Source organism: Rhodovarius crocodyli (assembly GCF_004005855.1).
GTDB classification, from domain to species: Bacteria; Pseudomonadota; Alphaproteobacteria; order Acetobacterales; family Acetobacteraceae; genus Rhodovarius; species Rhodovarius crocodyli.
Genome location: NZ_SACL01000003.1, coordinates 495,372 through 550,937 on the forward strand (window position 1 = coordinate 495,372; position 55,566 = coordinate 550,937).

56 protein-coding genes and 1 tRNA gene (2 of these 57 running past the window's edge) are annotated in these 55,566 nt (G+C 69.6%); 37 read left to right on the forward strand and 20 right to left on the reverse strand.

What is annotated here, in order from left to right:
* Positions 1-43: the start of a hypothetical protein gene (locus tag EOD42_RS11535; protein WP_127787665.1), read on the reverse strand. It extends 389 nt beyond the left edge of the window; the window shows 43 of its 432 coding nt (coding positions 1-43); the start codon lies at positions 41-43; its stop codon lies beyond the left edge, outside the window.
* 135 nt (positions 44-178) lie between these two features.
* On the opposite strand from EOD42_RS11535, the gene EOD42_RS11540 reads away from it, so the two are divergent.
* Positions 179-1,159, forward strand: coding sequence for a Bug family tripartite tricarboxylate transporter substrate binding protein (locus tag EOD42_RS11540; RefSeq protein WP_127787666.1), 981 nt, complete (start codon positions 179-181; stop codon positions 1,157-1,159).
* A gap of 38 nt (positions 1,160-1,197) precedes the next feature.
* A complete protein-coding gene (locus EOD42_RS11545; protein ID WP_127787667.1) occupies positions 1,198-1,548 on the forward strand; it encodes a hypothetical protein in 351 nt (116 codons plus the stop codon).
* A gap of 245 nt (positions 1,549-1,793) precedes the next feature.
* On the opposite strand, the gene EOD42_RS11550 is transcribed toward EOD42_RS11545, so the two are convergent.
* Positions 1,794-2,756, reverse strand: coding sequence for a Bug family tripartite tricarboxylate transporter substrate binding protein (locus EOD42_RS11550; RefSeq protein WP_164867892.1), 963 nt, complete (start codon positions 2,754-2,756; stop codon positions 1,794-1,796).
* Between the two features lie 153 nt (positions 2,757-2,909).
* On the opposite strand from EOD42_RS11550, the gene EOD42_RS11555 reads away from it, so the two are divergent.
* From EOD42_RS11555 to EOD42_RS11565, 3 genes are read left to right on the forward strand one after another with little or no spacing between them, the layout of a single operon-like run.
* Positions 2,910-3,395 carry an MOSC domain-containing protein gene (locus EOD42_RS11555; protein WP_127787669.1) on the forward strand — a complete coding sequence of 162 codons (486 nt, stop codon included), beginning with the start codon at positions 2,910-2,912 and terminating at the stop codon, positions 3,393-3,395.
* A gap of 4 nt (positions 3,396-3,399) precedes the next feature.
* Positions 3,400-4,338, forward strand: a complete 939-nt coding sequence (locus EOD42_RS11560; protein WP_127787670.1) for a PDR/VanB family oxidoreductase — start codon at positions 3,400-3,402, stop codon at positions 4,336-4,338.
* Entirely contained in the window at positions 4,335-4,898 is a 564-nt protein-coding gene (locus tag EOD42_RS11565; RefSeq protein ID WP_164867893.1) for a helix-turn-helix domain-containing protein, read from the forward strand. Before EOD42_RS11560 ends, EOD42_RS11565 begins: the two co-directional genes overlap by 4 nt.
* Before the next feature lie 251 nt (positions 4,899-5,149).
* On the opposite strand, the gene EOD42_RS11570 is transcribed toward EOD42_RS11565, so the two are convergent.
* On the reverse strand, positions 5,150-7,819 hold the full coding sequence (locus tag EOD42_RS11570) for a valine--tRNA ligase (protein ID WP_127787672.1): 2,670 nt from the start codon (positions 7,817-7,819) through the stop codon (positions 5,150-5,152).
* Positions 7,820-7,899: 80 nt separating this feature from the next.
* Between EOD42_RS11570 and EOD42_RS11575 the strand changes: the two genes are divergently transcribed.
* Positions 7,900-8,862, forward strand: coding sequence for an NAD(P)-dependent oxidoreductase (locus EOD42_RS11575; RefSeq protein WP_127787673.1), 963 nt, complete (start codon positions 7,900-7,902; stop codon positions 8,860-8,862).
* On the opposite strand, the gene EOD42_RS11580 is transcribed toward EOD42_RS11575, so the two are convergent.
* Complete coding sequence (locus EOD42_RS11580) at positions 8,859-11,717, reverse strand: WD40 repeat domain-containing protein (RefSeq protein WP_164867894.1); 2,859 nt, start codon at positions 11,715-11,717, stop codon at positions 8,859-8,861. The genes EOD42_RS11575 and EOD42_RS11580 overlap by 4 nt on opposite strands.
* Before the next feature lie 257 nt (positions 11,718-11,974).
* Here EOD42_RS11580 and EOD42_RS11585 point away from each other — a divergent pair, with 257 nt between their 5' ends.
* Positions 11,975-12,214 (forward strand): acyl carrier protein, encoded by a 240-nt coding sequence (locus EOD42_RS11585; RefSeq protein WP_127787675.1) that lies wholly within the window; start codon positions 11,975-11,977, stop codon positions 12,212-12,214.
* Between the two features lie 28 nt (positions 12,215-12,242).
* On the forward strand, positions 12,243-13,523 hold the full coding sequence (fabF, locus tag EOD42_RS11590; protein WP_276318140.1) for a beta-ketoacyl-ACP synthase II: 1,281 nt from the start codon (positions 12,243-12,245) through the stop codon (positions 13,521-13,523).
* Between the two features lie 91 nt (positions 13,524-13,614).
* Here fabF and cmk read toward each other — a convergent pair whose 3' ends face one another.
* Positions 13,615-14,262 carry a (d)CMP kinase gene (cmk, locus tag EOD42_RS11595; protein WP_127787676.1) on the reverse strand — a complete coding sequence of 216 codons (648 nt, stop codon included), beginning with the start codon at positions 14,260-14,262 and terminating at the stop codon, positions 13,615-13,617.
* A complete protein-coding gene (gene aroA, locus EOD42_RS11600; protein WP_127787677.1) occupies positions 14,259-15,602 on the reverse strand; it encodes a 3-phosphoshikimate 1-carboxyvinyltransferase in 1,344 nt (447 codons plus the stop codon). Before aroA ends, cmk begins: the two co-directional genes overlap by 4 nt.
* A gap of 82 nt (positions 15,603-15,684) precedes the next feature.
* Here aroA and EOD42_RS11605 point away from each other — a divergent pair, with 82 nt between their 5' ends.
* Together EOD42_RS11605 and EOD42_RS11610 are read left to right on the forward strand one after the other, a co-directional pair.
* Positions 15,685-16,008: a TIGR02300 family protein gene (locus EOD42_RS11605; RefSeq protein WP_127787805.1), complete on the forward strand. Its 324-nt coding sequence runs from the start codon at positions 15,685-15,687 to the stop codon at positions 16,006-16,008.
* Between the two features lie 266 nt (positions 16,009-16,274).
* Positions 16,275-17,015 (forward strand): response regulator transcription factor, encoded by a 741-nt coding sequence (locus tag EOD42_RS11610; protein WP_127787678.1) that lies wholly within the window; start codon positions 16,275-16,277, stop codon positions 17,013-17,015.
* A gap of 16 nt (positions 17,016-17,031) precedes the next feature.
* Here the strand turns inward: EOD42_RS11610 and EOD42_RS11615 are convergent, their stop codons facing one another.
* Entirely contained in the window at positions 17,032-18,201 is a 1,170-nt protein-coding gene (locus EOD42_RS11615) for a pyridoxal phosphate-dependent aminotransferase (protein ID WP_127787679.1), read from the reverse strand.
* A gap of 1 nt (position 18,202) precedes the next feature.
* Positions 18,203-19,633: a gamma-glutamyltransferase gene (locus tag EOD42_RS11620; RefSeq protein WP_127787680.1), complete on the reverse strand. Its 1,431-nt coding sequence runs from the start codon at positions 19,631-19,633 to the stop codon at positions 18,203-18,205.
* Positions 19,634-19,756: 123 nt separating this feature from the next.
* On the opposite strand from EOD42_RS11620, the gene EOD42_RS11625 reads away from it, so the two are divergent.
* Positions 19,757-20,485 (forward strand): DsbA family protein, encoded by a 729-nt coding sequence (locus tag EOD42_RS11625; protein ID WP_127787681.1) that lies wholly within the window; start codon positions 19,757-19,759, stop codon positions 20,483-20,485.
* Positions 20,486-20,533: 48 nt separating this feature from the next.
* Here the strand turns inward: EOD42_RS11625 and EOD42_RS11630 are convergent, their stop codons facing one another.
* Positions 20,534-21,880, reverse strand: coding sequence for a tetratricopeptide repeat protein (locus tag EOD42_RS11630; RefSeq protein WP_127787682.1), 1,347 nt, complete (start codon positions 21,878-21,880; stop codon positions 20,534-20,536).
* Positions 21,877-22,995, reverse strand: coding sequence for a CaiB/BaiF CoA transferase family protein (locus EOD42_RS11635; protein ID WP_127787683.1), 1,119 nt, complete (start codon positions 22,993-22,995; stop codon positions 21,877-21,879). Before EOD42_RS11635 ends, EOD42_RS11630 begins: the two co-directional genes overlap by 4 nt.
* Positions 22,996-23,059: 64 nt before the next feature.
* Between EOD42_RS11635 and EOD42_RS11640 the strand changes: the two genes are divergently transcribed.
* Genes EOD42_RS11640 through EOD42_RS11650 form a run of 3 tightly spaced genes read left to right on the forward strand, consistent with a single transcriptional unit; the run spans position 23,060 to position 25,948 of the window.
* Positions 23,060-24,037 carry a Bug family tripartite tricarboxylate transporter substrate binding protein gene (locus EOD42_RS11640; protein WP_164867895.1) on the forward strand — a complete coding sequence of 326 codons (978 nt, stop codon included), beginning with the start codon at positions 23,060-23,062 and terminating at the stop codon, positions 24,035-24,037.
* Positions 24,034-25,032 carry an NADPH:quinone oxidoreductase family protein gene (locus EOD42_RS11645; protein WP_127787685.1) on the forward strand — a complete coding sequence of 333 codons (999 nt, stop codon included), beginning with the start codon at positions 24,034-24,036 and terminating at the stop codon, positions 25,030-25,032. The genes EOD42_RS11640 and EOD42_RS11645 overlap by 4 nt, the downstream gene beginning before the upstream one ends.
* Before the next feature lie 4 nt (positions 25,033-25,036).
* Positions 25,037-25,948 carry a branched-chain amino acid transaminase gene (locus EOD42_RS11650; protein WP_127787686.1) on the forward strand — a complete coding sequence of 304 codons (912 nt, stop codon included), beginning with the start codon at positions 25,037-25,039 and terminating at the stop codon, positions 25,946-25,948.
* Here the strand turns inward: EOD42_RS11650 and EOD42_RS11655 are convergent.
* The 5 genes from EOD42_RS11655 to EOD42_RS11675 are packed head-to-tail and all read right to left on the reverse strand — an operon-like array spanning position 25,945 to position 31,727.
* Positions 25,945-27,534: an ABC transporter ATP-binding protein gene (locus tag EOD42_RS11655; RefSeq protein ID WP_127787687.1), complete on the reverse strand. Its 1,590-nt coding sequence runs from the start codon at positions 27,532-27,534 to the stop codon at positions 25,945-25,947. The genes EOD42_RS11650 and EOD42_RS11655 overlap by 4 nt on opposite strands.
* The gene (locus EOD42_RS11660; protein WP_127787688.1) at positions 27,531-28,361 is read right to left on the reverse strand and encodes an ABC transporter permease; all 831 of its coding nucleotides are present in this window, start codon (positions 28,359-28,361) and stop codon (positions 27,531-27,533) included. The genes EOD42_RS11655 and EOD42_RS11660 overlap by 4 nt, the downstream gene beginning before the upstream one ends.
* Before the next feature lies 1 nt (position 28,362).
* A complete protein-coding gene (locus EOD42_RS11665; protein ID WP_127787689.1) occupies positions 28,363-29,340 on the reverse strand; it encodes an ABC transporter permease in 978 nt (325 codons plus the stop codon).
* Positions 29,341-30,933, reverse strand: coding sequence for an ABC transporter substrate-binding protein (locus EOD42_RS11670; protein WP_127787690.1), 1,593 nt, complete (start codon positions 30,931-30,933; stop codon positions 29,341-29,343).
* A gap of 5 nt (positions 30,934-30,938) precedes the next feature.
* Positions 30,939-31,727, reverse strand: coding sequence for a VOC family protein (locus tag EOD42_RS11675; RefSeq protein WP_127787691.1), 789 nt, complete (start codon positions 31,725-31,727; stop codon positions 30,939-30,941).
* Positions 31,728-32,018: 291 nt separating this feature from the next.
* Here EOD42_RS11675 and EOD42_RS11680 point away from each other — a divergent pair, with 291 nt between their 5' ends.
* Positions 32,019-32,330 carry a hypothetical protein gene (locus EOD42_RS11680; protein ID WP_127787692.1) on the forward strand — a complete coding sequence of 104 codons (312 nt, stop codon included), beginning with the start codon at positions 32,019-32,021 and terminating at the stop codon, positions 32,328-32,330.
* 82 nt (positions 32,331-32,412) lie between these two features.
* On the opposite strand, the gene EOD42_RS11685 is transcribed toward EOD42_RS11680, so the two are convergent.
* Together EOD42_RS11685 and typA are read right to left on the reverse strand one after the other, a co-directional pair.
* On the reverse strand, positions 32,413-33,051 hold the full coding sequence (locus EOD42_RS11685; RefSeq protein ID WP_127787693.1) for a cysteine peptidase family C39 domain-containing protein: 639 nt from the start codon (positions 33,049-33,051) through the stop codon (positions 32,413-32,415).
* A gap of 163 nt (positions 33,052-33,214) precedes the next feature.
* The gene (gene typA / locus EOD42_RS11690) at positions 33,215-35,056 is read right to left on the reverse strand and encodes a translational GTPase TypA (protein WP_127787694.1); all 1,842 of its coding nucleotides are present in this window, start codon (positions 35,054-35,056) and stop codon (positions 33,215-33,217) included.
* 281 nt (positions 35,057-35,337) lie between these two features.
* Between typA and EOD42_RS26510 the strand changes: the two genes are divergently transcribed.
* A complete protein-coding gene (locus EOD42_RS26510; RefSeq protein WP_276318141.1) occupies positions 35,338-35,460 on the forward strand; it encodes a hypothetical protein in 123 nt (40 codons plus the stop codon).
* 2 nt (positions 35,461-35,462) lie between these two features.
* Here the strand turns inward: EOD42_RS26510 and EOD42_RS11695 are convergent, their stop codons facing one another.
* Positions 35,463-36,605: an NADH:flavin oxidoreductase/NADH oxidase gene (locus tag EOD42_RS11695; protein ID WP_127787695.1), complete on the reverse strand. Its 1,143-nt coding sequence runs from the start codon at positions 36,603-36,605 to the stop codon at positions 35,463-35,465.
* A gap of 61 nt (positions 36,606-36,666) precedes the next feature.
* Here EOD42_RS11695 and EOD42_RS11700 point away from each other — a divergent pair, with 61 nt between their 5' ends.
* The 12 genes from EOD42_RS11700 to thrC all read left to right on the forward strand — a co-directional run bounded on the left by EOD42_RS11700 (position 36,667) and on the right by thrC (position 47,711).
* The gene (locus EOD42_RS11700) at positions 36,667-37,584 is read left to right on the forward strand and encodes a DMT family transporter (protein WP_240655127.1); all 918 of its coding nucleotides are present in this window, start codon (positions 36,667-36,669) and stop codon (positions 37,582-37,584) included.
* A 72-nt stretch (positions 37,585-37,656) separates the two neighbouring features.
* Entirely contained in the window at positions 37,657-38,328 is a 672-nt protein-coding gene (locus EOD42_RS11705) for a class I SAM-dependent methyltransferase (protein ID WP_127787696.1), read from the forward strand.
* Between the two features lie 123 nt (positions 38,329-38,451).
* On the forward strand, positions 38,452-38,721 hold the full coding sequence (locus EOD42_RS11710; RefSeq protein WP_276318148.1) for an ArsR/SmtB family transcription factor: 270 nt from the start codon (positions 38,452-38,454) through the stop codon (positions 38,719-38,721).
* Positions 38,722-38,891: 170 nt separating this feature from the next.
* Entirely contained in the window at positions 38,892-39,761 is an 870-nt protein-coding gene (gene coxB / locus EOD42_RS11715) for a cytochrome c oxidase subunit II (RefSeq protein WP_127787698.1), read from the forward strand.
* A gap of 20 nt (positions 39,762-39,781) precedes the next feature.
* Positions 39,782-41,365 carry a cytochrome c oxidase subunit I gene (ctaD, locus tag EOD42_RS11720; RefSeq protein WP_127787699.1) on the forward strand — a complete coding sequence of 528 codons (1,584 nt, stop codon included), beginning with the start codon at positions 39,782-39,784 and terminating at the stop codon, positions 41,363-41,365.
* 9 nt (positions 41,366-41,374) lie between these two features.
* Positions 41,375-42,325, forward strand: coding sequence for a heme o synthase (locus EOD42_RS11725; RefSeq protein WP_127787700.1), 951 nt, complete (start codon positions 41,375-41,377; stop codon positions 42,323-42,325).
* Entirely contained in the window at positions 42,322-42,453 is a 132-nt protein-coding gene (locus tag EOD42_RS26515; RefSeq protein ID WP_276318143.1) for a hypothetical protein, read from the forward strand. Before EOD42_RS11725 ends, EOD42_RS26515 begins: the two co-directional genes overlap by 4 nt.
* Positions 42,453-43,091 (forward strand): cytochrome c oxidase assembly protein, encoded by a 639-nt coding sequence (locus EOD42_RS11730; protein WP_127787701.1) that lies wholly within the window; start codon positions 42,453-42,455, stop codon positions 43,089-43,091. Before EOD42_RS26515 ends, EOD42_RS11730 begins: the two co-directional genes overlap by 1 nt.
* 75 nt (positions 43,092-43,166) lie before the next feature.
* Positions 43,167-44,021: a cytochrome c oxidase subunit 3 gene (locus EOD42_RS11735; protein ID WP_127787702.1), complete on the forward strand. Its 855-nt coding sequence runs from the start codon at positions 43,167-43,169 to the stop codon at positions 44,019-44,021.
* Between the two features lie 46 nt (positions 44,022-44,067).
* Positions 44,068-44,781: an SURF1 family protein gene (locus EOD42_RS11740; RefSeq protein WP_240655129.1), complete on the forward strand. Its 714-nt coding sequence runs from the start codon at positions 44,068-44,070 to the stop codon at positions 44,779-44,781.
* Between the two features lie 36 nt (positions 44,782-44,817).
* Complete coding sequence (locus EOD42_RS11745) at positions 44,818-46,299, forward strand: carboxypeptidase M32 (RefSeq protein WP_127787704.1); 1,482 nt, start codon at positions 44,818-44,820, stop codon at positions 46,297-46,299.
* Positions 46,300-46,304: 5 nt separating this feature from the next.
* On the forward strand, positions 46,305-47,711 hold the full coding sequence (thrC, locus tag EOD42_RS11750; protein ID WP_127787705.1) for a threonine synthase: 1,407 nt from the start codon (positions 46,305-46,307) through the stop codon (positions 47,709-47,711).
* On the opposite strand, the gene EOD42_RS11755 is transcribed toward thrC, so the two are convergent.
* Positions 47,712-48,755 carry a hypothetical protein gene (locus EOD42_RS11755; RefSeq protein ID WP_127787706.1) on the reverse strand — a complete coding sequence of 348 codons (1,044 nt, stop codon included), beginning with the start codon at positions 48,753-48,755 and terminating at the stop codon, positions 47,712-47,714.
* 138 nt (positions 48,756-48,893) lie between these two features.
* Here EOD42_RS11755 and EOD42_RS11760 point away from each other — a divergent pair, with 138 nt between their 5' ends.
* The 9 genes from EOD42_RS11760 to EOD42_RS11800 all read left to right on the forward strand — a co-directional run bounded on the left by EOD42_RS11760 (position 48,894) and on the right by EOD42_RS11800 (position 55,303).
* Positions 48,894-50,072, forward strand: a complete 1,179-nt coding sequence (locus EOD42_RS11760) for a cysteine desulfurase family protein (protein WP_127787707.1) — start codon at positions 48,894-48,896, stop codon at positions 50,070-50,072.
* A gap of 7 nt (positions 50,073-50,079) precedes the next feature.
* Positions 50,080-50,394, forward strand: a complete 315-nt coding sequence (locus tag EOD42_RS11765; protein WP_127787708.1) for a ferredoxin family 2Fe-2S iron-sulfur cluster binding protein — start codon at positions 50,080-50,082, stop codon at positions 50,392-50,394.
* On the forward strand, positions 50,394-51,083 hold the full coding sequence (locus EOD42_RS11770; protein ID WP_127787709.1) for a TenA family protein: 690 nt from the start codon (positions 50,394-50,396) through the stop codon (positions 51,081-51,083). Before EOD42_RS11765 ends, EOD42_RS11770 begins: the two co-directional genes overlap by 1 nt.
* A complete protein-coding gene (gene mnmA, locus EOD42_RS11775) occupies positions 51,080-52,192 on the forward strand; it encodes a tRNA 2-thiouridine(34) synthase MnmA (RefSeq protein ID WP_127787710.1) in 1,113 nt (370 codons plus the stop codon). Before EOD42_RS11770 ends, mnmA begins: the two co-directional genes overlap by 4 nt.
* Positions 52,183-52,259: transfer RNA gene (locus EOD42_RS11780), tRNA-Met, on the forward strand. The genes mnmA and EOD42_RS11780 overlap by 10 nt, the downstream gene beginning before the upstream one ends.
* An 81-nt stretch (positions 52,260-52,340) precedes the next feature.
* A complete protein-coding gene (locus tag EOD42_RS11785) occupies positions 52,341-52,646 on the forward strand; it encodes a PepSY domain-containing protein (RefSeq protein ID WP_164867896.1) in 306 nt (101 codons plus the stop codon).
* On the forward strand, positions 52,646-53,314 hold the full coding sequence (locus EOD42_RS11790; RefSeq protein WP_127787712.1) for a response regulator transcription factor: 669 nt from the start codon (positions 52,646-52,648) through the stop codon (positions 53,312-53,314). Before EOD42_RS11785 ends, EOD42_RS11790 begins: the two co-directional genes overlap by 1 nt.
* The gene (locus EOD42_RS11795) at positions 53,311-54,693 is read left to right on the forward strand and encodes a sensor histidine kinase (protein ID WP_127787713.1); all 1,383 of its coding nucleotides are present in this window, start codon (positions 53,311-53,313) and stop codon (positions 54,691-54,693) included. Before EOD42_RS11790 ends, EOD42_RS11795 begins: the two co-directional genes overlap by 4 nt.
* Before the next feature lie 64 nt (positions 54,694-54,757).
* A complete protein-coding gene (locus EOD42_RS11800) occupies positions 54,758-55,303 on the forward strand; it encodes a cytochrome b (RefSeq protein ID WP_164867897.1) in 546 nt (181 codons plus the stop codon).
* Positions 55,304-55,332: 29 nt separating this feature from the next.
* Here EOD42_RS11800 and EOD42_RS11805 read toward each other — a convergent pair whose 3' ends face one another.
* On the reverse strand, positions 55,333-55,566 hold the 3' portion of the coding sequence (locus EOD42_RS11805) for a YkgJ family cysteine cluster protein (protein WP_164867898.1). 516 nt of this gene lie beyond the right edge of the window; only the last 234 of its 750 coding nucleotides appear in the window; its start codon lies off the right edge, out of view — the gene reads right to left on this strand; the stop codon is at positions 55,333-55,335.

Here is a 55,566-nt window from a genome sequence, read left to right on the forward strand (position 1 = left end):
GGAGCACGGCAGCGACTGCCGCGAGACGGGTGACGGGCCTCATGAGTAATCCTCCTGACATCCCAGGATACGCCAGTGGTGAACGCTGCGCATCGCACAAAGCTGCGCCTTTACGTGATGACATGGAGGCGCAACACTTCCTCACGATAAGGGCCGCCAAGGTCCGTTCGGAGGAAACATGATCACGAGACGCGCCGCGCTGGCCGTGCCGCTGGCGGCTACCCCCTTCATTTCCCGCCCCTCGATCGCCCGGGCCGACACTTGGCCGCAGCGCCCCGTGAACCTGCTGGTGGGCTTCGCGCCCGGCGGCGGCACCGACATCATCGCCCGCGCCCTGCAACCCGCCCTGCAGGAGGATCTGGGCCAGCCCATCGCGATCGAGAACCGGCCCGGTGCGAGCGGCACGCTGGCCGCCGCCGCCTGCGCCCGCGCCCGGCCCGATGGCTATACCATGCTGATGACCACCGTCAGCGCCAGCGCGGTGGTGCCGCCGCACATGAACCCGCCGCCCTTCGACATCATCCGCGACCAGAAGCCGGTGGTGCTGTGCGGCACGGTGCCGCTGGTGGCGGTGGTGCCCAATTCCTCCCCCGCCAATACCTTCCAGGAGTTCCTGGCGCACGCGAAGGCGAACCCCGGCAAGCTGAACTATTCCTCCTCGGGCGTCGCCAGCCAGCAGCATCTGGCGGCGGAGATCCTCTCGGCCCAGGCCGGGCTGCAGATGACGCATGTGCCCTTCCGCGGCACCGGCCAGGCGGTGAACGAGCTTCTGGGCGGGCGTATCGACATCGCCTTCGACACGCTGCCCACCTATCTGCCGCATATCCGCGGCGGGCGGCTGCGGGCGCTGGCCACCACCATGCCCCAGCGCGTGGAATGGCTGCCGGACCTGCCGACCGTGGCCGAGAGCGGCTTTCCGGGCTTCAACTGCAATGTCTGGTACATGTGGATCGCGCCGCCGGGCACGCCCGATGCCGTGACGGCACGCATGAACCAGGCGGTGAACCGCGCCCTGGGCGACCCCGGCCTGCGGGCCCGGGTGGCAGCGGCGGGCTTCATTCCCGGCGGCGGCAGCGAGGCCGATGCGGCCAAGCTGCTGCGCGACGATGCCGCGCGCTATGCCGAAGCGATCCGGGTGGCAAGCATCAGGCTGGATTGATCCTTGCGCCGGGCGGTTTTCCGGCGCTATCCACCCGTATGCGTCGTATGGCCGTGCTGATGATCGCGCTGGGGTTGTGCTGGCAGCCGGCCTTCGCCCAGACGCGCGTGGTGGTGCCGGAAGGCAGCCGGGTGGTCGTGCCCTCTCGCGGGGCGGGGCAGATGCCGCGCGCGACCGCCCGCCGCGCGCCCAGCGCCGCCCAAGGTGAACCCTGGGGGCGCGGCACAAGCCGCAGCGCCGGACGCTTCAGCGAGGATGAAGGGTTTTCGCTGGGCGGCACCGGCCTGGCCGTGCCGTTGGCCATTCTGCCGTTGGCCGCCGCAGCGGCATTGGGGGCCACGCTGCCAGGCGGCGGCGGCGGGACCTCGGCGCCGGCCAGGACGCGGTGAGATAGTCAGGGGCGTTGCCCCCGACACCCCGGGCCAGGGGCTCTGCCCCCGGCACCCCCGCCAGGAGATAATATCTCCTGGACCTGATATCAGTTTGGCGCCCGACCATCGCAGGTGGGGCGTCATTTTTATAATATTATTCAACGTTGTCAGGGTCTGGAGCCAACTCCCCGGGGTCCAGGGCCGCTACGGTCCTGGCGGGGGTCCAGGGGGCAGAGCCCCCTGGTGGGGGGCGGCCCCCGCACTCACCCCGCCAACCCGGCCAGCAGCGGCCGCCACTTCGCGACTTCCGTGGCGATCATCCCCTCCAGTGCCGCCGCGTCGCCCCCCAGCGCGAAGGTGCCCTGCTGCGCCAGTCGCTGCCGCAGCGTGGCGCTGGCCAGCGCCGTCCCGAAGGCCTCGCGCAGCTTGTCGCGCACGGGCTGGGGCGTCGCGCGCGGCACCAGCAGCGCGGAAAGCGAGCCGTTCTCAAGCTCGGCCATCCCCGCTTCCTTGCTGCTCGGCACGTTGGGCAGCAGATCCAGGCGTTCGGGCGCGGCAGCCACCAGCCCCACCAGCGTGCCCGCGCGGATGTGCTCGACCACCACGGCCGTGGCCTCGGCCGTCACGTCCACCTCGCCGCTCAGCACCGCCTGCACGCCGGCCGCGCCCGAGCGATAGTGCACGGGCGTGAAGCGCGCGCCGGACAGGGACTGCAGCAGCACCATGGTCTGGTGAGGGGAGGTGCCGACCCCCGCCGTGCTCCAGGTCATCTCGCCATTGCGCTGACGGGCGCGGGCCACGAAGCCCGCAAGGTCCGTCACGCCCAGCTGCGGGCGGACCACCAGCACATGCGGGGTGGAGGCGAGCGGCAGCACCGGCGCCAGTTCCTTCGCCGTGTCGGCGACGGAACCGCCCATCATCACCGCGTTGATGGCGAACAGCGACGGGCCGCCGAACAGCAGGGTGTAGCCGTCGGGCGTGGCGCGGGCGGCGGCCTCGGCGGCGATGGTGCCGCCGGCGCCCGTGCGGTTCTCCACGATGATGGACTGGCCGATGGCCTGGCCGGCGGCCTCCGCCACCAGGCGGGCCACCAGGTCACTGATGCCGCCGGCGCCGAAGCCCACGATCAGGCGCAGCGGGCGGGTGGGATAGGCCTGGGCGAAGGCCGGGCCGGCGAGCGGCAAGGCCGAGGCAGCGAGCAGGGCGCGGCGGGCGATGAGGGTCATGGCAGGGTTCCCGGTCGATGATGGGCCAAGCCTAGACATCATGTTGCCCAAGGGGATTTCCGATTTCTCCGCCAAATGGCATTGATACGCCGTGTGTTGCCCATCATGATGGACTCTGTAGGCAACTTGTTGCCCAAACTGGAAGCAGAACCGATGCCCACTGAAATCAGCTGGACCGGACAGGTCGAGCACCTGCACATTACCGCCCGCGCCTTCCTGCCCATGCAGCCGCAGCAGCAGATCAAGCTGATCGCCGGGGAGGGGATCGAGGGCGATCGCTACCGGATCGGCGTCGAGCAGGGCTTCTATTCCGAGAAGCCCGAGGAAGGCCGCCAGGTCACGCTGTTCGAGGCCGAGGTGCTGGAAACCATCCTGCGCGACTACAAGATCGAGCTGCTGCCGGTGGAGCATCGCCGCAACATCACCACGCGCGGCGTGCCGCTGAACTGGCTGGTGGGCAAGCGCTTCCACATCGGGGAATGCCTGGTGGAGGCCACGCGGCTTTCCGTGCCCTGCCGCCACATCGAGGAGATCCTGGAAAAGCAGGTCTTCAACTCGATGGTCCATCGCTCCGGCCTGAACTGTCGCATCCTGGAAGGCGGCACGGTGCGCATCGGCGACAGCATCCGCCCGGCCTGAGCCTGTGCCCCGCCACATCACCCTGACGGTCGCCGAGGCCCGCGAGGCCGGGCCCGGCATCCGCCACCTGACGCTGCGGGACCCGGATGGCTGGCCGCTGCCGAAGGTGCGGCCGGGCGCGCATCTGGACCTTCAGGTGCCGGGGCTGGGCGGGCGTTCCTACAGCCTGTGTGGCGACCCGCTCGTCGCCGATGCCTGGGAAGTGGCGGTGAAGCTGGAGCCGCAGTCGCGCGGCGGCAGCGCCTGGGTGCATGGGCTGGAGCAGGGCGCGACCGTCGAGGCCGCCATGCCCCGCTGCACCTTTCCCCTGGCGGCGGAGGCCACGCGGCATGTGATGATCGCGGGCGGCATCGGCGTGACACCCTTCCTGGCCATGGCGCCGGTGCTGGAGCGCCAGGGCGCGGACTGGCACCTGCATGTGCTGTATCGCGCCGGCCAGCCCTGCCCGCAGGCGCTGGCGCCCTGGATCGCGGCCGGGCGCGTCACCTGCCACGACAGCACCCGTGCCAGGCGCCCCGATCTGGCGGCGCTGCTGGGCGCGCACATGCCCGGCCTGCAGGCCTATTGCTGCGGTCCGTTGGCGATGCTGGAGGGTTTCGAGGCCGCCACCGCCGCCTGGCCCGAGGGCAGCGCGCGCATCGAGCATTTCACCCCGCCCCCGCTTCCCTCCGACCCCTCCGCCCGGCCATACAGGCTTGAGCTGGCGCGCAGCGGCGTGTCGGACGAGGTGGAGGCGGGCGGCAGCCTGCTGGCGGCCCTGCGCGCCCTGGGCGCCAAGGTCGATGCCTCCTGCGAGGGCGGCATCTGCGGCGCCTGCGAGATCCGCTGGCTGGAGGGCGAACCGGTGCATCGCGACCTGATCCTGACCCCGGAGCGCCGGAAAACCCACCTGATGGCCTGCGTCGCGCAATGCGCCTCGGACCGGCTGGTGGTCGAGCTGTGATAGCCGATAGGGCCGAAGACCCCCGCAGCGGCCTGGGCGCCCGGCTGCGTGCCCTGCGCCAGGCCGCCGGCATGACGCTGGACACGCTGGCCGAGGCCGCGAAGCTGGACAAGGGCTACCTCTCGCGCGTTGAGCGGGGGCAGAAATCGCCCTCCATCGCCACCGTGCTGCGCCTGTCAGAGGCGCTGTCCGTGCCGGTGGGCGAGCTGTTCGGTGAGCGCGTGGCCGAGCACGCCGTGCGCGTGACCCGCAAGGCCGAGCGCGTGACCACCGTGCCCGACGCCGGTTCCCACTTCGAGGCGTTGAGCCGCGCCGGCAGCGCGCTGGAAGCCTTCATCCTGTACCCGCCCGCCGAGTTCCGCCCACCCGCCGCGGCCTCCGCCCATTCCGGCGAGGAACTGCTGCTGGTGCTGAGCGGGACGATCGAGATGCGCTTCGCCGATCGGGGCTTCGTGCTGGAAACCGGGGATTGCGCGCAGTTTCCGGGGCATCTGCAGCACCGGATCAGGCAGGTGGGTGAGGTGCGGGCCTCGGCGCTGGTGGCGGTGGCCAGGGGGTGAGGCCGGGGGCGTTGCCCCCAGACCCCGACCAAGGGGCTCTGCCCCTTGGATCCCCGCCAGGACCGTAGCGGCCCTGGACCCCGGGGAGTTGGCGCCACACCCCGATAGCCTTGATTATTATAATAAAATTGGCGCCCAGCCTGCGAGGGTGGGCGCCAAACTCCTATCAGGTCCAGGAGATATTATCTCCTGGCGGGGAGTTTGAGGGGCAGAGCCCCTCAATGGGGCTCCGGGAGCAACGCCCCCGTCTTTCACCCGCCCAGCCGCTCCAGCACACCCTTCTCCATCCCCAGCTTCTCGCCCAGCGCGCGCTTGCGCTCGTGCATTTCCTCCAGCACTTCGGGCTTCGCGCGGGTCACGAAATCGGCGTTGGCCAGGCGGGCCTCGGTGGAGGCCAGGTCCTTTTCCAGCTTCTCGATATCCTTGCGCTTGGCCTTGCTGGCGCCGGCGACGTCGATGGGGGCGCCCACGCTGATCAGGTACAGCGCGCCGCCATGCACCATCTGGGCGCATTGGGCGGCGTCGCCGGTCGCGGCGTCGCCCAGCGTCACCTTGGCCAGCCGCGCGATGGCGCCCGCATTGCCGCCGGCCTGGGCCAGCAGGCCGGGGCCGGAGATGGGCAGGGTGGCGCCCAGCCAGGCCTTGGCATTCGCCGGGTCCAGCCGGGCGAATTCGCCGCGGGTGGCGCGGATGTCCTCGATGAAGCCGATGGCCCAGTCGATGCCGCCGGCGTTCAGGTCCTCGGTCGCGAAGGCCGGCACGGCGGGCCATTCGGCGGTGACGAGGCCGACCGCGTCGCCATAGCCCAGCTTCTCCCACAGCTCCGCCGTGATGTAGGGCATGACGGGGTGCAGCAGCTTCAGGATGGTGCCCAGAGCATACTGCGCGGCCCCCTTCACCTGCGCCTGTTCGTCGGTGGCCTCACCGGAAAGCGTGGGCTTGGCCAGCTCGATGAACCAGTCGCAGAAGGTGCCCCAGGTGAAGGCATAGGCGCCGCTGGCGTAGTCGTCGAAGCGGAAGGCCTCGATGGAGGCGGCGGCCGAGGCCACGGCGGCGTCGGTCTTCTCCAGGATCCAGCGGGCGAGCGGCGCCGTCGCGTCCTCGCGCTTCCAGGCCGGGTCGGGCGCGATGCCGTTCATTTCCAGGAAGCGCGCGGCGTTCCAGATCTTGGTGGCGAAGGCGCGGTAGCCTTCCATGCGCTGCTTCGCCAGCTTGATGTCGCGGCCGGGGCTGGCCAGCGCGCAGAGCGTGAAGCGCACCGCATCGGCGCCATAGGCGTCGATCAGCTCCAGGGGGTCCATCACGTTCCCCTTGGACTTGCTCATCTTCTGGCCCTTCTCGTCGCGGACCAGGCCATGGATGACCACGGTGGAGAAGGGGGCGACGCCCGTGCAGTACTCGCCCATCATCATCATCCGGGCGACCCAGAAGAAGATGATGTCGAAGCCCGTGACCAGCACATTGGTCGGGTAGTGCTTGTCCAGCGCCGGCGTCTGCTCCGGCCAGCCCAGCGTGCTGAACGGCCACAGGGCGGAGCTGAACCAGGTGTCCAGCACGTCCGGGTCGCGGGTCAGGGCCACGCCCGCGCCGGCCAGCTCCTGCGCCTCGGCCTCGGAGCGGGCCACGAACACCTGGCCGTCCGGCGCGTACCAGGCCGGGATCTGGTGGCCCCACCACAGCTGGCGGGAGACGCACCAGGGCTGGATGTCGCGCATCCAGGCGAAGAAGGTGTTTTCGAACAGCTTGGGCTCGAACTTCACCCGGCCGGTTTCCACGGCCTCGATAGGCTTCTGGGCAAGGGTGGCGGCGTCCACATACCACTGCATGGTCAGGCGCGGCTCGATCGGCACGCCGGAGCGGTCGCCATGCGGCACCTGGTGGGTGTGGGGCTCGACCAGCACCAGCGCCTCGGTGGCTTCCAGCTCGGCCACGATGCGCTTGCGGGCCTCGAAGCGATCCAGCCCGTCCAGGCTGTTCAGGAAGTCGCTGCCGCGGCCGATTTCCGCCAGCGTCACCCGGCCTTCGGCATCCAGCATGCTGGGGCTGCCGAGGCTGTGGCGGCGGCCCACCTCGAAATCGTTGAAGTCATGCGCGGGGGTGATCTTCACGGCGCCCGTGCCCTTTTCCGGGTCGGAATAGGCATCGGCCACGATGGGGATGCGCCGGCCGGTGATGGGCAGGATGACGTGCTTGCCGACGAGGGCTGCGTAGCGCTCGTCCTCCGGGTGCACGGCCACGGCCGTGTCGGCCAGCATGGTCTCGGGGCGGGTGGTGGCGACCACGATCTCGCCGCCACCCTCGACCGGGTAGCGGATGTGCCACAGGCTGCCCTTCACCTCGCGGCTCTCGACCTCGAGGTCGGAAATCGCGGTCTGGAACACCGGGTCCCAGTTCACCAGCCGCGTGTCGCGATAGATCAGCCCGTCGCGGTGCAGGCGCACGAACACCTCGATGACGGCCTTGGACAGCCCCTCATCCATCGTGAAGCGTTCACGCGGCCAATCCACGCTGGCGCCCAGGCGGCGCAGCTGGCGGGTGATGGTGCCGCCGCTCTCGGCCTTCCAGGCCCAGACGCGGCGCAGGAACTCCTCGCGGCCCAGTTCACGCCGGCCGGGCTGCTGGGTCTGCGCCAGCTGGCGCTCCACCACCATCTGGGTCGCGATGCCGGCATGGTCGGTGCCGGGCATCCACAGCGTGTCGTCGCCCTTCATGCGGTGGTAGCGCACCATCACGTCCTGCAGCGTGTTGTTCAGCGCGTGGCCGATGTGCAGGCTGCCGGTGACGTTGGGCGGCGGGATGACGATGGTGAAGGGGTCGGCCTTCTCCCGCCCGGGCTGGCCGGCGTTGAAGCAGCCGGAGGCCTCCCAGCGCTCATACAGCGCGGTTTCGAAGCTGGTAGGGTCGAAGGTCTTGTCGAGCATGGGGCGTAACATCATCGCCCGGGGGGTGTGGTCAAGGGGCAGGGGCTTCACAGGCAGCATGCCGGCCCTAGGCTGGCTGCATGAAGCTCCTCATCACCCAGCCCGCCCTGGCCGAGGTCGGCAGCCTGCCGCCCGGCGTCGAGCCCATGATCTATGACCAGCACAACCCGCCCAGCGGCTTCGACGCGGCCTTCCTGTCGCGTGAGCTGTTCTCCGGCGGGTCGCGCGATGCGCCGCCGCCGGCCTGGCGGATTTTCATGGAGGCGGTGGCGGCGAACCAGGGGCTGCAATGGCTGCAGATCCATTCGGCGGGCGCCGACCGGCCGATCTACAGGGAGCTGGTGGCGCGCGGGGTGAAGGTGACGACTTCGGCCGGCGCGAATGCGGTGGCCGTGGCGCAATCGGCGGTCGCGATGCTGATGGGGCTGTCGCGCGGCCTTCCCGCCTGGATCGAGGCGCAGAACGCCCGCCGCTGGTCGCCGGCGAAGCTGCCCTTCCCGGCGGACCTGCAGGGCAGCCGGGCGACCGTGGTGGGCATGGGGCCGGTGGGCAATGAGATCGGGCGGCTGCTGGCGGCGGTGGGGCTTGAGGTGCGCGGCCTGTCGCGCAGCGCCCGCGCCACCCCGCCCGAGGGCTTCATCAGCGCGGGGGTATACGCCGACCTGGCCGGGCTGCTGCCGCAGACGGACTGGCTGGTGCTGGCCTGCCCGCTGGCGGATGCGACGCGCGGGCTGCTGGGCGAGGCGCAGCTGGCCGCGCTGCCGAAGGGGGCGGGGCTGGTGAATGTGTCCCGTGGCGGCGTGGCGGATGAGGCGGCGGTGCGGGCGGCGCTGGAGAGCGGCCAGCTGATGGGCGCCTATATGGACGTGTTCACCCAGGAACCCCTGCCGCCGGACAGCCCGTGGTGGGGGACGAAGAACACCATCATCTCCTCCCACGCCGCGGGACCCGCGGCGGGGAACATGATGCGGGCCGCGCGGCTGTTCCGGGACAATCTGGACCGGTTCATGGCGGGGGAGCGGTTGGTGAACGAGGTGGGTTAGAAGACGAAGGCGGTGTCGGGGGGCGGCGCCGTCAGCCCTTGCAGCAGCAGCCCGCCGGTGCCGTAGCTGACCAGGGTATCCGAACCCTCGACCAACACCTGCACGGCGTCGCGCCCGATGCCGAGGCTGGAGAAGTCGACGCGGTCACCCTCGGCGGCGTTGAAGTCGAGCACAGTGGCCCGGTCGGCCAGCGAGCCGAGCCTGATGGTGTCGCCGCCGCCGCCTCCGCGGATGGTTCCGCCCTCCGTGCCGATCACGAACGCATCCGCGTAATCGGAGCCGTACATGTCGGTCCGTGCGCCGCCTGCGATCAGAGTCGAAGCCAGCAGGGCGTTGGCCACCAGTGCAACAGCCGTCTGGCCGCCGCAGAGCAAGGTGGCCGTCTCGGTCAGGTAGGCTTCCTCGATATGGTCGCCGACAGTCCAGCCATCGACCGTTGCCCACGCACGGTCGATGCCTTGGCCGCCCTCGACGTCAGTGGCGGAACTCAGCGCGTTCCTGATGATGTAGATGTCGGCGGAGGCGCCGCCGGTCATGGTGGTGACGCCGCTGCCGCTCTGGAAGACGTTGCTGCCGGCGCCGCCCTTGAAGACGTCGGTCCCCCCCTGGCCCCAGAATGTCGTGGTCGCCTGCTTGAAGGAGGTGATCTCGGCACCCAGCGAGTTGGAGACCACTTCGATATCACCTTCACCGCTGAGGTAAGCCACCTTCGCGCTGCCGATCAGGTACGCCAGTTCGACATTGCCGTGCACCTGGGTGGTGTACGCATTCAGCCAGGCGGTGTCGTACCCCTCGCCGGGCCTTTCGACGATCTCCGCCAAGGCGCCATTGAGGATGTAGACGTCATCCCCGATCCCGCCGGCCAGGGTCGAGCGGAAGATGCCCGAATGCAACGTGTCGTTCCCGGCACCGCCGTTGAGTTGCTCGCCGCTGACCGACATGCCCCAGAGCGTGTCGTCGCCTTCACCGCCATTCAGGTTGGAAGCGTAGCTCCGGTTCGCGACCAGCACGTCGTTGCCATCGCTGCCTGTCACGGAGGTTGCCAGGCCAGTGAGATAGACCGTCTCGATGTGATGGCCGGAGGTCCAACCGCTGACGGTCACCCAGGCCGTGTCATTGCCCTCTTCAGGCTGCTCCACGATGACCGCATCTGCCTTGTTGACGACATAGCGGTCGTCGCCGGCACCGCCGACCATTGTCGCTACCGCGGCGGCGGAGGAGATCATCAGGTCGTCGCCATCGCCGCCTTCGAGCAACTCCGTGCCGCCCATCCCGATGCCCCACAGCGTGTCGTCGCCGCCATGCCCCTGCAGGTGCGAACTGATCAGGCGATTGCTGACGAGGATGTCGTTTCCGTCGCTGCCTTGCAGAGAATTGGCACCCTCCCGCAGGTACGCGGCCTCGACATGGGCGGACACGACCCAGCCATTGACCGTGACGTAGGCGCTGTCGTTACCTTCTCCCGGGTTCTCGATGATCCGGTCGTCCGAGTCGTTGATCAGATAGCGGTCGTCGCCCAGCCCGCCGCGCAGTTCGTCACCGGCACCCGTGCCATGCAGCGAATCGTTCCCATCGGTCGGGCCGGCGCCGGGGCCGGCGTAGGCGACCACCGGCGGCGCGGTGGCGGCATCCGCCGCTACGCCTTCGATCCACTGCATGCCGTCCCAGCTGAACACCCGTGCCGAATTATCCAGCGGGCCGCCGACAACCGCGCTCCGGCCATTGGCGCTCAGCGCGACCGAGGTGCCGAAGCCCGCTCCCGCCGTGCCGTTCGCCGGGGTGAGGAAGCCGCGCTCGATCCAGGCGCCGCCGTTCCAGTCGAAGACGCGCGCCGAACCTTGGTTCGCCTTGCCATTCACATCGTCGCCGCTGGCGCCGACCAGGATCGTCATCCCGTTCGCGCTAATGGAGACCGCGCCGCCGAAACCGTCACCGGCCTCACCGTCCGCCACCAGCGGCGGATATCCCCTCGGGATCCAGGCACTGCCGTTCCAGTCCAGCACCTGAACCGAGCCGTGCCCTGCCTTGTTGTCCACCATTTGCCCCGGAGCCCCGGCCAGGATGGTGCGGCCATCAGGCGTCATCGCCACGGCAGAGCCGAAACGCGCATCCTCACCCCCTATGAGGGCAGGTATGTAGGATCCCTGGATGATCCAGGCGCTGCCGTTCCAGGCATAGGCATACAGGACGCCCACGTCGGCGCTCCCTGACGACGAGTACTTTCCTGGCGCGCCCAGAACGATGAGATTCCCATCGCTGCTCATGGTCACGGAAGCACCGATCTCCTCGCCGCCGAAGGCGCCGGACGGGTAGATGATCGGCCCGCGCTGGACCCATTCGGTGCCGTTCCAGTCAAAGACCCTGGCCGATCCGCGCTGCGCCGAACGTCCCGAATCATCCGCCGCGCCGATCACCACGGTATTGCCGTCCGGGCTCATGGCGACCGCTTCACCGAAATGGTCGCCGACGTCGGCGTCGGATGCGATCAGCGGGCCGCCGCGCTGCACCCAGGCGCTTCCGTTCCAGTCGAACACCCGCGCCGAGCCCTGGTCGCGCACGGTGACATCATTCTGGCCACCGCCGATAATCGCGGTGCGCCCATCGGCGCTAATCGCCACGGCTTCGCCGAAGTGATCGGTGGCCCTGCCATCCGTGGGTGTCAGCGGGTCACCGCGCTGGACCCAGGCCAGGCCGTTCCAGTCGAACACCCTGGCGGACCCCTGGTCGGTCTTCGTCCCGATATCGTCCAGATATCCGCCGACAATGGCGGTCAGGCCATCCTCACTGAGATCGACCGCATAGCCGAAGCGGTCGCCGAAGCGGAAATCAGAGGCCACCAGAACTGATGCGGACACGTAAACCTCAGTGATCTTCTTACCAGATGTTAACACATCCGTGAGCGCCCCCTATCATCAATCCGCATGAAATCCGCCCTTGCCACCCCATCTGCGTATGGCCATCCACCCCTTGCCTTCTGCCGCGCACCCCGTTAACCCCCGGAAGCCTGTCGGTCCGCCCGGCCCAGCCCGGAATCCGGGCAACGCCAGCCCGGCCCCGGCCGACGAAACAGTTTCAGCGCCCCGCATGCGGGGCAGCCAATGGAGAGCAGGACATGAGCGAAGTCGCCGACAAGGTTAAGAAGATCGTGGTCGAGCACCTGGGCGTGGAAGAGAGCAAGGTGACGGAAACCGCCTCCTTCATCGACGACCTGGGCGCCGACAGCCTCGACACCGTCGAGCTGGTGATGGCCTTCGAGGAGGCCTTCGGCGTGGAGATCCCCGACGACGCCGCCGAGAAGATCGCCACCGTGAAGGACGCGATCGACTTCATCGAGAAGCAGAAGGCCGCCTGAAGAGCGGTCGGCCGGGAGTAACGCCTCAGTGTTCGCACCAGGTTTCGCGCCGCGCCGCGTGGTCGTGACCGGCATGGGAATCGTCAGCCCCCTCGGGCTCGGCGTGGACCATGTCTGGAAGCGCCTCGTGGCAGGCCACAGCGGCATCAGCGCCATTCAGGCTTTCGATGTGAAGGACCTTCCGGCGAAGGTGGCGGGCCAGGTGCCCGCCGGTACCCGCGCCGAGAACGGCTTCGACCCGTCGGAATTCATCCCGGTCAAGGAACAGAAGAAGATGGACCGCTTCATCCAGCTCGCCTACGCGGCGGCTGCTGAAGCGGTCGAGGACAGCGGCTGGATGCCCGAGGATGACGAGGGGCGCGAGCGCACCGGCGTCATGATCGGCAGCGGCATCGGCGGCCTGGAAACCATCCAGGACACCGCGAAGCTGGTGGCCGAAGGCCGCGCCCGCCGCATCTCGCCCTTCTTCATCCCGGCCTCGCTGGTGAACCTGGCCTCCGGCCATGTCTCCATCCGCTATGGCTTCAAGGGCCCGAACCACTCCGCCGTCACGGCCTGCGCCACGGGCGTCCATGCCATCGGCGACGCCGCGCGGCTGGTGTCGCTGGGCGACGCCGACGTGATGGTGGCAGGCGGTGCCGAGGCGGCGATCTGCGAGCTGGGCATCGGCGGCTTCTGCGCCGCCCGTGCGCTCTCCACCGGCTTCAACGATACGCCGACCCAGGCTTCCCGCCCGTGGGACAAGCAGCGCGACGGCTTCGTCATGGGCGAAGGCTCGGGCGTTCTGGTGCTTGAGGAATACGAGCACGCGAAGGCCCGCGGCGCGAAGATCTACGCCGAGGTCGTGGGCTACGGCATGTCCGGCGACGCCTATCACATCACCTCCCCGTCCGAGACCGGCGACGGCGCCTTCCGCTCCATGCGCAACGCGCTGCGCAGCGCGGGCGTGGGCCCGGAGGGCGTGCAGTACGTCAATGCGCACGGCACCAGCACCCCCATGGGTGACGACCTGGAGCTGGGCGCGGTGGAGCGTCTGTGGGGCGATGCCGGCGCCAAGCTGGCCATGAGCAGCACCAAGTCCGCCACCGGCCACCTGCTGGGCGCGGCCGGCGCGATCGAGGCGATCTTCTCGATCCAGGCGATCCGCACCAACACCGCGCCGCCGACGCTGAACCTGGAGGAGCCGTCGCGTGAGACGGCGATCGACCGGGTGGCGAAGGAAGCGCAGAGCCGTCAGATCGACGTCGTGCTGTCCAACAGCTTCGGCTTCGGCGGCACCAACGCCTCGGTGGTGTTCAAGCGGATCTGAACCCGGAAGCCGCATGCGATTCGACGCCGCCTGGGCCCCGCCCGGCGGCGTTTCGCGTTTCTGGCGGGGTCACATCTTGTTTCGTGGCGCTTCAGGCGCCGGCGGTCCCGGCGGCAGCCACGCCGAGAAGTTCCATCGCGGCGGCGAAGGCTGCGTCCGCGTCCAGTGAACTGGTATCCAGCAGGCGGGCATCCGGGGCGGGCTTCAGCGGCGCCACGGCACGGTTCATGTCCTGCTCGTCACGCGCGCGGATCTCGGCCAGCACCGTGTCGTACTCGGCCGCCTGGCCGCGCCCCTGCATCTCCAGGAAGCGGCGCCGGGCGCGTACCTCCGGGCTCGCTGTGACGAACAGCTTGTGCTCGGCCTGGGGGAACACGACGGTGCCGATGTCCCGCCCGTCCAGCACGGCGCCGTTCTGCGCACCGAAGCGGCGCTGGAAGTCCAGCAGGGCGGCGCGCACGGCAGGGATGGCAGCCACCGCGCTGGCGGCGCGATCGGCCTCAGGCCCGCGCAGATCGCCACGGGCGGTGTCTGCGGCCGTCAGGCCCAGGGCGGCGGCCTCCGCGGCGGCGGGGTCGGCAGGGTCGGCACCCGTGTCCAGCACGCGGCGGCCCACGGCGCGGTACAGCAGGCCGGTGTCCAGGTAGGGCAGCCCCAGCTCGGCGGCGAGGCGGCGCGCCAGCGTGCCCTTGCCGGCGGCGGCAGGGCCGTCCACCGCGATGACGGGCGGGCGGCTCACGCCGTCACCATCACGTCCGCGCCGGCGGCCCGGTTCATCAGGGCGGCGAAGCCCGGGAAGCTGGTATCGATGAAGGCGCCGTCGTCCACTGCCATGCCCTTCTGTGCCGCCAGGCCCAGCACCAGGCCGGACATGGCGATGCGGTGATCCATATGCGTCACCACCGTGCCACCGCCCGGTATGGCGCCGCCATCAACGATCATGTCATCCCCCTCGATGCGCACGGCCACGCCCGCCGCCTGCAGCAGGGCGGCGGTGGCGGAGAGCCGGTCGCTCTCCTTCACGCGCAGCTCATGCAGGCCCTGCATGCGGGTGGTGCCGCGCGCGGCGGCGGCGGCCACGGCCAGGATGGGATACTCGTCGATCATCGAGGGCGCGCGTTCCGCCGGCACGGCGATGCCGGTCAGCTCCCGGTGCTCCACCAGCAGGTCGCCCACCGGCTCCCCGCCCTCAAGGCGCGGGTTCTGGATGACGATGCCGGCGCCCATGTCGTTCAGCGTCTCGAAGATGCCGGCGCGCAGCGGGTTCAGGCCCACATGCTCGATCACCACCTTGCTGCCGGGCACCAGAAGCGCCGCCACGGCCAGGAAGGCGGCGGAGGAGGGGTCGCCCGGCACCACCACGGGGGCGGCCGTCAGCTCCGGCTGGCCCACCAGTTCGATCACCCGCCCGCGGCCTTCCTTCGCCACATGCACGGTGGCGCCGAAATGGCGCAGCATGTTCTCGGTGTGGTCGCGGGTGGCCTCGTGCTCCACCACGCGGGTGGTGCCGCGCGCGGAAAGCCCGGCCAGCAGACAGGCCGACTTCACCTGGGCCGAAGCCACGGGCAGCGTGTAGTCCAGCGGCAGGGGCGTGGCGGCCCCCTTCACGGCCAGGGGCAGCCGCCCGCCCTCACGGAACCAGAACTCGGCGCCGGTGGCGGCCAGCGGGTCGGTCACGCGCTTCATGGGGCGGCGCCGCAGGGAGGCATCGCCCGTCATGACCGCGAAGATGGGGTGGCCCGCCAGCAGGCCGCAGATGAGCCGCGCGGCGGTGCCGGAATTGCCCATGTCCAGCACGTCGGCCGGTTCCGTCAGCCCGCCGATGCCGCGCCCGGCCACGCGCCAGCGGCCGGTGCCCAGGTGTTCCACGGTGGCGCCCAGCAGGCGCATGGCGGCCGCCGTGCGCAGCACGTCCTCGCCTTCCAGCAGTCCCTCGATCTCTGTCGTGCCGATCGCGAGCGCGCCGAACATCAGCGCGCGGTGGGAAATCGACTTGTCGCCGGCCACGCGAAAGCGGCCGGTCAGCGGATTTTGCGGGGGTGCTGCGCGCAGCGGGCGGGGTTCTGAACTGGACGTCATGGCCTTGGTGGTTTGACAGGGGGTTGAGCGCATGGCAATGCGCCGCACCTTCTGTTTCCTCTCATTGGTGAAGGCGACCAGCATGGCGAAGCCCGAACTCGGTTTGAAGCGCACCTGCGTGTCCTGCGGCGCGAAGTTCTATGACCTGACCAAGCAGCCGGCCGTGTGCCCCAAGTGCGGCACCGAACAGCCGGCCGAGCAGCCCCGTCTGCGCCGGGCCGCCAGCCAGGTGGACGAGAAGCTGAAGAAGCGCCCGCCGGCAGGCCAGGAGGCCGAGACCGACGACGTGGAGATCGACGACGTCGACGCCGATGATGCCGGTCTGGAATCGGACGACGTGGAAGACGAGGACGAGGCGATCGAGGCCGAGATCGAGATCGAGGGCAACCGGGACGAGGAGGGCTGACGCCCTTTTCGGCCGGCCGGGTGGAATAGGAGAGGTCCACCCGCCATGGTTGCAATGCACAAAACGGCGGCCCCTGGCGGGGTGCGCCGTTTTTTTGTGGCGCGTGTCGGGATTCCGTCTTAGGTTCCCGGATCGTTCTCAACGGATGGCGACAATTAGCGATAAATCTCGTTAATGAGACGTTAGATACACGCAAAAAGTGTAGACGGCACACCAATAGGTTGTATTCTTCGGGGCGTCAGCAACCCAAAAGGGCCCCCGAAACCATGCGTATCCTGCTCGCCGAAGATGACCGGACGATTGCCAAGGGCATCAATTTCATCCTCCAGCAATCGCGCATGGTCGTTGATATCGCCGAAACGGGCGCCGAGGCGCTCGAACTCGCCAAGCTCTACGACTACGACGCCATCGTCATGGACGTGATGCTGCCCGATGGCGAAGGTTACGACGTGGTCCGCCGCATCCGCGCGACCCGCAACAATGCCCCCATCCTGATGCTGTCCGCCCAGACCCGCGCCCAGGCCAAGATCAAGGGCCTGCAGGCCGGCGCCGACGACTACCTGGCCAAGCCCTTCGACCAGGAGGAACTGGTGGCCCGCCTGCACGCCATCATCCGCCGTTCCAAGGGCTTCAGCCATTCCCGGCTGGAAGTCGGCGGTGTCGTGATGGACCTGGCCGCGCGTGAGGTACTGGTCAAGGAATCCCCCGTGCCGCTGACCAGCAAGGAATACGCGATCCTGGAACTGCTGGTGATGCGCCGTGGCGCGGTGCTGTCGAAGGAGAATTTCCTCGACCACCTCTATGGCGGCATCGACGAGCCGGACTCCAAGATCATCGACGTGTTCATCTGCAAGCTGCGCAAGAAGCTGGCGGTGGCCGGTGTGGACAGCCTGATCGGCACGGTCTGGGGCCGCGGCTACATTGTGCGCGATACCCCGGCCGCCGCCCCTCGCCTGCCGACCGCCGCCGTGGCGGCCCGTGCCCTGGCCGAGGCGCGCGTGGCCTGATGACCGGGCGCTGACGCTACCTGCCCAGCCATTCCTTCAGGCGGGCAGGGGCCTGGCGCATGTCCTCGACCGCGCCGCAGTAGCTGAAGCGGACAAAACGTCCGCCGCGTCCGCTGTCGAAATCCACGCCCGACGTGGCCGCGATACCCGCATGTTCCAGCATGCGCGCGGCGAAATCGACACTGTCATTGCTCAGGCGCGACACGTCGCACCACAGATAGAAGGCGCCATCGGCGGCGGCGATGCTGTCGAAGCCCGCCTGCGGAAGCCCGGCCAGCAGCGCGGCCCGGCTCTCGGCATAGCGCGCCTTGTTGCCCTCCAGCTCCTCCCGGCAGTCCATGGCGGCCTCGGCCACCAGCTGGCTGATGTGGGGCGTGCTGATGAACATGTTCTGCGCCAGGCATTCCACCGGCCGCACCAGATCCTCGGGCAGCACCAGCCAGCCCACGCGCCAACCCGTCATGGACCAGTATTTGCTGAAGCTGTTCACCACCACGGCACTGTTGCCCATGGTGGCGGCCGTGCTCTCGGCCACCGTGCCCCAGGACAGCCCGTGGTAGATCTCGTCCGAGATCAGCCGCACGCCGCGCGCCTGGCACCAATCGGCGATGGCGCGCAGTTCCTCGGGCGTCAGCATCGTGCCTGCGGGGTTGCAGGGGCTGGCGACGATCAACCCGTCCGGCAGCGGGTCCAGCTTCTCCAGCATCGCGATGCTGGGCTGGAAACGGGTTTCAGGCCCGGCCGGCAGCAGCACCGGCTCCATGCCCAGCGCCGTCAGGATATTGGCATAGGGCGGGTAGTAGGGGGCGGCCATGGCCACGCGGTCACCGCGGTCGAAAGCCGCCAGGAAGGCCAGCGGGAATGCGCCCGAGGCACCCACCGTGACCGCGATGCGGCGCGGATCGACCGTCGCGCCATAGTGTTCGGCGTAATGCCGCGCGATGCGCGCCCGCAGGGATGGCAGGCCGAAGGCCTCGGTGTAGCCCATGGGCAGGCGGGCACCCAGCGCCCGCATGGCGGCCTCGACGGCGCCGGCGGGGGCGCCGGTGGCGGGCTGCCCCACCTCCATGCGCAGGATGCCGGGCGCGCCCGGCGGCAGGGCGGCGGCGCGTGCATTCGCCGCCGTGATGACGTCCATGACCAGGAAGGGCGGCGCGTGCGCGCCCTTGCCGACCTTCAGCGCCACCTCAGTCCACCGCGCCCAGCGCCACGCCCGTGCCGCGCGCGTCGCTGACGGCCGCGCAGGTGGACTGGGAGCCGGGCAGGTAGTTGGAGCAGCCGCCGAACTGCGTGCGGCCCTGCGCCGTGGTGTTCACGGGCACCGCGTCACGCGGGGACAGGCGCTGGTTGACCAGCGCGTTCAGCGGCGCGGCCACGGCCATCGGCGCGTCGGCCTGGCCCGAACCCGAGATGGCGGCGCGCAGCGAGCGGATGTTGGGCGCCCAGGCGATGGCCGCCGACATCAGCGGCGGCTGCACCCGGCCCACGCCCGGCGCCGCGGCGGCGATGATGCCGGTGCCCGGCATCATGCGGCCGGTGCCGAACAGGTTGTTCATGGTGAAGGCGCAGGTGACGGCGCCGCCCGTGCGGTCGAACACGGTCAGGGCCGTGCTGGCGGGCAGGGTGCCCAGATTGCCGGCCGGCAGGTCCGCGCGGTCCAGCAGGCTGGCCGCATCGCCCGGCACGCCCGCGCGCGCGGCGGCGGCCACGGCCAGGGCACGCGCCTGCGCGGCCTGCATGCCCTGCCCGGCGGCGAGAGCGCGATAGGCGGCACCCACGGCCAGGCCGCCATCCAGCGGCAGCAGCGCGATGCGCTCACCGCCGCGGCCGTCGATCACGGTGGCGGGGCCCAGCGCCGGCACGGCGTTGCGCAGCTCGTCATGGCTGATGCGCCCGCCGCCGGCCTCGGCCATCGCGGTCTCGATCCGGCGCGACAGCGCGCCCTGGTACATGTCGGCCACGCCCAGCGTGCGCAGCGTCGTGAAGGTGCCGGCCAGGTCGGTGTTAGTGAAGCGCTCGCCCACCGGCACCACCGTGCCCTGCGGCGCGAAGACGGCGCGGATCTGCGGGTCACGGAACAGCGGCTCGCGCACGGCCTCGATATCGGCCAGCAGCGTGCGCGACATGGTGGTGCCGAAGCGCGCCATCTGCTCGGCGGGCGCGATGATTTCCTCGAACGGACGGCCGCCCGGCATGCGGGTGGTCAGCGCGAACAGGCCGCGCGCCATCAGCGGCACGGCCGCCGGGCGGTCGCCGTCCGTCACGCTGCCCTGGCGCACGCCCGGCATGAAGATGATGGCCTCCGGCGCGTCGCGGCGCGGGTGATAGACCAGGCAGGCCCCGCCGCCGCCGAGACCGGCGCGGGAGGGCAGCGTCACGCTGAGGACGAAGCCGGCGGCGGCCGCGGCATCGGCGGCATTGCCGCCGGCGCTGAGCACCGCGCGCGCGGCGGCTGCCGCGTTGGGCTCCTCGGCCGCCACGCCGCCCAGGAAGCCCGGCACATGCCCCTGGCGCCCCGCTGGGGGCAGGTTCGGTCCCGCCAGGAAATCCCGCGCCGTCGAGCAGCCCGACAGGGCGGCCGCGGCCAGCATCGGCAGGATCGCGCGCATGTGCTGCATCAGGTCTTCGGGCTCCATAAAGTGCCAGCGCACCCCGATAGACGCATACCGCCCCCCCGGCAACATCGCCCCGGTTCTGCCGAGGCGTTTCATCGGCTATCCTGCGTTGCGAAAGGAAACCACATGCCGTTTTCCCGCCGCCTCGCGCTCGGCGCGCTGCTGGCCGCCCCCGCGCACGCCGCCCTGGCCCAGGCCCTGACCGAGGCCCAGCGCGCCGAGGTGCTCGACCTGCTGCGCCGCGCCCTGCGTGAGGACCCGTCTATCCTGCGTGAGGCCCTGGCCGCCGTGGAGGCCGCCGACCAGCGCGAGCAGGCCGAGGCCGCCACCCGCGCGCTGACGGCCAATGCCGACGCCCTGTTCCGCAACCCGGACGACCCGGTGAAGGGCAACCCACAGGGGCGCATCACCCTGGTGGAGTTCTTCGACGCCCGCTGCGGCTACTGCAAGGCGATGCACCCCACCATGGAGGAAGCGATCCGCCGCAACGGCCAGCTGCGCGTGGTGCTGAAGGACATCCCGATTCTGGGGCCGAACTCCGTGCTGGCCAGCCGCGCGCTGTTCGCGGCCCAGCGCCAGAACCGCTACACCCAGCTGTACGACGCGCTGATGCGCGGGCGCGACGACACCACCGAAGCCGTGCTGCGGCGAGAGGCGGAGCGGCTGGGCATGGACTGGACGCGCCTGCGCCGCGACATGGACGACCCCTCCGTGGCCCGCCGCATCGAGACCAACCTGAACCTGGCCCGGGCGCTGAACATCCAGGGCACGCCCGCCATGGTGGTGGGCAGCACCATCATCCCCGGCGCCGTGGGCCTGCAGCAGCTGGAAGCGGCGATCGCGGCCGCGGCATAGGCGGACCGGGGCGCTGCCCCGGACCCAGGCCAGGGGCAACGCCCCCGGTCAGTAGGCCACCGCCGCCGCCGCATCCCGATACCCGGCCCGCCGCGCGGGCGGCACCGGGTGCCGGCTGGCGACGCGTTCCAGCAGGGTGCGCATGGCGGCCTGGTCGTCCGCGTCGCGGGCCGCGACCAGGAAGAACTGTTCCAGCACATCCTGCTGGGCGTGGCTGCCGCCCAGCACATGCATGGTGCCGAGTGCGGGAAGCATGCGCTTCACGGCGGCGGCGGCATCGCCGCGGGCGTGCAGGCTGATGGCCTCGCACACCGGCAGGGCGGCGTCGCGCAGGATGGCGGCCTGGGGGCCGTTGCCGCGGGCGGCCTCGCGCAGGGCATCGAGCATCCGGCCGGCGGCATCATCTCGGCCCGTGGCCGTCAGGGCCATCATCCAATGCGGCAGGGTGAAGCCAGAGAGCGTGTCGCCGATGCGCGCTTCCGCCTTGTCCGCGATTTCGATCCAGCGGTCGCCCACATCCACGCCCTGGCGCTGCAGGCGCCACAGCATGGACGCCGCGTTCTGGCAGTCGATGTAGAGATCCGGCTGCATCTGCGTCACCTCGCTGCCGAGGTCGCGGAAGCCGGTGTCGTACAGGTCCAGCACCTTCGCGTGTTCGCCGAGTTCCATGTGGTACATGGCCTGGTGCCACAGCACATGGTGGCGGATGTTGTTGGTCCCGCCGAAATGCGGCCGCAGCCCCTCGATCCAGGCCACGCCCTCGCCGCGCCGGCCCTGCATTTCCAGCGTGTGGGCCACGGCATGGATGGCCCACAGGTCGGCGGGGTCGAGCGCCACGGCGGCGCGGCCGGCATATTCGGCCATGGCGTAGTCGCCGCATTCCTCGGCGGAAAAGGCGCGGCAGGCCAGCATGCTGCCATAGCCAGGGTCGTCACGGTCCCAGGCGGGCATCAGCCGTTCCACCATTTCCCGCATCACGGGCGCGCGGCCCAGCCAGAAGGCGGTGAAGTGATGCAGCCGGAAGGCCAGGATGTCGCGCGGATGGCGCACCAGCAGCTGTTCCCAGATGCCCAGCGCGCGGTCCCAATCCAGCCCCGCCCAGGCGCGGACGGCGGCGATGTACATTTTCTCGCGCGGGTTGGGGTTCAGGGCCTCGGCCTTGTCGGCGGCGGCCAGCGCCGCCGGCACCGCGGCCGACTTGTAGGACAGCATGGCGAAGACGCCCTTCATCAGGGCGGGCAGCGGGGCCTCGGCGTCCAGCGCCAGCACGGCTTTCAGGCGCAGCGGCGTGTCCAGCCGGTTCTTCAGGAAGCCTTCAACCAGGTGGTCGAAGGCCGCCGCCGCCTCGGCCGAGGCGATGGACATTTCCAGCCCCTGGGCATTGCGGTGGGTCATGCGGCGTTCTCCTTCAGGCCGTGTTCCGTCAACACTTCGTCAGTATGCTGGCCCAGGCCCGGCGCGGGGGTCAGGATCGCCCCGATGCCCGGCAGGGCGGGCATGGGCACCGCACCCAGCCCCGGCTGGTTCAGGATGGGGGCGGCGTTCACCTGCTTCGTGTGATCCTCGGCCAGCCATTCCAGCGGCGTGTTCACGCGGTCCGTCAGCAGGCGGCGGGTCTTGAACAAGGCCAGCCACTCCTCGCAGGTCCGGGTCAGGAAGGCCTCGCGCAGCAGCGGCAGCAGGGCGGCCTTGTTCGCGGCGCGGGTGGGGAAGTCGGTGAAGCGCGGGTCCTCCAGCAGGTGGGTGGCGCCCATCAGGCTGACGAGGTCCACCCATTCCTGTTCGCGCACCAGTGCCACCATCACCCAGGCGCCGTCCTTGCACTGATAGCTGCCGGCCGGGACGTTCAGCTCCGGCGGCTGGCGGCCCAGCAGGCCCACATCGCCGATCTGGATCGCGAGCAGCGACCCGGCACCGGCCATCAGCGAGCAGTCGAGCAGGCGCTGGCGGGGCGCCTTGTCCAGCGCGCGGTCCGCGATCGCGGCCTGCACGGCGGCGAAGGTGCACATGCCGGTGTGGATGTCGACCGGCGTGGTGTAGGCCCGGTGCGGCACGTCATCCATGCCCTTGTTCAGCGAGGCGAAGCCCGAGAAGGCCTGCATCACGCTGTCGGTGCAGGGGCGTTCGCTGTGCGGCCCCTTCTGCCCGAAGCCCGAGATCGAGACATAGATCACATCGGGCCGGCACTGCTCGGGCCCCAGGCCGATGCGGGCCGCCACACCGGGGCGGAAGGCCTCGATCACGATGTCCGCCTTGGCGGCCAGGGCCTGGACCTGGCGCTTGCCTTCCTCGGTGGCCATGTCCAGCACCACGCCCCGCTTGCCGCGGTTGAACACCGTGCTCATGACGGAATGGTCGTCCTGCCGGGTGCCCAGGCCGCGCGACCAGTCGCCCTTGGGGGGTTCCAGCTTGATGACGTCAGCGCCCATCGCGGCCAGCAGCATGCCGCAATAGGGGCCGGCGATGCCCTGTGCCGCGTCCAGCACCAGTAATCCCTTGTAGGGCTGCATGGGCGTTTCCTCTCTTGCTTTTCGTGCCTATCCTGCCCGCAACGAGAAGATTGGGAAGGGTAGGATGCGGAATTCATGCCGGATCGGTCGCAGGGCGGCCCTGTCGTTACCATTCGTTGCGGCGGCCGGTGCCGCCGGCGCGCAGGAAGCCTGGCCCAGCAAGCCCGTGCGCATGATGATCCCTTATCCCCCCGGCGGCCCCACCGACATCCTGGGCCGCATCGCCGCCAACCGGCTGACGCAGGATCTGGGCCAGCCCTTCGTGGTGGAGAACCGGGGCGGCGCCGGCGGGTCCATCGGGGCCGAGATGATCGCGCGCGCGGCCCCCGACGGCTACAATTTCCTGGTCAATGCCTCGGCGCATGTGATCGTGCCGCACATGATGCGGGTGAATTACGACCCGGTGCGGGACTTCGCGCCGGTCACGACCATCGCCTCCGTGCCGCTGATCCTGGTGGTGCCCGTCTCCTCCCCCGCGCGGGATGTGCAGGGGCTGATCGCGCATCTGCGCGCGACGCCCACCGCGCGCAGCTTCGCCTCCTCCTCCAACGGCGGCGCGCCGCATCTGGCCGGTGAGATGTTCAAGCTGGCCACCGGCATCGAGCTGCAGCACGTCCCCTATCGCGGCTCCGGCCAGGCGCTGCCGGATGTGGTGGCGGGGCAGGTGGGCTTCATGATCGACAGCATGGCCAGCAGCGCGGACCTGGTGCGCCAGGGCCGGCTGCGCGCCCTGGCCGTGACGACGCGGGAGCGCCAGCCGGCCTTCCCGGACGTGCCGACCATGGAGCAGGCGGGGCTGCCGGGCTTCGTCATCACCACCTGGTACGGCATCTGGGCGCCGGCGCAGACGCCGGGCCGCCTGGTGACCGCCATGCAGGAAGCCACCGCCAAGGCGCTGGCGGCCCCGGACTCCACGCAGCGCCTGTCGGCGCTCGGCGCCATCGCGGGCGGCGAGAGCCCCGAGACCTATGCCAATTTCACCACGGCCGAGAACGAGCGCTACGCGCGACTGGTTCGGGAAGCCAATATCAGGGCTGAATGATGCGCGCTGTCGTCTGCGAATCCTGGCGTCCGTTCGAGGAGCTGGAACTGAAGGAAGTACCGGCACCGGCCATGCGCCCGGGTGCCGTGCGTATCCGGATCGAGGCGGTGGGTGTCTCCTTCGCCACCCAGCTGGTGGTGCAGGGCAAGTACCAGCGCCAGCCGCCCCGCCCCTTCAGCCCCGGCACCGAGATCGCGGGCACCGTGATCGAGGCAGCACCCGGCGTGGACATCGCCCCCGGCACGCGGGTGTTCGCCGTGCTGGACTGGGGCGGCATGGCCGAGGAAGCGGTGGCGGACGCCATCCATGTGGTGCCGCTGCCCGATGAGCTGCCGCTGGATGCCGCCGTCTCCATGCCCATCAGCTACCCCACCGCCGGGGCTTCCCTGCTGTGGCGCACCGATGTGACCGAGGGCGACTGGGTTCTGGTGCACGGCGCGGCCGGCGGTGTGGGCCTCGCGGGCGTCGAGATCGCCAAGGCCATGGGTGCGCGCGTGATCGCCCGCGCCGGGGCGGCCAAGCACGCCCTGCTGCGCGATCGCGGTGCCGATGTCGTGCTGGACAGCGCGGAGCCGTTCCGCGACGCGGTGATGCAGGCGACCGGCGGGCAAGGCTGCATGGCCGTGCTGGATGTGCTGGGCGGGGATGATTTCGACCCCTCCCTGCGCTGCCTGCGCGAAGGCGGCACGCTGGTGACTATCGGATATGCCGGCGGGCACATACCGACCGTGCCCGCCAACATCCTGCTGCTGAAAAACATTGCCGTGGCGGGACTTAACTGGGGTGCCTATGTCGGCTGGTCGCCCGGCGACAACCGCCAGCTCTACGCCAGGCGGGTGCGCGCGCTGTGGGGCCAGCTTGTGGAATGGTGGCAACAGGGCAAGCTGCGCCCGGAAGTGCATGCGCGCTTTCCGCTGGCCCAGTTCCGCGAAGCCATGGCCGAGGTGGCGGCCAGGCGCAGCGTGGGTCGCGTCGTTCTGAAACCACAGGAGTAGCCGCATGGCCTGGCAGGCGAAGTTCATGGTGCAGAACGGCAGGATCATCCCGTGGGAGGATGGCCGCATCCACCCCCACGCGCTGGCGATCACCTATGCCGCCTCGGTGTTCGAGGGCATCCGCGCCTATCGCCACCCGCAGACGGGTGCCTATTCGGTGTTCCGCCTGAAGGAGCACCTGGAGCGCATCATGCAGGGCGTGAAGATCATGCGCTTCGAGAACCCGCCGACCATGGCGGAGATGGAACGCGGCATCCTGGACCTGATCCCGAAGAACGAGCCCGACGACGACGTGTATATCCGCCTGCAGGTGCTGGTGGAGGGGCCGGGCACCCAGGTCACGCGCGGACCGACCGGCTGGACCGTGGTGGCCATCCCGCGTGAGCGCTCGCCGGGCTTTTCGCGCGGGCTGAACCTCGGCGTGTCGTCCTGGACGCGCATCAGCGACAATTCCATGCCGCCCCGCGTGAAGGCGGCGGCGAACTACCATGCCTCGCGCTTCGTCTCGATGCAGGCCAAGGCCGACGGCTATGACGGCGCGCTGATCCTGAACAGCCAGGGCAAGGTCAGCGAGGGGCCGGGCGCCTGCCTGTTCGTCATCCGCGACGGACGCCTGCTGACGCCGCATCGCGGCAGCGACATCCTGGAAAGCGTGACCCGCACCACCGTGATCCAGGTGGCGCGCGAGATGGGCTACACGGTCGAGGAAACCACCATCGACCGCACCGAGCTGTATGTGGCCGACGAGGCCTTCATGTGCGGCACGGGGCAGGAGCTGGTGCCGATCGCGAGCGTGGACCGCCTGCCGGTGGGCGACGGCAAGCCCGGCCCGATCGCGAGCGCGCTGCAGGCCAAATACGAGGCCCTGGTGCGCGGCACGACCAATGAGCACGCGGAGTGGCGGACGGCGGTCTAGCCTTCCAGCACCGCCCGCCCCGGCACGGCGGCGAGCAGGCTCTGCGTGTAGGCATGGCGGGGGTTGGTAAACACCTCCGCCACCGGCCCCGCCTCCGCGACGCGGCCGTTCTGCATCACCACCACCTCGTCGCACAGCTGCGCCGCCACGCGCAGGTCATGGGTGATGAACAGGATGGACAGGCCTAGCTGGGCCTGAAGCTCCCGCAGCAGCGCCAGCACCTGCGCCTGCACCGAGACATCCAGCGCCGAGACGGGCTCGTCGGCCACCAGTACCTCGGGCTTCATGGCCAGCGCCCGGGCGATGCCGATGCGCTGGCGCTGCCCGCCGCTGAATTCATGCGGGTAGCGGCGCACCGAATCAGGGTCGAGCCCCACCAGGGAGAACAGGCGCCGGGCCTCGGCCCAGGCGGCATCACGCGGGGTGCCGGCGGCGATGGGGCCCTGCGCCACCTGCGCGCCCACGCTGCGGCGCGGGTTCAGCGAGGCATACGGGTCCTGGAACACCATCTGCGCCAGATGCGCCGCCTTCTGCCGGTCGGGCGGCAGGGGGCGGCCCGCGATGCGGATGGCGCCGCCATCCAGGCCCATCAGCCCCACGACACATCTGGCGAGCGTGGATTTGCCGGAGCCGCTTTCCCCCACGATGCCCAGCGTGGTCCCGCGCCGGAGCGTGGCCGAAATGCCGTCCAGCGCGCGCACCGGCTTGCGGCGGCGAAAGATCCCGCGTGAGGCATAGGTCTTGGTCAGCCCGTCCAGCTCCAGCACCGGCTCGCCGCTGCCTGCCAGGCGGGCGGCAGGCGCGTTCAGCGGCGGCACGGCGGCCAGCAGCGCCTGGGTATAGGGGTGCTGCGGGGCCTTCAGCACCTGGGCGGCGGGGCCTTCCTCGACCAGCCGGCCCAGCTGCATCACCGCCACCCGGTCCGCGATCTCGGCAACCACGCCGAAATCATGGGTGATGAACATCACCGCCGTGTTGTGCCGGCGCTGCAGGTCGCGGATCAGCGTCAGCACCTGGGCCTGGGTGGTCACGTCCAGCGCGGTTGTGGGCTCGTCGCAGATCAGCAATTCGGGTTCGAGCGCGAGGGCCATCGCGATCATCACGCGCTGGCGCTGCCCGCCCGAGAGTTCGTGCGGGAAGGCGTTCAGCGCGCCGGCGGGGTCGGGCAGCTGCACCTCGGTCAGGGCGGCCTCGGCGCGGGCGAGGGCGTCGCGCCGCGACAGGCCGCGATGGACGATCCACATCTCGGCCAATTGCCGGCCGACCGTCATCAACGGGTTCAGCGCGGTCATGGGTTCCTGGAACACCATGGCGATGCGCTCACCGCGCGTGGTGCGCCACTGCTCGGGCGTCAGCGCCAGCAGGTCCTGCCCGTTGAGCGTGACGCTGCCCTGCTCGACCATGAGGCCGGGGGCCAGGAGGCCCATCACCGCGCTGGCGGTGACGGATTTGCCGGACCCGCTTTCGCCCACCACGCACAGGATCTCACCCGGTGCCACGGCCAGCGTGATGCCCGACAGGGCATGGGTGCGGTCGCCGCCCTTGGGCAGCCGGATCGCCAGATTGTCGATGCGAAGGCCGGTCATCGGGGGGCGAGCCTCGGGTTCAGCGCGTCGTTCAGCCCCTGGCCGAGCAGCGAGACGCCGAGGATGCTGAGCAGGATGGCCACGCCCGGAATGGCCGAGACATACCATTCGGTGCGCAGCACGCTGCGCCCCAGGCCGATCAGGTTGCCCCAGCTCGGCACGTTCGGGTCCGAGAGTTGCAGGAAGGCGAGGGAGGATTCGAGCAGGATCGCCACCGCCATCACCACCGAGGCATAGACGATGACGGGCGGCAGCGCGTTCGGCAGCACCTCGCGGAAGATCAGGTGCCAGTCGGGCAGGCCCTGGATGCGCGCGGCATGGACGAATTCGCGCGTGCGCAGCGACAGGAACTCCGCCCGCGTCAGCCGTGCGACCGGCGGCCAGGACACCAGGCCGATGGCCACCGTCACGACCTCAAGCGTTGAGCCGAACACCGCGACCAGCACCAGCAGCAGCAGGAAGTTCGGTAGGGTCTGGAAGGCCTCCGTCACGCGCATCAGCACCGTGTCCGTCACCCCGCCGTAGAAGCCCGCCAGCGCGCCGACCAGGATGCCGATGGCCACCGCGATCGAGGTCGCGACAAAGCCGATCAGCAGCGAGATCCGCGCCCCGTGGAACAGCTGCGCCGCGATGTCGCGCCCGGATGGGTCGGTGCCGAGCGGAAAGCGCGGGTTGGCACCCGGCCATTGCAGCGGGCGCCCCGCCAGGCCCAGCGGGTCATTCGGGTACAGCACCGGGGCCACCAGCCCCATCACCACCACGGCCAGCACCAGCAGCAGGCCGATGATGGCGGGCGGGCTGCGGAAAAAGGCTTTCAGCGCGCGCATCTCAGCCCCCCGACACGATGCGCGGGTCGAGCTTCGCGTAGAGCAGGTCGACCAGGAAATTGATGGCGATGACCAGCAGCGCCGAGACGAAGACGATGCCCAGCAGCGTGTTCAGATCCCGCTGCACCACGCTTTCATAGGCAAGGCGGCCGAGGCCGGGCAGGGCGAACACCGTCTCCACCACCACAGACCCGCCCAGCATGGTGCCGGCCTGCAGGCCGATCAGCGTGACCATGGGCAGCATCGCGTTGCGCAGCACATGGCGCGTGACGATGCGGGTTTCCGTCAGCCCCTTGGCGCGGGCGGTGCGCACGAAATCCAGGCTCAATACCTCAAGCATCGAGGCGCGCATGATCCGCAGGTAGATCGCGAGGAAGATCAGCCCGAGCGTGAGCGTCGGCAGCACCAGGTGCATCGCGATGTCGAGCGTGAGCGCGAGGCCCGTCAGGCCCGAGCCGACCTCGTAGAACCCGCCCGCCGGGAACCATTGCAGGTGCACGCTGAACAGCACGATGGCCATCAGCCCGAACCAGAAGCTGGGCGTGGCATAGAACAGCAGACCGAGGGTGGAGATCAGCGTGTCCGGCCAGCGGTTCACCCGCCTCGCCGCCAGCACACCCAGCACCAGGCCCAGGAAGAAGGCGAAGGACAGGGCAGCCACCATCAGCAGCAAGGTGGCCGGCAGGCGCTCCAGAATCACGGTCGCGACCGGCTTGCCGTAGATGGCCGAGAAGCCGAGGTCGAGCGTGACCAGGCGCAGCAGATAACGCCCCAGCCGCTCGGCCACCGACAGGTCCAGCCCGTAGAAGCGGCGCAATTCCTGCGCCAGGGCGGCGTCACCGCCGCCCATCTGGGCCATCAGCGCATCGACCGTGTCACCCGGCGCCAGCTGCAGCAGCAGGAACATGCCCACCAGGATGAGCAGCAGCGTCGGCAGCGAGGCGGCAAGACGCCGCCCCGCGAGCGCCAGAACCCGCATTCAGGAAGCGAGCCAGGTGTCGTGCCAGGAGGAAGACGCCCAGCGCGGATTATTGGCCGCGTTGCGCACCCGCTTGTTGAACACCGAGACGAAGATCTGCTCGATGGGCGTCAGGATCGGCACATCGGTCTGCGCCAGCTTCACGAAATCGGCGTAGAGCGCGCGGCGGCGGTCGGCATCGACTTCGGTGGCGGCGTTGTCGATGATCTGGTCCATCTGGTCGGACTGCCAGCCCCACTGGTTCGTCCAGGGCGCGCCCTTGGGCTGGCCGGAGCGATACCAGACGGTCGTCGAAACGGCGGGGTCGTTGCGGTACTGGTGCCAGCCGGTCGCCAGGTCGAAGGACCAGTCATTGTAGACGCTGCGCAGGAAGCCCGCGGCGTCCAGGCGCACGATCTCGACCCGGATGCCCACCTGCTGCAGCGATTGCTGGATATAGGTGGCGAACAGCGAGATGTCCTCGCCCCAGGGGGCGGGCAGCAACCGCACGGAGAACCGCACGCCGCCGGCGCCGCGCCGCTGCCCGGCCTCGTCCAGCAGGCGGTTGGCCAGGGCCACGTCATAGCCGATCTGAGGGATGCCGCTGGTCGGGTAATAGGCGGTGGAGACCGAGGGGATGGGCCCCGTGCCGACCTTGGCGAAGGTGCCGAGGAAATTCTCGATGAAGAAGGGGATGTTCAGCGCATGGCCGATGGCCTTGCGCACCCGCACATCGGCCAGCACCGGGTTGCGGTGGTTGAACTCCACCGTGTTGGTGCGGGCGTTGCCCTCGTTGCCCTTGGTCGTCACCTCGAACCGCGCATCGCGCGACAGGCGCTGGAAGTCGGAGATGGCGAGCGAGGAATAGGGGCTGAACAGGATCTGCCCGGCTTCCATCTGGGCCGCCGCCGCCGCGCGGTCCCCGATCACGCGCCACACCACGCGGTCGAGGTAGGGCAGGTTCGGGCGCCAGTAATTCGGGTTGCGCTCCGCGATGATGAACTGGCCGCGCTCATACTGGACGAACTTGAAGGGGCCGGTGCCGACCGGCGCGGTGTTGGCCGGGTTCTGGCGGATGTCGCCGGTTTCGTAGATGTGCTTGGGCGAGATGTAGCCGAGATCCGGCAGGGCGCGCAGCAGCAGGCCCTGGGGCATCGGGCGTTCGTATTTGAAAACCGCCGTATGGGCATCCGGCGTCTGCACCTCGGTCAGGAACTGCTGCAGCGTCGTGCCGTAGTTGAGGATCTTCTTCCACATCTCCATCGCGGTGAAAGCCACGTCGGCGGAGGTGAAGGGCTTGCCGTCATGCCAGGTCACGCCCTGGCGCAGCTTGAAGATATGCGTCTTGCCGTCGGGGCTGGATTCCCAGGATTCGGCCAGCACCGGCACCGGGTTGCCGGCCTCGTCCAGGTCGACCAGCGCCTCCTGGATCTTGCCGCCCACGATGTAGACGCCGGTGGAGGCCTGGAGCGACGGGTTCAGGATGCGCTGCTCGGTGGCGAAATGCACGGTCAGGATGCCGCCGCGGCGGGGCGTTTCCTGGGCCATGGCACCAGTCGGGATCAGGCCGGCGCTGCTGAGAAGAAGCGCGTCGCGGCGGGAAAACTCAGTCATGCGGATCATCCTTCGAAGATGACGGCGGTGCCTGTGACAAGGACGGGCGGCCGGGGCGTGGGGGTCGACAGGATCATGGCGGCGCCGCCCTCGACGGGCAGGGCCGCCTCCGCACATCGGGCCAGGGCCGCGATGATCGCGCGCGGCGCGAAGCCGATGCTGGCGCGATTCGGGCCGGTCTCGACCACCCGGACATCGCCGTCCTGCGTCACGCTGCCCTCGATCAGCCGCGCCAGATGGGCCGCGGCGGTGCCGGGCGTCTCGGTGGCGACCAGGGCGCGCCTGATGCCCGTCACGCCGTTGGCGTGGCGCTGCAACTGCGGCACCCACACGGCGGGGCGGGTGTGGTGCTGGCAGGCGAAGATGCGCATGCCGCCCGGCGCTTCATCGCGCGGGTAGTGAAAGACGGAGAAGCGCGCCTCTGTCTCGGTGCCGTCGGGCAGGGGCACGGGGCGGCCGAAATGCACGGGGCCATTGGTGCCCGTCAGGCCCTTGGCGCGCAGGGCGGCGGCACCTTTCTCGGCGTCGGTGGTGGTGAAGGCGGCGCGCTCCATCCCCTCGCGCCCCGCCAGGAAGCCGCGCAGGGCCTCATTGTGCGGGGTCGGGTTCACCACGCCCAGCAGCTCCAGGTAGTCCTCGCCGAACATCATGGTGTAGTTGCCGCTGCCCATATGGGCGCTGTGCAGCCCGCGCGGGGACATGGTGAAGCCCAGCGCCGCCCATTCGGCAGCCGCCGCATCCAGGTCACGCACGGCGACGACCAGATGGTCGAGGCCGATCAACGTATCGAGCATCGCACTCTCCCACCCTGCTGAGGGATGTTACGCATGAAGAATGCGGCATCGCAACATATTGGATTCCGCGGAGACGTCCCCACATGACGGCCCCCGTCGCCCGGACGGCCTCGGAACGTCACCTGCGCGCCCCCGCAGCAATGTGACTGACCGTTCTGTTACTGTTTGCATCATACACCCCGCGTATGATGACGATGCCGAGGCGTTATTGGGAAAGTTCGATGACAAAGCGCATCTCCTCCTCACCGGAGACGGCGTAACCGCCGCCCCAAGATCAAGGAGACCAGACACATGAACCGCTTTCTGATGGCCGCCGCCACCGCCGCCCTGATGACCTCCACCGCTGCCTTCGCCGAGGAAGCCCCCCGCCTTTCCGGCGATTTCGCCAGCCAGCATGTCGACTACAGCGGTGTGAACCGCAGCAACGTCGTCGGCGGTGGCTATGCCATGGTGACCGGCGTGGATGAGGAAGGCCGCCCCGTGATCGCCTATCGCGACCAGGCCACCGTCCAGCAGGGCCTGAACGGCATCGTGCCGGTGGTGCGCAATGTCGGCGGCCGCGACCACACGGTCTACGTGCCGGCCGGCGCGCTGCGCGGCTGAACCGCACCGGCGATCGCCACGGGTTCCATGCCCCGTGGCGCGACGCCTGAAGGAGCCGGCCCCGGTAAAGGGCCGGCTCTTTTCATTTCCGGCGGACGATCCAGCCCGAGAAATTGCCGGCCCCCGCATCATAGGAAGGCGCCGAACCGGGTGAGAGCAGGGTGACATGGATGTCGCCGTCAGCCGGGTCATTGACCATGGCCCAGTCCAGCCCGCCGATGTTCACCACCTCATCCACCACCACGAAATGCGCGCCGCCCGCCTTCCAGGTGACATGGACGATGCAGGGCGCGCCCGCCGCCACGGCGTCCTTGATCGCGGCCGACACGCCGGCCCCGCCCGCCCAGAAGGCCTCCCACTGGCCGCAGCCGAGTTTTTCCAGAACGGCGGGGTGGTTGGAGGCATTGGTGTAGCTGGTGCCGTCATAGACGGTGCCCACCACGTCGCCGTAGATCTTGTAGACCTGCGGCTCCGTCTTGACCGCGTAGTCCAGCACCTTGGTTCCCAGATCCACGCCCAGGAAGCCGCCGATGATGGGCACGACGGAGACGGCGGCCGTGGCCGCCATGCCCGCCGCCATCAGGCCCTTCTTCATCTTCAGGTTGATCATCAGGATGCAGGCGATGCCGCAGGAATTCACCTGTTCCTGCTGATGCACCACATGCGCCGTGTTGTAGGCCGTGAACCGGACGAACCAGTTCTTGATCTTGCCTTCGGCCATTCCGGTCCTCCGTTTGCGCGGAGGCTATTGGGCGCGCGTCCGCGGCAGCAAGAACAAAGCGCCGCATCACGAGGCAGTGACAAATAAAAAGGGGCGGCTCCATTCAGAAGAATGGAACCGCCCCTGATTTCCAGCCTTGGCGGCCACCCGGGCCGCCGGCGGATCAGGCCATTTCGGCTTCCGAACGGCGAGCGTGCTTCTTGCGCTCATGCGGGTCGAGGTAGCGCTTGCGGATACGCACGGCAGAGGGGGTGACCTCCACCAGCTCGTCTTCCTCGATGTAGGCGATGGCCTGTTCCAGGCTCATCTTGCGGGGCGGAACCAGCAGCAGCGCCTCATCCTTGCCGGCGGCGCGGATGTTGGTCAGCTTCTTTTCCTTGATCGGGTTCACGTCGAGGTCGTTCTCGCGCGAATGCTCGCCGAGGATCATGCCCTCATAGACCTTCACGCCCGGCTCCACGAACAGCTGGCCGCGCTCCTGCAGGTAGAACAGCGCGTACTGGATCGCCTCGCCGTCGGCGTTGGAGATCAGGCTGCCCTTGATGCGGCCCTCGATCGGGCCGGCCCAGGGCTGATAGCCGAGGAACAGGCGGTTCATCATGCCCGTGCCGCGCGTGTCGGTCAGGAACTCGCCGTGGTAGCCGATCAGGCCGCGCGACGGGATGTGGAAGGTCAGACGCACCTTGCCGCCGCCCGAGGGACGCATGTCCTGCATCATGCCCTTGCGGCGGGCCATCTTCTCCACGACGACGCCCGAGAATTCCTCGTCCACGTCGACCAGGGCTTCCTCGAACGGCTCCTCGCGCTCACCCGTCTCCTCATTGGTGCGGGTCAGCACGCGGGGGCGGCCGATGGTCAGCTCGAAGCCCTCACGGCGCATCGTCTCGATCAGCACGCCCAGCTGCAGTTCGCCGCGGCCGGCGACCTCGAAGGCGTCCACTTCCGTCGACACGGTCACCTTGATGGCGACGTTGCCTTCGGTTTCCTTGAACAGGCGGTCGCGGATCTGGCGCGACGTGACCTTCTTGCCCTCGCGGCCGCCCAGGGGGCCGTCATTGATGCGGAAGGTCATGGACAGCGTCGGCGGGTCGACCGGAATGGCTTCCAGCGGCGCGGACACTTCGGGCGAGCAGATGGTGTCGGGGATGGTGGCTTCCGACAGGCCGGCGATGGCGATGATGTCGCCCGCCTGCACTTCGTCGACCGGCACGCGGTCCAGGCCCGAGAAGGTCATCAGCTTGGTCAGGCGGCCCACTTCCACCTGGCTGCCGTCCTGGCGCAGCACCTTCACCGGCATGTTGAGCTTGGCGGTGCCCTGCTCCACGCGGCCGGTCAGGATGCGGCCGAGGAAGTTGTCGGCCTCGAGGATGGTCGCGTTCATCGCGAAGGGCGCGTCCACATCCACATTCGGCGGCGGCACATGCGACAGGATGAGGTCGAACATCGGGGAGAGGTCCTTGCGGGGCCCCTCCATCTCAAGGTCGGCCCAGCCCTGGCGGCCCGAGGCGAACATGGTGTGGAAGTCCAGCTGCTCGTCGGTGGCGCCCAGCGCGGCGAACAGGTCGAACACCTCGTTGTGCACCTCGTCCGCGCGGGCGTCCTGGCGGTCCACCTTGTTGATGACCACGATGGGCTTCAGGCCGCGGGCCAGCGCCTTGGTCAGCACGAACTTGGTCTGGGGCAGGGGGCCTTCGGCGGCGTCGCACAGCACGATCGCGCCATCCACCATGGACAGGATGCGCTCCACCTCGCCGCCGAAGTCGGCGTGGCCCGGGGTGTCGACGATGTTGATCTTGACGCCCTTCCACTCGACGGCGGTGGACTTGGCGAGAATGGTGATGCCGCGCTCACGCTCCAGGTCGTTGCGGTCCATGGCGCGCTCGGCGACAGCCTGGTTCGGGCGGAAGGCGCCGGCCTGCTTCAGAAGGTTGTCGACGAGGGTGGTCTTGCCATGGTCGACGTGCGCGATGATCGCCACGTTGCGGATGTTCTGCTGGGCGCTCATCGCGCGGCTCCTTATTTCTCTCGGCAGTGCCACCCAGGGCGCGCCAGCGGGCCCCGAAAGGGCCACTGCCAAGGCATGAGGGCGGATGTCAGGCGGCCCGTAGCCGCCTTCGCTGCGCCGCCACATAGTGAATCATGAAGGCGATGGCCAGGGGTAATCGGCATGACAAGCGCATGGCACCCCCGCGATGGATGCGGCCGATGGCCCTCATCGAGAAATCCTGATCGCAACCCCGGGCTGTTTCGCGCTTTGGTATCGCAGCCAGTTCAGGAGATCAGCCGATGTCCCACCGCTCCCGCGCCGCTGCCCGCGCCGCCGCCCCCGCCCTGCTGCCGGCCGCCGTCCTTGGTGGCGGCCTTCTGCTCAGCCTGGTTATGGTTCTGCACGCGCTGACCATGTACTGACCTCAGCCCCGATAGGGGCCGAGCTGTTCCAGGGCGCTGTCGCGCACGTCCAGCCACCATCCATGCTGGGTCGGCCAGCGCCTCTGGTCGTGCCGGGTGCCGGTCAGCGCCGCCAGGGCGTGCAGCGGCCAGTTCGGATTCTCCAGCGCCTCCCGCCCGATCGCCACCAGATCCGCCTTGCCCTCGGCCAGCACCGCCTCGGCCTGATGGGCGTCCACGATCAGCCCCACCGCCATCGTGGCCATCCCTGTCTCGCGGCGGATGCGCTCGGCGAAGGGCACCTGGAAGCCGTAGCTGCGCCGGACGCGCGCTGCCGTGGATGACCCGGTGATACCGCCGGACGAGCAATCCAGCACATCGATTCCCGCGGCCTTCAGCGCGGCGGCGAAGGCGACGCTCTCCTCCTCCGGCCTTCCGCCATCCGCGCCGTCCACCACCGACAGGCGGTAGAATACCGGCTTATGCGCGGGGAAAGCGGCGCGGACGGCCTGTGCGACCTCCAGCGGGAACCGCATGCGTCCCTCGGCCGTGCCACCATAGCCGTCATTGCGATGGTTGGTCAGCGGCGACAGGAAACTGTGCAGCAGATAGCCGTGGGCGCCATGCACCTCCACGATGTCGAAGCCCGCCGCGTCCGCGCGCCGGGCCGCCTCGGCGAAGGCCTCGCGCAGCCGGGCCAGCCCCGCGTCATCCAGGGCGGCCGGCATCAGGTGGCCCTCACCCTGGGGAATGGCGCTGGGGGCGACGATCGCCCAGGGGGTGTCGCCGCGCGCGAAGTCCGACTCGTTCAGCGGGCCGTTGCCGTTCCAGGGCCGCTGCATGGAGGCCTTGCGCCCCGCATGCCCGAGCTGGATGGCCGGCACGCAGCCCTGGCTGCGCAGGAAGGCCGCGATGGGCGCCAGGCTTGCCGCATGCTCGTCCGACCAGATGCCGATGTCGCCATGAGTGATGCGGCCCTCGGGCGAGACGGCCGTGGCCTCCAGGATGACCGCGCCGGCCCCGCCCACGGCGAAGCGCCCGTACTGCACCATATGCCAGGCCCCGGCGAAGCCGTCGGTGGCGGAATACTGGCACATGGGCGGGATGACGATGCGGTTGGGCAGGGTGATGCCCCGGATCTTCAGAGGCTCGAACAACAGGGTCATGGCGTGTCCTTCCTTTCATGGGGTGGCTTGCGCCTTGGGTGGCGGCCCAGATACTGGGGCGATGGTGCCCTTTTCCCCGCGCGGCGTAATGGCCGGCATTGCGCTGCAGCTTTCGGCGCTGGTGCTGTTCGTCTGCATGGACACCACCTTCAAGCTGATGACCGTCCATATTCCGGTGCCGCAGCTGGCCTGGGCGCGTTTCGTGGGCGCTGCCGTCTCGGTGTGGCTGTTCTTCCTGGTGGTCACCAGGGGGCAGCTGCCCTGGCGGTCCCGCGCGCCGGGGATGCAGGCGGTGCGCAGCCTGCTGCTGGGCTGCTGCACGCTGTTCTTCGTCTCGGCGCTGTATTTCCTGCCCTTGGCGGACGCCACGGCCGTGAACTTCGCGGCGCCCCTGCTGACGGTGGCCGCCGCCGCCCTTTTCCTGGGCGAGAAGGTGATTCCGCGGCGTTGGGTGGGCGTGGGAATCGGCCTGGCGGGGGTGATGCTGGCCATCCGCCCGCCCTTCATCACCGGCGAGGCCGCGCTGCACCCCGCCTATCTGCTGCCGCTGGGCTGTGCCGCCACATTCGCGGCCTATGCCATCCTGACGCGCAAGCTCGCGGCGCTGGACGACCCGCGCACCACCATCCTGCACACGGGACTCGCCGTGTCGGTGCTGTTCAGCCTGTTCATGCCCTTCGTCTGGGTTCAGCCCAGCGCGTGGCAGTGGATGGCGCTTGCATGTCTGGGCATATTGGGCGGGGTCAGCCACGGCATCATGGTCATGGCCTATACGAGGGCGCCCGCCAGCGTGCTGGCGCCGCTTTCCTATACGCAACTGATTTGGGCCGGTATTTCCAGCTGGCTGGTGTTCGATGACCTGCCCGACCGCTGGACGCTGATCGGCGCGGCCGTGATCCTGGGCGGCGGATTGATGACGGTGTGGCCCGCGCGCGCGGCTCTGCAACCACGTGCAACCAATTCAAAAATGACTGGTTGATTACTCAGGCTGGACATGGCGCCCCCCCGGCGCTAACGCTCGGCTCTCGCCTGCCCACAGGGAACCACGGCCATTTCATCGCTCAATCTCTCCCGCGAAGACCGGGACCACCCGCGCGCCGCGCTCGACGCGGCCTCTGTCCGCGATGCGTATCGCCGCTGGGCGGGCATCTACGACGTGGTGTTCGGTGGCATTTCCGGCATGGGCCGGCGCCGCGCGGTCGAGGTGGTGAACATGCTGCCCGGCACCAAGGTGCTGGAAGTGGGCGTGGGCACGGGCCTTGCCCTGCCGCTCTACCGCCGCAACCTGGAAGTGGTGGGCATCGACCTGTCCCGCGACATGCTCAAGAAGGCGCATGAGCGCGTGGAGAGCGAGAAGCTCGACCATGTGAACGGCCTGCTGGAGATGGACGCCGAGAACATGGCCTTCGCCTCCGACAGCTTCGACGTGGCGGCGGCGATGTTCGTGGCCTCCGTCGTGCCGGACGCCAAGAAGCTGTTCGCCGAGATGTCCCGCGTCGTGCGGCCCGGCGGCCATCTGCTGTTCGTGAACCACTTCGCGGCCGAGGGCGGCTTCCGCTGGTGGCTGGAGCGCACGATGGCGCCGCTGTCGCGCACCCTGGGCTGGCACCCGGACTTCATGGTGACGGACCTGCTGGACCCGAGCGTGACCCGCGTGGAAGCCCGCGAGGCCTGCCCGCCCTTCGGCCTGTTCACCCTCGTCAGGGTGCGCAACGGCGGCTGAGGCCGCACGAGGCCGCACGAGGCCGCGACTCGGCGCTTTACGCCGGACGCGGGAGCGGCAATCTTCGGTTACATGCCCATTCCCGCGCGGATTCCCGAAGATCAGGTCGTCGAGTTGGCGGAGATGTTCCGCCTGATGAGTGACCCGACCCGACTCAAGATCATTCTTGCCTGCCTGGACGCCCCCGCGGCGGTGGGGGAAATGGCCGACCGGCTGGGGATTTCCGGCAGCCTGGTGTCGCATCACCTGCGCCTGCTGCGCGCCGCGCGCCTGCTGCAGGCCGACCGGCGCGGCCGCCAGGTCTTCTATGTGGTGGGGGATCCGCATATCCGCTCCATGCTGGCGGATATGGTGGACCATGTGGCCGAGGGCGACGTGGAGCTGGAAGCTTAGTCCCGCCTGCCTGTTAAGAGCGTCCAGTTACAGCGCGGTGCCTTGTCCGGCAGTCTCGCTGATACTATGGTCCGCCCGAAGGGCCGCATCCTTGATGTGGGTCACTTCGTTCGCGTTTTTTGTGGGGACGGTGGCGTATGCGAAGCGTGATGCGCGGATTGTTTGTCGGAATGATGGCGCTGACCGCGCTGCTGGTATCGGGAGCGGCGTTCGCGAGCGAAACCACCCTGGGCGCGCCGGTGCCGTGGGGCATGGGCCTGCAGGCCGCCGGTGGCGTCATCAAGGAACGCATCCACGATTTCAACACGCTGGTCTTCTGGATCATCGTGGTGATCACGATCTTCGTCGGCGTGCTGCTGGCCTGGGTCGTGTTCCGCTACAATGCCAAGTCCAACCCGGTGCCCAGCACCACCAGCCACCACACGGGCCTGGAAATCGCCTGGACGCTGATCCCGGTGCTGATCCTGATCGTGATCGCCATCCCCTCCTTCCGGCTGGTGTATTTCGAGGACCGCACGCATGAGGCTGACCTGACCATCCAGGTGCAGGGCCGCCAGTGGTACTGGAACTACGCCTTCCCGGATAACGGCGGCTTCAACTACGACAGCCGCCCGGTCGACACCGCCGACCTGCGCGACGGCCAGCTGCGCAACCTGACCGTGGACGAGCCCCTGGTGATCCCGGCCGGCGCCAATGTCCGCGTCATCACCCAGGGCGTGGACGTCATCCACTCCTTCTTCGTGCCCTCGCTGGGCGTGCAGCGCTACACCATCCCGGGCCGCACGATCGAGACCTGGTTCCGCGCCGACCGCCCGGGCACCTATTACGGCCAGTGCAACCAGATCTGCGGTGTGAACCACTGGTTCATGCCCATCGAGGTCCGCGCCGTCCCGCGTGAGGAATTCGACCGCTGGGTCGCCAGCGCCCGCCAGCGCTTTGCCGACACCATGCCCGCGCAGGGTTCCGCCGTGGCTGCCGCGCCGGCGGCTGCCCCGGCTGCCGCCGAGGGCGGCGCCCTCACCATCGCCGAAGTTCGATAAGACAAAAGGGGCAAGGGAACATGGCCGACGCCGCCCACGCTGACCATCACGATCATACGCCAGGGTTCTTCTCGCGCTGGTTCCTCAGCACGAACCACAAGGACATCGGCACCCTCTACATCATCTTCGCGCTGATCTCGGCGCTGGTGGGCATCGGCCTGTCGCTGCTGATGCGCCTCGAGCTCGCGCATCCCGGCATGCAGTATTTCGCCGACGGCCAGATGTGGAACGTGGCCGTCACCGCCCATGGCGTGGTGATGGTGTTCTATGTGGTCATGCCCGCCCTGATCGGCGGCTTCGGCAACTGGTTCGTGCCGATCATGATCGGCGCGCCGGACATGGCCTTCCCGCGCCTGAACAACATCAGCTTCTGGCTGATGGTGCCGGCCCTGGCCCTGACGGTGGCCAGCCTGTTCGTCGGCGGCGCCGGCACGGGCTGGACGCTGTATCCGCCCCTGTCCGACATCCAGTATCAGCCGAGCGCCGGCGTCGACATGGCGCTGTTCGGCCTGCACCTCGCGGGTGCCAGCTCGATCCTGGGTGCGGCCAACTTCATCACCACCATCTTCAACATGCGCGCCCCGGGCATGACGCTGCACAAGATGCCGCTGTTCGTGTGGTCCATGCTGGTCACGGCCTTCCTGCTGCTGCTGTCGGTGCCGGTGCTGGGTGGTGCGATCACCATGCTGATCACGGACCGCAACTTCGGCACGGCCTTCTTCAAGCCGGCCGGCGGCGGTGACCCGGTGCTGTTCCAGCACCTGTTCTGGTTCTTCGGCCACCCCGAAGTGTACATCATGATCCTGCCGGCCTTCGGCATCGTGTCGCACGTGATCTCGACCTTCAGCCGCAAGCCGGTGTTCGGCTACCTGGGCATGGCCTACGCCATGGTCGCGATCGGCGTGGTCGGCTTCATCGTGTGGGCGCACCACATGTACCAGTCGGGCATCAGCGTCGACACGCGCGCCTACTTCATGTTCGCCACCATGGTCATCGCGGTGCCGACGGGCGTGAAGATCTTCTCCTGGATCGCCACCATGTGGGGCGGGTCCATGAAGTTCGACACGCCGATGCTGTTCGCGATCGGCTTCATCTTCCTGTTCACCGTGGGCGGTGTCACGGGCGTGGTGCTGGCCAATGCCTCCATCACCCAGATCTTGCACAACACCTATTACGTGGTGGCGCACTTCCACTACGTGCTGTCGCTGGGCGCCGTGTTCGGCATCTACTGCGGCATCTACTACTGGCTGGGCAAGATGAGCGGCTACCAGTACCCGGAGACGCTCGGGAAGATCCATTTCTGGCTGACCTTCGTCGGCGTGAACCTGACCTTCTTCCCCATGCACTTCCTGGGCAACCAGGGCATGCCGCGCCGCTATCCGGACTATGCCGATGCGCATGCGGGCTGGAACCTGGTGGCGTCCGTGGGCAGCTACATCTCGGTGTTCAGCTTCGTGTTCTTCTTCTACGTGATCTTCGTGACCTTCACGAAGCGCCAGAAGGCCGCGGCCAACCCCTGGGGTGAAGGTGCGACGACGCTGGAGTGGCAGGTGTCCTCTCCCCCGCCGTTCCACACCTTCGAAGAGCTGCCCCGTATCCGCTAAGGGCCTGAGATGAGCGACATGGCCATCATCGACCAGGCGAGGGGGGCTCCGGCCCCCCTCGACCTTTCTCCGGGATCGGAGGTGCGGGACTGGTTCACGCTGCTGAAGCCGCGTGTCCTCAGCCTCGTGGTCTATTCGGGCGTGGCCGGGCTGCTGGTGGCGCCCGGGCATCTGCACCCCGTGCTGGCCGTGACCGCCATTCTCTGCATCGCGCTGGCGGCGGGTGCCGCCGGTGCCATCAACATGTGGTACGACCGCGACATCGACGCGGTGATGCGCCGCACGGCGAACCGCCCCATCCCGGCGGGGCGGATCGAGCCCGGCTCGGCGCTCGCCTATGGCGTGGCGCTGTCGCTGTTCTCCGTCGTCGTCATGGGGCTGGCCACCAACTGGCTGGCCGCCGGCGTGCTGACCGGCTCCATCCTGTTCTACACCGTGATCTACACGGCCTGGCTGAAGCGCCGCACGCCGCAGAACATCGTCATCGGCGGTGCCGCCGGCGCCTTCCCGCCGCTGATCGGCTGGGTGGCCGTGACCGGCTCCATAACGCTTGAGCCGCTGATCCTGTTCGCCATCATCTTCTTCTGGACGCCGCCGCATTTCTGGTCGCTGAGCCTGTGGGCCCATGCCGACTACGCCCGTGCCGGCGTGCCCATGCTGCCCGTCGTGGCCGGCCCGCGTGAAACGCGCCGCCAGATCGTGCTGTATACGGTGCTGCTGCTGCCGCTGGCCCCGCTGCCCTGGTTCCTGGGCATGACGAGCGCGGTGTACGGCGTGACGGCGCTGGCCCTCGGCCTATGGTTCCTGAAGCATGCGGTGGCCGTGCTGCGCGACGCGCAGGACGAAAAGGGCGCGACCCTGAACAACGACGCCGCGGCCCGCGCTTGCTTCAAATACTCGATTTCCTACCTGTTCGTGCTGTTCGGCGTGCTCGTTCTGGACCATCTGGTGTTCTCATGAACGCAAACGTCCCCGATCAGGAATTCCTCCGTCGCCGCCGGCAGCGCAACTGGGCCATCTTCGTGGCGCTGCTGCTGCTGGTGGTGCTGTTCTATTTCGTCTCCATCGCCCGGATGGGGCGCGTCTGATGACGCCCGCCGAGGATCTCCGCCGCCGCAATCGCCGCACCATGCTGGCTGCGCTGGGGTTCGGCGGCACGATGCTCGGCGTCGCCTTTGCGGCCGTGCCGCTCTACAACCTGTTCTGCCGCGTCACCGGCTTCAACGGCACTCCGATGCTGGGCTCCGCCGCGCCGGGCGCCACCAATGGCCCGGGCCTGACCATCCGATTCGTGGCCGGCACGCACCCCGACCTGCCCTGGCAGTTCCGCCCGGAGCAGGTGAGCATGCGCCTGCAGCCCGGCGAGGAGGGCGTGGCCTTCTATGAGGCCCGCAACGACGGCCGCGTGCCCGTCACCGGCATCTCCACCTACAACGTGACGCCCGAGGTGGTGGGCCGCTACTTCCACAAGACCGCCTGCTTCTGCTTCACCGAGCAGACGCTGAACCCGGGCCAGGACGCGCAGATGCCGCTGTCCTTCTGGGTGGACCCGGCGATGTTCCAGGACCCGGAGACGCGGGATATCCGCACCATCACCGTGTCCTACACCTTCTTCCGCAGCCTAGACGACGCGGCGCGCAGTGGGGCGCTCGCGAATGCCGGGCCGCATGTCGGGCCGGCGCCGGAAGGCATCACCGCAGGGGTTCGGCCGCGTGCCGTACCGTAGTTTCAACACTCTTGATTCCGGCCGCGTTTCTTCGGACAACGGCACGGAAGTTCTCCAGGGGACCCAGGAACGAGCATGGCCAGCACTGTGAACACCGCACCAGGGAGCGAGCCGGCGCCCCTGCACAAGCACCCGTACCACCTGGTGGATCCCTCCCCCTGGCCCATGCTGGCCAGCTTCGGTGCGGGCACCATGCTGCTCGGCATCATCATGTTCGCGCATTACAACGTGCATTGGGTGCTGGGTGTCGGCCTGCTGGCCACCATCATCGTGGCCGCCCTGTGGTGGCGCGACGTGATCCGGGAATCCCGCACCCCGGGCATGCACACCCCCATCGTGCAGATCGGCATGCGCTACGGCATGACGCTGTTCATCGCCTCCGAGGTGATGTTCTTCGTCGCCTTCTTCTGGGCCTATTTCCACTTCGCCCTGTATCCGGGCCATGTGCTGGGCACCGCGACCCCGTCCTGGCCGCCCGCGGGCATCAAGACCTTCGACCCGTTCAACCTGCCGCTGTTCAACACGCTGCTGCTGCTGCTGTCGGGCTGCACGGTCACCTGGGCCCATTGGGGCGTGCTGCACAACGACCGCAAGGCCACCATCCAGGGCTTGGCCATCACGGTGGCGCTCGGCCTGCTGTTCAGCTGCGTGCAGGCCTATGAGTATTCGCTGGCGCCCTTCGCCTTCAACGGCGGCGGCATCTACTCCTCCACCTTCTTCCTGGCCACCGGCTTCCATGGCTTCCATGTGATCGTCGGCACCATCTTCCTGGCGGTGTGCCTGGTGCGCGCCATCAAGGGCCACTTCACGCCGGAGCGTCACTTCGGCTTCGAGGCGGCCGCCTGGTACTGGCACTTCGTCGACGTGGTGTGGCTGTTCCTGTTCGTGTCGATCTACATCTTCGGCGCGGGCGAGATCGCGCATCACTGAGATGTCCTCTCCGGAAGACAGGAAAGGGGGGCCGCAAGCCCCCCTTTTGCATTGGGGCCGCATCATCCTGCCCAGCTTCGCCGCCCTGCCCATGCTGGCGGTGCTGCTGGGGCTCGGCATCTGGCAGATGCAGCGGCTGGCATGGAAGGAAGGCATCCTGGCCCAGCTGGCCGCCGCCCAGGCGGCACCTGCCGCCCCGGCCGGCACCACCGCGGAGCCCTTCACCCACATCGCCGCCACCGGCCGCTTCCGGCATGATCTGGAGATTCTGCTGGGTGCCGAGGTGCGCGGCACCGTGCTGGGCGCCGACCTGGTCACGGTGCTGGAGCGCGACGGCCTGCCGCCGCTGCTGGTCGATCGCGGCTGGGTGCCGCAGACGCTGGAGGGCGTGGAGCGCCCGCAGGGCACCGTCACCGTCACCGGCTGGTCGCGCCCCTCAGAGCGTCCGGGCATGCTCTCGGCCACCGACAGCCCGGCGCAGCGGCGCTTCTTCAACTTCGACATCCCGGCCATGGGGGGCGCGCTGGGCGTGCAGCCCGCGCCCTATGGGCTGGTGGTGGTGGGGCAGGGGGCGGCGCGCCCGCGCGGTGTGCTGGGCGCCGGCCCGGCCGCCCATCAGGGTGCCGTGCCTGACCCCGCGCGCGGCTTTCCGCAGCCGGACAACCCGCATCTGGGCTACGCCATCACCTGGTTCAGCCTGGCCTTCATCTGGTGCGTGGTGTTCGGCGTGTGGTGTTGGAAGCGCGTGCGCGCCCCCTGATGGTTCAACGGCCTGCCCCCTGCTAAGAACCCGGGCATGAACGCCGCCTATACCCGCCTGAAAACCCGCTTCGGCCGCATCGCCGCCCTTGGTGAGGCCGGCGCCATGCTGGGTTGGGATGCCTCCGCCATGATGCCCGCCGGCGGTGGCGAGGCGCGCGGTGAGCAACTCGCCACCCTGGCCGGCCTCGGCCATGAGCTGCTGACCGCGCCGCAGGTCGCCGACGATCTGGCCGCTGCGGAGGCCACCGGCGACTGGGATGCCGCCAACCTCGACCTGATGCGCCGCGCGCATATCCGCGCCACCGCCCTGCCGACCGAGCTGGTCGAGGCCAGCACCCGTGCCAACTCCGCCTGCGAGAAGATCTGGCGCGAGGCCCGCCGCACCAGCGATTTCGCCCTCGTCCGCCCGGCGCTGACCGAGGTGGTGCGCCTGCAGCGCGAGACCGCCGTCGCCCTCTCCCCCGCGCTCGGCCTGTCGCCCTATGACGCGCTGATGGACAGCTTCCAGCGCGGCGTCACCGCCGCCGAGGTCGAGCCCATCTTCGCGGCCTATGAGGCCTTCCTGGCCACCGCCCTGCCGCGTGCCGAGGAAATCCAGGCCCGGCGCGGCGCGGCCATCCCGCTCACCGGTCCCTTCCCGGTGCCCGCCCAGCGTGACCTCGCCCGCCGCCTGTCCATCCGCATGGGGCTGGAGGCGGATCATTCCCGCCTGGACGAGTCGCTGCACCCGTTCTGCGGCGGCACCCCCACGGATGTGCGCATCACCACGCGCTATCGCGAGGACGATGTCGCCCAGGCGCTGCTGGGCGTGCTGCATGAGACGGGCCATGCGCTGTATGAGCGCGGCCTGCCGGAAGCCTTCGCCCGCCAGCCCGTGGGTGAGGCTGCCGGCATGGCGGCGCATGAGAGCCAGTCCCTCATCATCGAGATGCAGACCTGCCGCTCCGACGCCTATCTGGCCTTCCTGGGCCGGGAGCTGCGGGCGGTGTTCGGCGGCGATGCCGCGCCCTATGCCGCCGACAACCTGGCCAGGCTGTGGCGCCATGTCGGGCGCGGCTTCATCCGCGTCGATGCCGACGAGATCACCTACCCCGCCCACATCATCCTGCGTTTCCGCATGGAGCGCGCGCTGATCGCGGGCGACCTGGCCGTGGCCGACATCCCCGGCGCCTGGAATGAGGGGATGCAGAAGCTGCTGGGCATCACGCCCCCGGACGACGCGCGCGGCTGCCTGCAGGACATCCACTGGCATGACGGCGCCTTCGGCTATTTCCCCAGCTACACGCTGGGTGCGATGGCCGCCGCCCAGCTGATGCGCGCCGCCCGTGCCGCTATCACGGAGCTGGACGCGCAGCTCGCGCAGGGCGATGCCTCGGCGCTGCTCGGCTGGCTGCGCAGCCATGTGCATGGCCAGGGCAGCCGCCTCGGCTTCCAGGACCTGTTGCGCGCCGCCACCGGCAAGCCGCTCGACCCCGCCGATTTCCAGGCCCACCTCACCGCTCGCTACTTGGACTGACCCCGATGCGCTACGTTTCCACTCGCGGCCAGGCCGCCCCCCGTGACTTCGAAGGCGTGCTGCTGGCCGGCCTCGCCGAGGATGGCGGGCTGTTCATGCCCGAGACCTGGCCGCAGCTCAGCGCCGCCGACTTGGCCGCGCTGCGCGGCATGCCCTATGCCGATCTGGCCGCGCATGTGATCGGCCTGTTCACCGGCGGCACCATCGCCCAGGCCGACCTGCTGGCCATGTGCCGTGACGCCTATGGCCGCTTCGACCACAAGGCCGTGGTGCCGATGGTGCAGCTCGACAACCGCGTGTTCGCGCTGGAGCTGTTCCACGGCCCGACGCTCGCCTTCAAGGACATGGCCTTGCAGCTGCTGGGCCGGCTGTTCGACCATGTGCTGGCGAAGCGCGGCCAGCGCATCACCATCGTCGGCGCCACCAGCGGCGACACCGGCAGCGCCGCCATCGAGGCCTGCCGCGACCGCGCCGCCGTGGATATCGTCATCCTGCACCCCGAGAACCGCACCAGCGAGGTGCAGCGCCGGCAGATGACCACCGTGCTGTCGCCCAACGTGGCGAACATCGCGCTGAAGGGCAGCTTCGACGACTGCCAGGACGCGGTGAAGGCCATGTTCAACGACGCGGCTTTCCGCGGCGAAATGTCCCTGGCCGCCGTGAACAGCATCAACTGGGCGCGCATCGCGGCGCAGATCCCATATTACATCTATGCCGCGCTCCAGCTGGGCGCGCCGGAGCGCAAGGTGGCGTTCTCCGTCCCCAGCGGCAATTTCGGCAATGTGCTGGCGGCCTATGCCGCGCATCGCATGGGCATTCCGGTGGAGCGCTTCATCATCGGCGCCAACCGCAACGACATCCTGGCCCGCTTCCTGGCCAGCAACGACATGTCGATGAAGCCGGTGGAGCCCTCGCTTTCGCCCAGCATGGACATCCAGGTCAGCAGCAATTTCGAGCGCCTGCTGTTCGAGCTGCTGGGCCGCGACGCCGCCGCCACGGCCGACCAGATGAACCGCTTCCGCGCCGAGGGCCGGATGCCGGTGCCCGATGCCGCCTGGCAGAAGGCGCGCGCGCAGTTCGTGGGCTTCACCCTGGACGACGCCGGCACGCTGACCGAAATGCGCCGCCTGCACGCCGAGGCCGCGGGCTATATCGCGGATCCGCACACCGCCGTGGGCACCGCCGCCGCCGCCGCGCATCTGCCGGCGGACCCGGCCGTGCCGGTGATAGTGGCTTCCACGGCCCACCCGGCCAAGTTCCCGGATGCTGTGCGCGAGGCGCTGGGCATCACGCCCCCGCTGCCCGCGCATCTGGCCGACCTGTACGAGCGCGAGGAACGCTTCACCGTGCTGGGGAATGACCTGGAGCAGGTGGAAGGCTTCGTGCGCGCCCAGGCGCGGCGCAACCGCTGACTACCGGCCGCGATAGCTGATCGGTGGGTTCACCAGCCGGTATGGAACCGGCTGGCGGCGCAGCGCCGTCGCCTCCGTCACCACGCCGTCGGCTTCCCGCCGCAGCACGAAGCCATCTGGTGTGACGCAGGCGCGGTGTTGGCGCTCGACTGAACCGACCCGCTCGGTGATGGTGAAGTTGTTGCAGGGCTCGCCCGCCACCTGGGCCATGCCGCCCAGCTCGAAGCGCGCGCTGTCCCAGTTCACCGCCACCCCGCCCAGCCGGTCGCCGGGCTGGACGGGCATGGGTTCCACCCGCTGTTCCCGGTCGAACACGCGCATGGCGCTGCGCTGGCCATAGGAGAGGATGGTCGCCCCATCGGCCGCCTGCCCGTCACGCCCCAGCGCCTCGAACCGCGCGGAGTAGTTGCAGAGGCTGTAATGGGCGCGGAAGCGCTCTCCGGGGCGGCTGGACACCGTGTATTCCATCACCCCCTCATTGATCGGGAATGAGGCGGCGGCGCCCTGCCGGGTTGGCGGCGGTGGCGGCACCAGCGGCTGCTCGGGCCCGCGCGGCTGCCAGTTGACCTGGTTCAGTGGCTGCTGGCCCGGGTTGGGCTGGAATGGCAGCTGGACCTGCCAGGCGCCCGGCCGCGGCGCGCCGTAGGTGCCGCAGGGGCCGTCCATCTGCCGATCGGCGCGCAGGAAGGCTTCGTGCGGCTGACCCATGGCCATGACGATCCCTTCCACACCCATCCACCAGCCGCCGCCGAGCAGAGGGGGAGGGACCACCTCACCCGAGCGCGCTGCCCGGGCACAAGGGAATGCGAGGGTGACCGTGCTGCCGGGCGCGGCGGCCGGGCCGCCGGCGTGGTGGAACACGCGCAGCACCCGTGCCTGAACGGTGCAGGCACCCGTGAGGTTCTGCGGCGGCTGCGGGGCGGTGGTCACTTCGATCAGCGCGTGCAGCTCAGCCGTCTGCATGGTCGGGCCAGGTGGAATGGCGGCCTGTGCCGCTTGGCCGGCCGAAAGGGCAAGCAGAATGGCGTAAGCACGCTTGAGCATCGGCCGTTTCCATCCCGTTTGCATCCGACGCTACCACCGGGGCGCGGAACGCTGCATCCCCTGAACGGGGGTGAGGCATGCGAGCCATGCCACGCCCCCCGCATTGCCGCCTCGCCAACCGGCGCCACATAATGCCCCATGCGCCCGAACCGCCCCATCTACCTGGACCATCACGCCACCACGCCGCTGGACCCGCGCGTGCTGGCCTGTATGCGCCCGTGGTGGGAGGAGAACTTCGCCAACCCCGCCAGTGTCGAGCATGTGATGGGCCGCGCCGTGGGCGAGGCGGTGGAGGAAGCCCGCGCCCATGTGGCCGAGCTGATCGGCGCCGGGCCGATGGAGATCATCTTCACCTCCGGCGCCACGGAATCGAACAACATCGCCATCAAGGGTGCGGCGCGCTTCGCCGGCACCGAGGGGCCGCGCCGCGTCATCACCCTGGCGACCGAGCACAAATGCGTGCTGGAGAGCGTGAAGGAACTGGCGAATGAGGGGTTCGAGCCCGTCATCCTGCCGGTGCGCGCGGATGGGCTGATCGACCTGGACCTGCTGCGGGAGGCGCTGGCCACCCCCACGCTGCTCGTCTCCGTCATGGCCGCGCATAACGAGATCGGGGTGATCCAGCCGCTGGCCGAGATCGGCGCGATGGTGAAGGAGGCGGGTGCCGCCTTCCATGTCGATGCCGCCCAGGCCGCCGGGCGCATCCCCTTCGATGTGGAGGAGATCAGGGCCGATCTCGTCTCGCTCTCGGGCCACAAGATGTATGGGCCGAAGGGCGTGGGCGCGCTGTATGTCCGCAGGCGGCCGCGCATGCGTCTGGCGCCGCTGTTCTCCGGCGGCGGGCAGGAGCGGGGGCTGCGTTCCGGCACGCTGCCCGCCCCCCTGCTGATCGGCATGGGTGAGGCCGCGCGCATCGCGGCCGCCGAGGGGCTGCTGGACAGCGGCCGCATCGCCGGCCAGCGCGATGTGTTCCTGGACGCGCTCTCCGCGCAGGTCCCCGGCCTCAGGGTCAATGGCAGCCGGGAGCACCGGGTCAGCGGTAATCTGAACCTGACCTTCCCCGGCGGCATCGATGCCCAGGCGCTGATGCGCGCCGCCCCGGAAGTGTGCGTTTCCTCGGGCTCGGCCTGCTCTTCCGCCTCCATCGAGCCCAGTTATGTGCTGCGCGCGCTCGGTATCCCGGAGGATGAGGCCCGTGCCACCTTGCGCGTGGGGCTGGGGCGCTTTACGTCGCCCGCCGAGGCCAGCCGTGCCGCCGAAATCCTTGGCGCGGCCTGGGCTCAGCTGATAACCGACCGATCTCAAGCCGCGGAATAGGAAGCCCATGCCAAAGATGGTGTTCATCGAGCGCGACGGAACGCGCAAGGAAGTCGAAGCCCCGCTGGGCCTTTCCGTGCTCGAGATCGCGCATCGCCATGGCATCGACATCGAGGGCGCCTGCGAGGGCAGCCTGGCCTGTGCCACCTGCCATGTGATCGTGGAAGGCGACTGGTTCGCCAAGCTCTCCTCCCCCACCGAGGACGAGGAGGACATGCTGGACCTGGCCTTCGACCTGCAGGAGACCTCGCGCCTGGGCTGCCAGATCGTGATGACGGACGCGCTGGACGGGCTGACCGTCAAGCTGCCCGGCAAGTCGTAATGGCGGGCTGGGAGCAGTTCGGCCGGCCGGGCGGCCTGTACCGCCGCATGCGCGATGCCTGCGCGGCGGATTGGCAGGCCTATACTTGGCACCCCTTCGTGCAGCAGCTCTCTGCCGGCACGCTGCCCCTGAAGTCCTTCCAGAACTACCTGGTGCAGGACTACCTGTTCCTGATCCATTTCGCGCGCGCCAAGGCGCTGGCCATCGTGAAGGGCGAGAGCCTGTCCGCGATGCGCGGCAAGGCCGCCGCCGTGCTCGCGATCCTGGACGAGACCAAGCTGCACCTGAAATATTGCGCCGAATGGGGCCTGGACGAGGCCGCCGTGATGGCGACCCCCGAGAGCATCGAGACGGTCAGCTACACCCGCTGGGTGCTGGACCGCGGCATGCACGGCGACATCCTGGACCTGGAGGTGGCGCTGGCCCCCTGCACGGTGGGCTATGGCGAGGTGGCGCTGCGCATCCTGGCCGACCCGAACCGCAAGGTGGAGGGCAACCCCTACCAGAGCTGGATCGACACCTATTCCAGCGAGAACTACCAGAACCTGGTGCGCATGGCCGCGGACCGGCTGGACAGCCTGGGCGACAGCCATGGCGGCGATTGCCGCTTCGCCACCGTTTCCCGCGATTTCCGTGAGGCGGCCCGGCTGGAGGCCCGGTTCTGGCAGCAGGGGCTCGACGTCGCGTGAAGGTGCTGGTCGCCATGTCGGGGGGCGTCGATTCCTCCGTGGTGGCGGCGATGATGCACGCCCAGGGCCATGAGGTGATCGGCGCCACGCTGCAGCTGTATGACCATGGCGCGGCCATCCACAAGAAGGGCGCCTGCTGCGCCGGGCAGGACATCCATGATGCCCGCCGCGTGGCCGACCACATCGGCATCGCGCATTACGTGCTGGACCGCGAGGAGCGGTTCCGCGAGGCGGTGATCCAGGATTTCGCCGATACCTATGCCCGCGGCGAGACGCCCATCCCCTGCATCCGCTGCAACCAGACGGTGAAGTTCACCGACCTGATCGACCTGGCGGCCGATATGGGCTGCGACGCGCTGGCCACCGGCCATTACGCGCGGCGCGTGGACGGGCCGGGCGGGCCGGAGCTGCACATGGCGGCCGATCCCGCGCGGGACCAGTCCTATTTCCTGGCGCACACCACGGTGGCGCAGCTGTCGCGCACGCTGTTCCCGCTGGGCGGCATGGCCAGCAAGGCGGAGGTGCGGGCGCTGGCCACGCAATACGGCCTGCCGGTGGCCGAGAAGGCCGACAGCCAGGACATCTGCTTCGTGCCGCACGGCAACTATGCCGGCATCGTCGAGAAGTACCGCCCCGATGCGATGGAGCCGGGCGAGATCGTGGACGAGGAAGGCCGCGTGCTGGGCCGGCACCAGGGCATCGCGCGCTACACGGTGGGGCAGGGCAGGGGCCTGGGCATCGCCATCGGCGAGCGGATCTTCGTGACCGCCATCGACGCCGGGCGCCGCCGCATCGTGGTGGGCCCCAAGCCTGCCCGGGCCGGCGAGACCATCACCTCCGCCGAGGTGAACTGGCTGGTGGAGCCGCCCGAGGGCGAGTTCCGCGCCCTGGTGAAGCTGCGCGCGCGAGAGAACCCGCATGCGGCGACGCTCACCGGTGATGCGGGCCAGGTGACGGTGCGCCCGGATGCGGCGAGCGTCTCGGCGCCCGGCCAGTCGGTCGTGGCCTATGACGGCACGCGGGTGCTGTGCGCGGGTGTGATTCGGGGTGGCGCCACGTTGACAGCCGGTGCGGGCCAGCATACACGCACGCCCACCGTGGTGGTGTAGCTCAGCTGGTTAGAGCACGGCACTCATAATGCCGGGGTCGGCGGTTCAAGTCCGCCCACCACTACCAATCTTCCCTCACATGCATGCCTCGGTTCCCTCCGCCTCGTGGCGATCGCCGGCGCGCCGCGTTACGCTGGCGGCACGCGCCATGCTGTACCTCGCCCTCTCCCTCCTTCTGGCACTCACAGCCACCGCCCATGCCGGGGAAGGGCGGCACGGACGGCGCCTGAGCCACGACCGGGCACGGGCGGCCGTCGCGGAGGGGCGCATCCTTCCCCTGGCGGACATCATGGCCCGTCTGCGCCCCGGTCTCGAAGCCCGCGTCATCGAGGTGGAGCTGGAGGAGCATCACGGCGCCCTGGTCTATGAGATGCGCGCCGTGACGCCCGAGGGGCGGCTGCTGGACATCGAGGTGGACGCGGCCACCGGGCGCCTTCTGCGGGGGGGCGAATAATGCGCCTGCTGCTGGCCGAGGACGAACCGCGCATCGCCGAACATGTGGCGCAGGCGCTGCGCGGCGCGGGTTTCCTGGTGGACATCGCGGCCGACGGGGAAACCGCCTGGCTGCTGGGCCGCACCGAGGATTTCGCCCTGGTGGTGCTGGATCTGGGCCTGCCGCAGCTGGACGGGCTCGCGGTGCTGAAGCGGTGGCGCGCCGAGGGGCGGCAGATGCCGGTGCTGGTGCTGAGCGCGCGCGGCGGCTGGATGGAGCGGGTGGACGGCATCGACGCCGGCGCCGACGACTATCTGCCCAAGCCCTTCAGGGTGGAGGAACTTCTGGCCAGGGTGCGTGCCCTGCTGCGGCGGGCGAACGGCATCGGCACCGCCAGCATCGAGGCCGGACGCCTGCTGGTGGACCCGCGCGAGATGCGCGTGCGGCTGGATGGGCAGCCGGTGGCGCTCTCGCCGCTGGAATACCGGCTGGTCGCCTATCTGGCCCATCACCGGGGCCGCATCGTGCCCGCGCCCGAGCTGATCGAGCATCTCTACGGCGACGACGCCGCGCGCGACGCCAATGCGCTGGAGGCGCTGGTGGCCCGGCTGCGGCGGAAGCTGGGGCCCGATACCATCGAGAACCGCCGGGGCTTCGGCTATCTGCTGCCGGCACCGGAGCCGGTGTGACGCTTCCGGCCGGCATGCGCCGCGGTGTCGCCTCGCTGACGCTGCGGCTGGTTCTCGCGGGGCTCGTGGCGGTGGCCGCCGCGCTGCTTGCCGCCTCGCTCGGCCTTTCCCTGTTGTTCGAGCGCCATGCGGAGCGCGGCCTGGCGGCGGAACTCTCGGCGACCGTCGAGAGCATCGTGGGGCAGCTCGAACGCGACGTGGAAGGCGGGCTGATGCTGGTCCGCCCACCCTTCGATCCGCGTTTCGAGCAGCCGTTCTCCGGCCATTACTGGCAGCTGCGCCAGGAGGGCGGGGCGGTGCTGCTGCGCTCGCGTTCGCTGTGGGATGAGGCACTGGAACTGCCGGATGACGTGCTGGCCGATGACCAGCTGCATCTCCATCGCATCGCGGGGCCGGTCGGGCAGCGGCTGCTGGCGGTGGAAAGGCAGGTGCAGCTTCCGGCCCGGCTGGGCGGGCAGCGCCTGCGCGTCGTCGTCGCGCGCGACGCGCGTGAGATTGCGGAGGCAGGCGATGCCTTCGATGCGGATGTGCGCCCCTTCCTGCTGCTGATGGGGTTGTTGCTGCTGGCGGCGGGGGTCGCGCAGCTGGCGGTGGGGCTCGCGCCCCTGCGGCGCGTGCGTGACCGGCTGGCGGCCATCCGCGCCGGCACCGAACGCCGCATGGGGGCGGGCCTGCCTGGTGAGGTGCAGCCCCTGGCGCGGGAGCTGGACGCCCTGCTGGAACGGCGGGAACAGGACATCGCCCGCGCCGGGGCGGAGGCGGCGGACCTCGCGCATGGGCTCAAGACCCCGCTTCAGGTGCTGTTCGGAGAGGTGGAGCGCCGGCGGGCGGCCGGAGACGACGAGACGGCGGCGGCCATCGAGGACGCCGCCGTGACGATGCGCCGCCATGTCGAACAGGCGTTGCGGCGTGCGCGGCACAGCCACGGCATGCCGGCCGTGGAGACGCCGCTGCTGCCGGTGGCTGAGAGCGTGCTGCGGGTGCTGCGGCGCACCCCCCACGGCGCGGCCCTGGATTGGCAGCTCGATATCCCGCCCGAGCTGGCGGCGGCCGTCCCCGGCGATGCCTTCGCCGAGGCGCTGGGTCCGGTAGCCGAGAACGCCGCCCGCTTCGCGCGCCGGCTGGTCCGCGTGGTGGGGCGGCCCGAGGGTGGCTGGGTGGTCGTGACCGTCACCGATGACGGGCCGGGCATTCCGGCCGACAAGACCGCCATCGCCCTGCGCCGCGGCGGGCGGCTGGACGAGGCGCCGGGCCAGGGGCTGGGACTGAGCATCGCCCGCGACATGCTGGAAAGCCACGGCGGCGCGCTGGAGTTTCTCTCCACCGGCCCCGGCGCGATGACGGTCGCGCTCAGGCTGCCGAAACTGACGGGACGCTGACGCCCGCCGCCGGCCGGCCGTCAGGCTGCACCGCCTATACGGGATGGCGAAACAGGAGCCCGCCATGCCGCGCAGCCGCCACGATCTTCTCACCCTCAGCCTGCATTGGCTGACCGCCCTGCTGGTGCCGCTGGCTTACCTGGCCATCCAGGTGACGGAGATGCTGCCGCGCGGCGCCCTGAAGACGCAGGTGTACACGGCGCACCAGACGCTGGGCGTGCTGGTGCTGGCGGTCACGCTGGTCAGGCTGGCCTGGCGCCCCTTCGCGCCCAAGCCCGGCCCGGCGGAGATGCCGGGCGCCATGCGCCAGGCCTCGACGGCGGTGCATGTGCTGCTGTTCCTGGGCCTGCTGGCGGTGCCGCTGCTGGGCATGCTGACGCAATGGCTGCGCGGGCGCGGCGTGGAGATGTTCGGGCTGTTCGCGCTGGCCCCGCCCTTTGCCGCCGACCGCCCGATGGCCCGCAGCATGAAGGAGGCGCATGAGCTGCTGGCCAATGCGCTGATGCTGCTGGCGCTGCTGCACGCCATGGCGGCGCTGTTCCACCACTATGTCATGCGGGACGGGCTGATCCGCCGCATGCTGCCCGGCAGGGACCCCGGCGCGGCCTGAGGGGGGGGCGGCCTGAGGGGGGCGTGGCGTTAGGCCGCCAGCGCCCCGAAGGGAAGGAAGGCCAGCCCGCCGCCCGCGGGCGGGGGCACCTCATGCGCGACGCCGAGCCTGCCCAGCTCCGCGATTGTCTCGCTGTTGCCGGAGATGAGGCGGAAGTGCTGCCGGGTGCCGGCCTCCGGCGCGGCCGCACCGCAGGCGGCCAGGAAGCGCTCCGCTTCGATATGGCAGGCCACGACGCCCTCGGCCAGCAGCGCGCAGCGGTC

Coding starts and splice junctions, on each gene's coding strand:
- EOD42_RS11665 (WP_127787689.1), bottom strand. CDS start 29,340: ATGCGGGTTCTGGCGCTCGCGGGGCGGCGTCTTGCCGCCTCGCTGCCG.
- EOD42_RS11605 (WP_127787805.1), top strand. CDS start 15,685: ATGGCGAAGCCCGAACTCGGTTTGAAGCGCACCTGCGTGTCCTGCGGC.
- EOD42_RS11550 (WP_164867892.1), bottom strand. CDS start 2,756: ATGACCCTCATCGCCCGCCGCGCCCTGCTCGCTGCCTCGGCCTTGCCG.
- thrC (WP_127787705.1), top strand. CDS start 46,305: ATGCGCTACGTTTCCACTCGCGGCCAGGCCGCCCCCCGTGACTTCGAA.
- EOD42_RS11745 (WP_127787704.1), top strand. CDS start 44,818: ATGAACGCCGCCTATACCCGCCTGAAAACCCGCTTCGGCCGCATCGCC.
- EOD42_RS11675 (WP_127787691.1), bottom strand. CDS start 31,727: ATGCTCGATACGTTGATCGGCCTCGACCATCTGGTCGTCGCCGTGCGT.
- EOD42_RS26515 (WP_276318143.1), top strand. CDS start 42,322: ATGAACGCAAACGTCCCCGATCAGGAATTCCTCCGTCGCCGCCGGCAG.
- EOD42_RS11620 (WP_127787680.1), bottom strand. CDS start 19,633: ATGCAGCACATGCGCGCGATCCTGCCGATGCTGGCCGCGGCCGCCCTG.
- EOD42_RS11730 (WP_127787701.1), top strand. CDS start 42,453: ATGACGCCCGCCGAGGATCTCCGCCGCCGCAATCGCCGCACCATGCTG.
- EOD42_RS26510 (WP_276318141.1), top strand. CDS start 35,338: ATGTCCCACCGCTCCCGCGCCGCTGCCCGCGCCGCCGCCCCCGCCCTG.
- EOD42_RS11725 (WP_127787700.1), top strand. CDS start 41,375: ATGAGCGACATGGCCATCATCGACCAGGCGAGGGGGGCTCCGGCCCCC.
- coxB (WP_127787698.1), top strand. CDS start 38,892: ATGATGGCGCTGACCGCGCTGCTGGTATCGGGAGCGGCGTTCGCGAGC.
- EOD42_RS11645 (WP_127787685.1), top strand. CDS start 24,034: ATGATGCGCGCTGTCGTCTGCGAATCCTGGCGTCCGTTCGAGGAGCTG.
- EOD42_RS11555 (WP_127787669.1), top strand. CDS start 2,910: ATGCCCACTGAAATCAGCTGGACCGGACAGGTCGAGCACCTGCACATT.
- EOD42_RS11545 (WP_127787667.1), top strand. CDS start 1,198: ATGCGTCGTATGGCCGTGCTGATGATCGCGCTGGGGTTGTGCTGGCAG.
- EOD42_RS11540 (WP_127787666.1), top strand. CDS start 179: ATGATCACGAGACGCGCCGCGCTGGCCGTGCCGCTGGCGGCTACCCCC.
- EOD42_RS11650 (WP_127787686.1), top strand. CDS start 25,037: ATGGCCTGGCAGGCGAAGTTCATGGTGCAGAACGGCAGGATCATCCCG.
- EOD42_RS11570 (WP_127787672.1), bottom strand. CDS start 7,819: ATGCTCGACAAGACCTTCGACCCTACCAGCTTCGAAACCGCGCTGTAT.
- EOD42_RS11625 (WP_127787681.1), top strand. CDS start 19,757: ATGCCGTTTTCCCGCCGCCTCGCGCTCGGCGCGCTGCTGGCCGCCCCC.
- EOD42_RS11790 (WP_127787712.1), top strand. CDS start 52,646: ATGCGCCTGCTGCTGGCCGAGGACGAACCGCGCATCGCCGAACATGTG.
- EOD42_RS11680 (WP_127787692.1), top strand. CDS start 32,019: ATGAACCGCTTTCTGATGGCCGCCGCCACCGCCGCCCTGATGACCTCC.
- EOD42_RS11710 (WP_276318148.1), top strand. CDS start 38,452: ATGTTCCGCCTGATGAGTGACCCGACCCGACTCAAGATCATTCTTGCC.
- EOD42_RS11800 (WP_164867897.1), top strand. CDS start 54,758: ATGCCGCGCAGCCGCCACGATCTTCTCACCCTCAGCCTGCATTGGCTG.
- EOD42_RS11735 (WP_127787702.1), top strand. CDS start 43,167: ATGGCCAGCACTGTGAACACCGCACCAGGGAGCGAGCCGGCGCCCCTG.
- EOD42_RS11670 (WP_127787690.1), bottom strand. CDS start 30,933: ATGACTGAGTTTTCCCGCCGCGACGCGCTTCTTCTCAGCAGCGCCGGC.
- ctaD (WP_127787699.1), top strand. CDS start 39,782: ATGGCCGACGCCGCCCACGCTGACCATCACGATCATACGCCAGGGTTC.
- EOD42_RS11585 (WP_127787675.1), top strand. CDS start 11,975: ATGAGCGAAGTCGCCGACAAGGTTAAGAAGATCGTGGTCGAGCACCTG.
- EOD42_RS11610 (WP_127787678.1), top strand. CDS start 16,275: ATGCGTATCCTGCTCGCCGAAGATGACCGGACGATTGCCAAGGGCATC.
- EOD42_RS11760 (WP_127787707.1), top strand. CDS start 48,894: ATGCGCCCGAACCGCCCCATCTACCTGGACCATCACGCCACCACGCCG.
- EOD42_RS11785 (WP_164867896.1), top strand. CDS start 52,341: ATGCTGTACCTCGCCCTCTCCCTCCTTCTGGCACTCACAGCCACCGCC.
- EOD42_RS11575 (WP_127787673.1), top strand. CDS start 7,900: ATGAAGCTCCTCATCACCCAGCCCGCCCTGGCCGAGGTCGGCAGCCTG.
- EOD42_RS11635 (WP_127787683.1), bottom strand. CDS start 22,995: ATGCAGCCCTACAAGGGATTACTGGTGCTGGACGCGGCACAGGGCATC.
- EOD42_RS11755 (WP_127787706.1), bottom strand. CDS start 48,755: ATGCTCAAGCGTGCTTACGCCATTCTGCTTGCCCTTTCGGCCGGCCAA.
- EOD42_RS11695 (WP_127787695.1), bottom strand. CDS start 36,605: ATGACCCTGTTGTTCGAGCCTCTGAAGATCCGGGGCATCACCCTGCCC.
- EOD42_RS11630 (WP_127787682.1), bottom strand. CDS start 21,880: ATGACCCACCGCAATGCCCAGGGGCTGGAAATGTCCATCGCCTCGGCC.
- EOD42_RS11655 (WP_127787687.1), bottom strand. CDS start 27,534: ATGACCGGCCTTCGCATCGACAATCTGGCGATCCGGCTGCCCAAGGGC.
- EOD42_RS11700 (WP_240655127.1), top strand. CDS start 36,667: ATGGTGCCCTTTTCCCCGCGCGGCGTAATGGCCGGCATTGCGCTGCAG.
- EOD42_RS11640 (WP_164867895.1), top strand. CDS start 23,060: ATGCGGAATTCATGCCGGATCGGTCGCAGGGCGGCCCTGTCGTTACCA.
- EOD42_RS11765 (WP_127787708.1), top strand. CDS start 50,080: ATGCCAAAGATGGTGTTCATCGAGCGCGACGGAACGCGCAAGGAAGTC.
- aroA (WP_127787677.1), bottom strand. CDS start 15,602: ATGACGTCCAGTTCAGAACCCCGCCCGCTGCGCGCAGCACCCCCGCAA.
- EOD42_RS11660 (WP_127787688.1), bottom strand. CDS start 28,361: ATGCGCGCGCTGAAAGCCTTTTTCCGCAGCCCGCCCGCCATCATCGGC.
- typA (WP_127787694.1), bottom strand. CDS start 35,056: ATGAGCGCCCAGCAGAACATCCGCAACGTGGCGATCATCGCGCACGTC.
- EOD42_RS11770 (WP_127787709.1), top strand. CDS start 50,394: ATGGCGGGCTGGGAGCAGTTCGGCCGGCCGGGCGGCCTGTACCGCCGC.
- EOD42_RS11685 (WP_127787693.1), bottom strand. CDS start 33,051: ATGGCCGAAGGCAAGATCAAGAACTGGTTCGTCCGGTTCACGGCCTAC.